Source organism: Mesobacillus sp. (genome assembly GCF_047739415.1).
Taxonomy (GTDB): domain Bacteria; phylum Bacillota; class Bacilli; order Bacillales; family Cytobacillaceae; genus Mesobacillus.
In genome coordinates, this window is record NZ_JBIQOE010000131.1 from 1 (window position 1) to 49,061 (window position 49,061).

A 49,061-nucleotide genomic window follows, 5' to 3' on the forward strand; every position below is an offset into this window, starting at 1 on the left:
ATGTAATGAGAGATAGTTGTTTCTTTTATAAAGAATGTTTAAATAGAGATTACATAGCTTAGGGGAGATTAGCTTGAAAGAGACGAAAAAAGATTCGAGGGAGTCGTATTTATTTGCTGCTTGGGCTACATCGATTATCGCCATGTTCGGCAGTTTGTATTTCTCGGAAATCTGGCAGTATGAGCCTTGTCTGCTATGCTGGTATCAGCGAATCCTGATGTATCCTTTTGCCTTGATACTGGGAATCGCTGTTGTCAAAAAAGATTATAAGATTTCCTTTTATACGATGATTATGGCAGCTGTCGGCGGGTTAATATCACTGTATCATTATTCATTGCAAAAGGTGCCATTCATGGCTGACAACGCTGATACTTGCGGGAGAGTGCCTTGTACAGGCCAATATATCAATTGGTTTGGTTTTATCTCAATCCCATTCCTGGCTTTAACTGCATTTATCATTATTTTTTCATTAAGCCTGATGATCTGGAAGAAATCTAAGGAGGAAGAGTAAATTGAAAAAAGTCATTGTTTTTCTATTAATTATCATTGGATTATTCGCAGCATTATTTTTTCTAAATAAAGCGCAAAATGAGGAAAAAGCTGAGGGAAATCCATACGGGAAAGATACACTTCACCCTGAAACAGTCAAACAGCTGGATGATCCGAACTATCAAAATATCATCCTGCCTGAAGAGCTGGATAAAAAAATTGAAAACGGTGAGGATGTTACCGTGTATTTCCACAGTCCAACCTGCCCTCACTGCGTTCGCACCACTCCTATTGTTGCACCTCTAGCAAAGGATATGGGTGTTGATCTTGTGCAATATAACCTTTTAGAGTTTGAACAAGGCTGGAATGATTATGGCATCGAATCGACTCCAACAATTGTACAGTACAAGGATGGAAAAGAGGTCAACAGGATCGTTGGCTACCAGGAAGAACCGACTTTCGAAAATTGGTTCAATGAAAATACATTAAAATAACGTCAAAACGCCTGCGATTCGCAGGCGTTTTCATTTCATTTAGATTTGCTTTTAATGTTTCTCGCTCTTAAAGTAACAGTCTATTGGCGGCTTTCGTATAGGTACTGATATAATCTAGATGGACATGCTTGGAGTCAGAAAACTGACTGTAATTAAATGGGAAACAGATTCCATAGTCTGTCAATGTTTGGACATTTTTACGGAACATCGACTGATATTTTTCAGGAATATGGCCAGACTCCAAAATAGAGATCAATGTCTGCATGCTTGTGATTACCTGGAAAGCATCTCCAAGTGTACTGAATCTCTCGAACTGCTCGGGCCTTGTATGTAATACTTCAAGCCTTTCAAATTCATGAATGTCTTCATCTGAAAAGTACAATGGAAAAATATCAGTATAAAAATACCTTGCCAGTTCTACTACTTTCTCTTCTTGTCCGGGAGTAGACGCAAAAACAATTTTCAATGATCGACCCACCTTTTTTAACCCTTTGTAATCTATTCGTAATATATATACCTAGAATAACATATCCATTCCATTTTTCTGGGTGGTAATTATGACCATGCATGCGGTAAAAGATGACAGATTCCTATTAAATGCAAACGAGTTTTATATAAGACTTTTTCATAAATCAAAATTAAATCTAAATTAACAAGTCAGGAGACAATTATGATTCACACTAACAAAAAAGGCGAATGGACTGAACTTGTCATTCCCGCTGAATGGGAAAGGCACACTCTTGAAACACTTTTCAAGGAATTCTGGAAAGCTCCGAAAAAATTGGTCCATCTTTTAAGGATGGAAAAGAACGTTCTGATTAACGGACATGTTCCTGATTGGACACATTCCCTCAAAAAGAACGACCGCTTAAGCATGAAGCTTTTTACTGAAGAAGAGATTACCGTCATCCCTGAATACTTGAATGCTGATATCATCTATGAGGATGACCATCTGATCGTATTTAATAAGCCTGCCGGAATGGATACTCATCCAAATGAGAATGGCCAGGGTGGCACTCTGGCTAACGCAGCTGCTTTCCATATGCAGTCAAATGGAGAGATTACCCGCCCCCGTCATATTCACAGGCTCGACCGGGAGACGACGGGTGCAATGCTATTTGCCAAAAACCCGCTTATCACAGCTATTCTTGATAAAATGCTAGAGGAACGTACCATTAAAAGAACATATTTGGCATTGGCTGACGGGATCATCAGACAGAAAAAAGGAACCATCAATAAACCAATCGGCCGTGACCGTCATCATCCAACAAGAAGAAGAGTTTCGGAAACAGGCCAGCAGGCCATCACCCACTTTAAAGTACTGGATCAAATGAAACAGAAAGATCTCACCCTTGTCCAATGTATTCTGGATACCGGCAGGACCCATCAAATCCGGGTGCATTTCAGCGCTATTGGGCACCCTCTGGCTGGAGACAGCCTCTACGGAGGAAGCGATACATTTTACAGGCAAGCGTTGCATGCTGTGAAAATGGAATTCACCCATCCGTTTACACAGGAAAAAATAATCTGCCACGCACCTTTTATCGACCAATCACCGATATTTATTAATATTGATCCGTATGAGATTTAAAATTTCCTCAGCTATGCTTATGAATCCGCTTATAAATTCACAAAAAAAAATCCTTCCGAAGCCGGAAGGATTTTTTCTATTAGTCAGCTTTACGCATGCTCTTCATTACAAGGCTGACGATGAATACTAATGCAATCGCACCAATCAATGCCGGAACAATCGCAAAGTCAGCAACTACTGGTCCCCAGTCCCCTAAGATTGCTTGTCCAATCCAAGCACCTACGAAACCAGCGATGATGTTACCGATGATGCCGCCAGGAATATCTCTACCCAAGATCAATCCTGCTAACCAACCAATAATACCACCAATAATTAATGCCCAAAGAAAACTCATCATAATATTTTTCCTCCTTAAAATATAGATGTATTTTACAAGTAGTAATAGTGCTAAGGGGTTTTACACCCTTTTAAAGAGTTCAAACTGCAGTGATGTAAAATTAGCTATGCTGATTTTCATTGCTTCCCGGGAGCTAAACAGCTTGCTCTAACTTTATATTACCTCATATCCTATGGTGTTAAACCAAGGGGTTCTGCAGTTTAACAAGCAGTATTCTAAGATGTTGATTCTTGTTGTGTTCTGCTTGTACACCTACATTACCACCCACAGATTATTTTAAAACCTTCCCGGTGATAATTTAGCCTTTAACAGTTATCACGCAGTATTCTCTTTCTTTTAATGTATCCATTTCGCAAAATAAAAAACGGACTGATTAGAATTCAGTCCGTTTTTGTGAAAAAATTTCATTTTTAAGCTTCATGATCGGATGCTTTTTTATCTGCTTCAAAAATCAATATGGTCAGGGTCTGCCCCAAAACGCTGGTCCTTGTTAAGTTCATTTATCTCGTCCATATCCTTTTGACTGAGCTGGAAATCAAAAATGTCTGCGTTTTCTTTTAACCTTGTCGGTGTGACTGATTTAGGAATCGGGATAATTTGATTTTGCAGGTGCCATCTTAAAATGACCTGTGCAGGGGTCTTGCCGTGCTGCGCAGCAATCTTCCCGAGTATAGGTTCATCAAGGAATCTCCCTCTGGATAATGGTGACCATGCTTCTACTTTGATGTCATTTTGCTGACAAAAGCCCCGCAGTTCGACCTGGGACAACAATGGATGAAGCTCTACCTGGTTAATAACCGGCTTTTCAGCAGCATGGCTCAGAAGGTCTTTTAAATGATGTATTTTAAAATTGCTGACGCCTATCGCCTTCACCCTGCCTTTGCGATACAATTCTTCAAGAGCGCGCCACGTGTCTAAATATTTCCCTTTTACAGGCCAGTGGACGAGATATAGATCCAGATAATCCAGCCCTAATCTCTCCATGCTGTCATCGAAGGCCTTCAAAGTATTTTCATAGCCCTGCTCTGAATTCCAGACCTTCGTTGTGATAAACAACTCTTCCCTTGGAATGCCGCTGTTTCGGATGCCCTGACCAACACCCTCTTCATTCTTGTAAAAAGAGGCTGTATCTATTAGCCGGTAGCCAAGATCAAGCGCAGTATGAATCGTTTTTTCGAGTTGTTCACCTTCCTCGACTTTATAGACACCGAGGCCAAAAGCCGGCATTTTCACTCCGTTATGTAATTCAATTGTATCAAAAATGCTCACCGTGAATTCTCCTCCTTTTAAATTCATTCTATTCCTCTATAAACTTGAATACAAATCAAAACGGCTGCCAATCTGACAGCCGCTAAATCTATATAAACGGCTCATCGGCCGAAATTTTCTGTTTTGATTAATCTTTAAGTTCCCGGCAAAAATTTGTCCTAAACAGCCGGACAATACATTTTTAAAAAATGGGCTTATCTTTTTTTTCAAACGCAAAAAAAAGCCCGGGACAAAACCCCGGACTTCATGTTGTTTGAAATTATTTAATATTGTCAATTGCACCGATCAGCCTTTTTTCAATGTCCGCTGCAATTGCTTGCAAATCTTCATTTTCCACAAATTTAATCAGTTCAGTTGGCTTTGGAAGTCCGACCTTGGTTGTACCATTATCTTTATATACTACAATTTTGCAAGGGAGAAAATAGCTTACGATGGGGTTCTTTTCAAGTACTCTTTTTGCTTCATGCGGATTGCACACCTCAAGGATGATATAATCACCATCAAGTTCCACGCCTTTACCAGCTAATGTTTCCTTCATATTCAGAGACCAAAGGACACCGAATTTCTCATCTTTCAAGCTTGCCTCAAGTGCTGATACTGCTTCATTCATTGACTTGTCCACTTCAATCGTATGATGGAACATGTTCATCTCTCCTTTCGATTTTAAAAAATACCTCTCTTTCATAGCAGATAAACCACTATAGGTATTATAAATATTGTGCCATAGGAAAAAACCGCCGTACACTATTTTGCATTCCGGCGGTAAGCACACTCATATAAGGAGGTACTTTCTCCTAGTTGCTTAAGATCTTTCCTGCAGCTCAGAAATCTCCACAGTTGTCCTTTCTTCCAATGGCCCACGCAGATGGACAGTGGCAGTGCGTCCGTCCTCATTCAGATGGTCAATCCACACGGATGCACCATTATAAATCACATCTATTTCTGCAGACGATGACAGTATTTGCCTTACTCGATTCAAATCCATATTACTACCTCCGCAATCTAATTTTCTCCACTATTTTAGCTAGAAGCATTTCTTTTTATTCGCTCTGGAGAATTATATATGCCTAAATGCCACAAATTTGGTAAATTACGATAGAATAAAAGTAACGTATAAATTCAGGAGGTCATTATGCCTGATTGGTCATATCACCCATTATTTAAACCATGGCTGTCCATTTTGCCCGGAAATGCAGGACGGGAATTCATCCACCGTGGGATGTCCACCATCGCAATGTTTCCAGGGGGAAGATCTTTCATCGAGTTTCTTGGGCATATGTCTCCCTCGGAAAAATTGCACCGCAATCTGTTTGGACTTCAATTCAGTAGCCCGGTTGGATTAAGCGGGAAGATTGACCCGCAATTATCCGGGGTTGAAGCCTTCCCGAATCTTGGCTTTGGTGCAATTGAAGTTGGTCCCATCACCAAATTTCCGAGAGAGCCTGAAACAGCAGCATGTCTTTCAAAAACAAAAGATGCCTTGATCCTGCCTGAATATGCCGAGACAATTGGACATTCCGCCACGAAAAACAAACTAATAAAGCCACGGACAGTGCCTGTAATGATTCGGCTAGAGGAACCGCAAATCATTGCTGAGTATTTAAAAGATGTAGGCGATGCTTTCATAATTGAAATTGATTCAATAGAAATCATCGATGATCTCAAACATATAAAAACGGTTCTAGAAGACAAGCCTGTCCTTTTAGCTATCAGGAATTCTACTGTTGCTGACAATCTTTTGAAGCTTAATTCAGCCAGTCAGATTGTGGACGGAATTATGATTGAAGAAGATCGGGAGTTAACAGCCGGAAAACAGGTCTTGCCACTCCAGCAAACAGATGGAATAATACATGCTCTGAACATTATAAAAAATGAAATTGATTTACCAGCCGTTACCTCTGGAGGCGTTGCTGAACCCGCCGATGCGCTCGCCCTCTTTGAGGCAGGTGCGGAGCTAGTCTTTTTATCAGGGGGCTATATCGCCACAGGTCCGGGGTTGCCAAAAAGAATCAATGAAGCCCTCCTAGACAAACTGGGAGACGAGAGGAAAGAACTTCCTGGCTGGATCTGGTATTGGCTATTCGGACTATTCATCCTGCTAGGTGGAGCCGTGATCTTATTCTTCAGTTTCACGAAGGTCATCCTCTTCTATGATGAAGCATTCATGCAAATGACCAGGCTTGAATTGATGGCCTATAATCCCAATCTTTATAAATTTATGTCACATGACAGGATGACACTTGCCGGTACGATGATTTCTGGGGGCTTCATCTATATGCAGCTTGCGCGTCACGGCATCCGCTATCGAATCCACTGGGCAAGGAAAGCATTCAATATCGGGGCGATTACTGGATTCCTGGGAATCATGCTTTTTCTCGGATTCGGTTATTTCGACTGGCTGCACGGTTTGTTCTGGCTCGTTTTGCTTCCTTTTTACATCATGGGTTACATAAAAACACGCTCAGCAAATCAATCGCCTTCATCCAAAAACCGCACAAACCATTCATCCTGGAAGAAAGCAGTGTATGGCCAGCTAATGTTTGTCATCCTCGGTTTCTCCTTTGTGCTCGGAGGGATTGTCATATCGACAATTGGTGCGACATATGTGTTTGTTGATACTGACCTGAAATATATCTGCATGACACCAGACCAACTGAATGCGCTAAACGAAAAACTAATACCCGTCATTGCGCACGATCGCGCAGGCTTTGGGAGCGCACTCTTCAGTGTTGGTTTACTTGTATTAACGCTGTCGCTATGGGGATTCCATGAAGGATCTGCCTGGGTTTGGAGGACCTTCCTGATCGGAGGAATACCCGCTTTTACAGCAGGAATTTTCACCCACTTCTATATAGGTTACATTGATTTTATCCACCTGCTGCCGGCTTATTTCGCATTAGCGCTTTACATTGGAGGCTTGTTCCTGACGAGAGATTATTTTAATAAAGGTGATTTTAGAGGCTGCAGCCAAAACCTGTAAATGGTTCCTTGTCTGCAGTCTTTTTTCATCTCTGCCAGCTTATTTTTTGGGAGATTTATGATTCCTGCTTGTTACGTTCCCCATAACTATATGAAAACTGTATGTATGGTTAACTTTAAGGTCGTTCGGTACCCTTATCGAGGAGAATTCCGATGCTTAAGGGTATCTTTCGCCTAGAACGGTACCCTTATAGAGTAAAATTTCCGTGCATAAGGGTATCTTTCGCCTAGAACGGTGCCCTTATCGAGGAGAATTCCCATGCATAAGGGTATCTTTTGCCTAGAACGGTACCCTTATAGAGTAGAATTCCGATGCATAAAGGTATCTTTCACTTAAAACGGTACCCTTATCGAGGAGAATTTCGATGCATAAGGGTATCTTTACGCCAGAACGGGACCCTTTGTTAATAGATTCTCTCGCATAAAGGAACAATATAACTCATATATTATTTACCTTTTAACAATAACTCTCTGATCTAAATTATATGAATTTCTTTATTTTCCCCCTTGAAAAATATCCTAAAAACGAATATTATATTATTTGTGTTTAAAAATCGTTCGTATTTTTGGAGGAACTCATGTTTAAATTAAAAGAGAACAACACGAATGTAAAAACAGAAATGCTGGCCGGTATAACGACCTTTTTCACAATGGTCTATATCGTTGTCGTCAATCCTATCATCCTGGCTGATGCCGGCGTTCCCTTTGAGCAAGTTTTCACAGCGACAATCATTGCTGCGGTTATCGGAACGTTGTGGATGGCCTTGTTTGCTAATTATCCAATCGCTATCGCTCCTGGTATGGGGCTGAACGCTTACTTTGCCTATTCTGTTGTAGGCAACAACCAGAACATTTCATATGAGACTGCATTCGCTGCGGTTTTCATCGCGGGTTTAATATTTGTCATCCTGTCCCTGACTCCATTCCGTGAAAAGTTGATTGAAGCAATTCCAGCCAACTTAAAACACGGAATCACCGCAGGTATTGGACTTTTTATTGCTTTTATCGGTTTGCGTCTTACTGGAATCATCACCGATCACCCATCAAACCTGGTCGGCCTTGGGAATCTGCATTCCCCATCTGCACTGCTGGCATTGATTGGCCTTGCGGTCACGCTTGTCTTAATGGTGCTTAAAGTGAATGGAGCGCTGTTCCTGGGAATGGTCGTTACTGCATTGATCGCCTTCTTCACAGGCCAATTGGACTTCAAGGAAGGTTTCATGTCTATGCCATCACTTCCTGAAGGCATGATTGTCCTGAATCCATGGACAGCATTGATGGATGTCGTACAAAACAGCTTATACGCTGTCGTCTTTTCTTTTATCCTGGTGACAATCTTTGATACTACCGGAACAATGATCGGTGTAGCCCACCAGGCAGGCTTGATGAAAGGAAATTCAATGCCGCGTGCACGAGAAGCATTGCTGTCTGACTCGATCGCAACTGCCGCTGGTGCTATGTTCGGGACAAGCCCGACGACAGCTTACATTGAATCATCTTCAGGTGTGGCTGCAGGAGGACGTACTGGTCTTACTTCGCTAACGGTAGCCGGTCTTTTTATCGCCGCTGCTTTCTTCGGACCGCTTGTCAGCGCAGTTTCCGGATTGTCGGCGATTACCGCTCCGGCACTGATCATTGTCGGAAGCTTGATGATGGGCAGTATTTCACAAATTAGCTGGGATGAGCTTGACGAAGCATTCCCTGCTTTCCTGATCATCTTGAGCATGCCACTTACATCAAGCATCGCAACCGGCATCGCGCTTGGGTTCATTTCCTATCCATTACTGAAAGTAGTAAAAGGACAATGGCGTGATGTTCACCCGCTGCTTTACGTTTTTGCGGTGCTGTTCTTTTACCAGCTTGCATTCTTGCCACACTAAACTCGAACCCGCCTAAACAGCGGGTTCTTTTTTTTATGATCTGTTCTATCGCTTGCCATTCTACATAGAAATAATGGGAGAGGGACAAGGCTGGTGATAATGGATGACAGAAAAAATTCTCGCTGTATTAGTGGGCAGTATGTTACTCGGAATAGGGGTTAATGGATTTCTGGTCCCCCACCATCTTCTCGACGGAGGAATGATTGGGATAGGCTTGATTGTGCATTATTTTTATGGGTGGCCTACAGGTTTAACAATGATCGTTCTAAGTATCCCCCTATACTTACTGGCATGGATACTGGAGAGAAAATACTTTTTTCATAGCTTGCATGGTTTGTTGGCATCAAGCTTGTTTATCGACTTGTTCTCCCCACTTGAACGAGGACTTCACTTAGGGATTTTGCCAAGCGCGATTTTGGGCGGTATTCTTGTTGGCTGCGGAATTGGCTTGATGCTCCGCTACGAAACCAGCACAGGCGGAATGGATCTACTCGCACAATTGATTCATAAATTCCTTTCGATCAACGTTGGAATATTGATTTTTATTATTGATGGTATAGTGATTTTATCAGGATTAAAAGTGATCGGTATGGAAAAATTCATGTACTCACTGCTTACGATTACTTGCGTCGGATTGATGACGGCATTATGTGTGATTAAGAGGGAGACGATCCTTTAAACCCATGTTTTTATCATAGCTTCCTGCATATCTAAAAAAATCCCGCCAAAATGACTTTGGCGGGATTTTACTCTTTCTAAGCTTCTGCTTCGATTTTTTGATTCATGTCTGTATAAACAGTCGCATCTATTTCTTTGGTGATTCTGCTTGTCAGGATACCTGAAGTCATCGAGCCGCTTACATTTACTGCTGTGCGTCCCATATCAATCAATGGTTCGATTGAAATCAGCAAGCCTGCAAGAGCAACTGGCAGGTTCAATGCAGAGAGCACAAGCAATGCTGCGAATGTAGCTCCGCCCCCAACACCGGCAACACCGAAGGAGCTGATGGCTACGATAGCGATCACGGTTGCGATGAAGGATGGTGTCAATGGGTCAACACCTACTGACGGTGCAATCATGACTGCCAGCATCGCAGGATAAATCCCGGCACAGCCATTTTGTCCGATGGATAACCCGAAGGAGCCGGCAAAGTTCGCAATGCCTTCTGGAACGCCAAGCGAACGCTGTGTTTTAATATTTAAAGGCAATGCCCCAGCACTCGTTCTTGATGTAAAAGCAAACGCGAGAACAGGAAATGCTTTTTTAATATAAGTGACTGGATTCAATCCAGCAATCGTCAATAATAACAAGTGGATAATGAACATAATGGCAAGAGCAACATATGAAGCAGCTACGAATTTACCCAGTTTCAAGATTGCGTCGAAATCACTTAAGGCAACAGTCTTTGTCATAATGGCAAGAACTCCATATGGAGTCAGGCGAAGGATCAGCGTGACCACTCTCATGATGACTGCATAAAAAGCATCGACGATTTTAGCAAAAAGCTCTGCCTGGTCAGGAGACTTCCTTCTGACTCCAAGAAATGCGATTCCTAAGAATGCAGCGAAAATCACGACAGATATTGTAGACGTCGGGCGTGCCCCAGTGAAGTCAAGAAATGGATTGGCTGGCAAGAGATCAAGAATTTGCTGTGGCATTGTACGGCCTTCAATTCCACCATACGTTTCCTCAAGCTTCTCAGCACGTGCTTGCTCTGCCTCACCCTGTGTGATCTGAACAGCTTCAAGGTCGAAGCCAACTGCAGTAGCGATCCCAACCGCGGCGGCAACAGCTGTTGTGCCAACCAGCAAGCCGAGAATCAGTGTACTGATTTTACCGATATTATTTGTCAGCTTCAGCTTCGTGAAAGCAGCCAAAATCGATATAAATACTAGCGGCATAACGATCATTTGCAGGAACTTTACATAGCCGCTTCCTACTACCGAGAACCAGTCAGTACTTCTCGTAATGACCTCAGATCCGGCTCCATAAATGAATTGCAATGCAAAACCGAATACAATCCCGATTCCCAGTGCAATGAATACTCGTTTAGAAAATGATACATGTTTCTTTTGCATGTAAAATAGAACAGCGATTATGCCTAGCATAACAGCAATATTTAAAACAACAAGTCCAGTAGTCACTGACTTTCCCTCCTAATTTATCATTCTCGAATAATATAATACATGTATTCTGATAAGTCAACTCGGGATTAAATAATAACCCTCCCCCATTAAAAATTTATATATTATAATTTATGAATATAAATATGGTTCCATGTCACTTAAAAATTTTATTAAACGACAAAAAAAGCCATCCATTTCGATGGCTTTTTGTCATTTAGTATTTCAATTATAAACTTCCAGCAAGCCTTTCGATTTCACTTCTATTATTTTCAAAGCCGATCAATACTTTTTTATCCTTCATGAACAAGAACTTGGTGCTCGTAAAAATAAACGCAGGAACAATTACAGTGCCTGTTAATTCTTTTAGCTTTTTCTCCTTTTCAGGCTCTCCCTGAACATTGATTTCTTCATATGGTACATTTTTTTGCGAAAGAAACTCCTTCGCTTCCTGGCAATCCGTTCACATCGGCCGCGTGAAAAGTGTTAATGAGTTTCTGGCCATTATATTGCCTCCTCTGCAGTTTTTGTAAAAATAGTATATCGCCAAGTACTGACAGCCATCCAATAATCCGCCTGGACATTCAGTAAACCATACTTGAGAAATAACGACTTTTTAGGCCTTTTTCCAGTAGCGAAGTAAACTCAAAAAGAGCCAAGAGAACCTATTTGTTCAAAAACATTCCCCGTTAGCAACTATGGCAAAAAAATAGTCATGATAAAAACAACTTGAATCAATTTTGTGTTAAAGTAAAAGTAATATATTTGAATAATTTGTCTTTATTGCGAAACTATTCTTTAATGGAGCAGGGTGCTCCTTGTCGACTGGGGATTAAGACTATGAACCAATTAACTGTTCTTGTATTGAATCTAATCTTCATCCTGTTTTCTTCATTCGTGTTCCAATACATTATCGTAAACAAATTTGCAAATTTATATAGCAAATACGCCAAACTCTTCATTATTATACTGGGCGGAATTCAAATTCTGTTCTGTATGTCTTTTACGGTGATTGGCAGTCCTGATTTCATCTTCGACCTCCGATTGATCCCCGTTGTTGTCGGGGGCCTGTATGGCGGTCCGGTTGTCAGCATTATGCTTTTCATCACTGTTGTAGCCGCAAGAATTCCTTTTGGCGGCAACGGGGTATGGATTAACTTTTTCAACATGCTCACCATCACTGTTTTAATCGTTTATCTGTCCAGTAAGTTCCGGGCATTCCCTCTATCCAGGAAACTATATACTGTTGTGGCGGTCGCTTTATCTTATACCGTTCTCATTTTCCTGATGAAGGCGGCGGTGTTTGACGACTTGTCTAATTTTCAATTCATGCTCTTATACGGTCTGACCCTTTCCGGCGGAATTTTTATTGTCACTTATTATATTGAAATCATGAGGCAAAACTATCATTTACATAATGCTGTAATCAAGTCTGATAAGATTGAAGTCGTGTCCCAATTGGCTGCGAGTGTCAGTCATGAGGTGCGTAACCCTCTTACGGTCACACGCGGATTTCTGCAAATGCTCAAGGACCCATCCATCGAAGAAAAAAAGAGGCTCTATTATTTGAATACTGCAATTGATGAACTCGACCGTGCAGAAACAATCATCAAGGATTATCTAAATTTCGCCAAACCACAATCAAAAATGGATTCATCCATATGTGTAAAGGAAGAAATCGAGAAAGCACTTGAGCTCATCCTTCCTTATGCAAATCATTTTTCGGTAAATATAAAAAGGGATTTGATGGCGGGAATGAATGTCGCCGGTGAAGCCGCCAAATTCCATCAATGTATACTCAATATCATCAAAAACGGTATTGAAGCTATGCCAAACGGCGGTGACCTGGTGATCATCTGCCGCGAGATGGCCAATAACCATGTATCCATCACGATCAAAGATACAGGATGCGGCATGTCTCCACAGCAATTAGCGAAAATCGGGGAACCTTACTTTTCAACCAAGGCAGAAAAAGGCACCGGGCTGGGCATGATGGTCGTTAATAAGATCATCCACGAAATGAGCGGTACGGTAGACGTTAAAAGCAAACTTAACGAAGGCACTCAATTCAAGATCACATTACCGCTTTATAACATAGAAAAACGGGAGACGTAGATTCTCCCGTTTTTCTATTCCTCTATTAAATTCAAGACTGGTACGTCTCTTTCTACATCGGGTTCTGACTTTGAATAAATCCTCGCCATTTTGGTCTTCTCATCAACATGCTGGATGATAATTGGTGTCCCATCATAAGTTACATTAATCATATCTGCTGACTCAACAATTTCTTTTGCGCGGCCTATATTCATTCCTGATTTCCTCCTTCTTGGTAACAAACATAATTTATGCTTAATCATGTGCTGCTATCCAAAAAAAAGCGGCCTGAAAATTAAATCTTGAAATTCAGCCTGATCACATTTGCTTTTCTTAAAGTGTCGTAGATAATCACGACAATTGGACCGATAAAAATCCCGGAAAGCCCGAGTAGTTTAAGTCCAATATACATGCTGATCAAAGAGGCCAGGGGCGAGATGCCAAGGTTTGATGAATATATCTTTGGCTCGATCACTCTTCGGACAACAGTGATGACCAGGAACAAAATAATTAGTCCAATTCCCAGAAAATGATTATCCTGCAGAATTGTAATCACTGCCCAGGGCACTAAGACTGAACCAGTTCCGAGAATCGGCAGGATATCGACAATGACAATCAACAATGAGAGCAGTCCTGTGTATTTAACCCCAAGTATGCTCAAACCTGCCATGGCCATAATAAAGGTGACCATACTGAGGATAACCTGGGCTTTTAAAAAACCTATTCCTGCCTTGTTCAACTGGCTTCCAACCAGGAAAACCTTCTGCCTCGTTTGTTCCTTCAAATGGGATTCCAGCTTCATTTTTAGATTAGGAAGTTCAAGACTGAACAAAAATAACGCAATAAGATAAACAAGAAACTCAATCATGAAACCTGGTATGGCTGTCAGCAAATTGATTATGCCTGCAATGAGTTGCTGCAGGAACGAATCAAGCGTATTTATATTCTTTTCAATCGTTGCTTCAATCTGGTCAATGACTTCTCCCGGGAAGTTTTTTGAATAGAATTCCCACTTGCCCATTAAAGGAAGAATCGCTGTTCTGTAAATGTCCCTTACGAATGTAGGAGTTCGCTCAGATAATGATACCGCTTGATGGGCGATGATTGAAACCAGGTTATATCCAATAACACCTAACAGAAGCACATAGCTGATAAATACTCCGATCACAGCCTGAAGACGCCTGAATGAAAATCTTTTCATAATCCATTGAACCATTCCTTCGAGCATGACTGCTGTTAACACAGCAAAAATGAGCGGAAGGCTATATGGAACAAGGAAAAAAATGACTGCAGCAATCACTGCAATCCAAACCCATTTTTTCCACATATAATTGATACTCCCCTTATGGAAATTAAAACTGTCAGACCTTTAGAAATACTATAAACCATCTTTGGTTTATCCGCTATTTTTTTCACTAGGTATTTTTGAAAAAAATCCTAGGTATTTTGGGTAAAAATAATGGATGACTCTTTCAGCTGCAGGGTATAAAGGTTAAAAAGGGTTATTAGGAGGTTTTATGTCAGACCAATGTGATACTTTCCAGGCACTTGACAGTAAATTCTATCAGCAGCCTACCCTAGAATTGGCGGTATCGCTCCTGGGGTGCATATTAGTGAATGAAACTGAAGAAGGAACAGCCGCGGGAATAATTGTGGAGACTGAAGCCTATGTCGGACCATTGGACAAAGCGGCTCACAGCTATAATAATCGCAGGACGAAAAGGACAGAGATCATGTTCCATGAAGCAGGTTTGGCCTATACTTATGTTATGCACACCCATACACTCTTCAATGTTGTCAGTGGTGAGAAAGACAATCCAGAGGCAGTTTTGATCAGGGCCATCGAACCAGTTGAAGGAATACATTTAATGGTTGAGCGAAGAGGCATGCCGGCATCAGCCAATCTAACCAATGGACCTGGAAAACTTACTAAAGCAATGGGCATAAATACATTCGATTACGGGCATCCCTTAACAGAGAAGCCACTTTTCATCTCGCAAGGTTTTTTACCTGAGAGCATTTCTTCAGGCAAGAGGATCGGCATCGACAATTCCGGAGAAGCAAGAGATTATCCATGGCGTTTTTGGATCACCGGCAATCGCTATGTATCACGCCATCAGAAAGCCGAGAAGATAATAGTTTTAAAAGATGAAAGGACAAACGGAGGAACAAAATGAAGAAAGCAATATTTTTAGACAGGGATGGAGTACTCAATGAAGTATTATCTCATCGGGTAAAATTCGTTAACCGTCCTGAAGACTTGTATCTCCTTGAGGGCGCAGCAGAAGCAGTTGCAGAATTAAGCAAGGCTGGCTATGAAATTTTTGTGGTCACCAATCAGGGAGGAGTCGGACTTGGATTCCTGAAGGAAAAGCGCCTGCACGAAATCCATGACCACATGGTAAAGTTGATCAGGGAACATGGCGGCCATATCAAGGAAGTTGCCTACTGCCCACACAAACCAAAGGCAGGCTGTGAATGCCGCAAACCAAATGCCGGAATGCTTCTTGACCTTGCCAACAGGCATGATATCGACCTTTCTGGCAGCGTTATGGTCGGCGATCACGAGCGAGATATTGAAGCCGGCAAAAAAGCAGGCTGCAAAACTGTCTTTATAGGGAACGAAGAAACAGGAGCCGATGAACAAGCTCCTACACTCAAGGCTGCTGTTCCGTTAATTTTGAAGCTTTTGGAATAAGGAATATGAAAAACAAGTAATTATCCTTCAATCAAATGCTGTAGCCAGAGTACTAAATTGATAGCAAAATAAAAACGCTGCCTTGATTAGCCGACAGCGTTTCTTAGAGTGATTCAAATAGTAATCCTGATGTGTACCCCTTTTCGGGCGCAACCCCCGGCGTTCTCCGACCGAAATTGTGGCTGGCTCCTCTTTTCGGGCGGAGCTTCAGGCGTTCTGCGACCGAAATCCTGGCTGGCTCCCCTTTTCGGACGTAACCTCCGGCGTTCTCCGACCGAAATTGTGGCTGGCTCCCCTTTTCGGGCGGAGCTTCAGGCGTTCTGCGACCGAAATCCTGGCTGGCTCCCCTTTTCGGGTGCAATATCTCCTAATGCACCGAAGCCTCAGATAGTAATCGCCCCATTTCTAGTGCCCGGCGATTGATTTCCAATAGAGAGTGCTTTTCCGGTGAAAGCACTTTTTTCAATGCTTCCAAAATTGATTCATCGGACAATATCCCCGTTTCTTCAAGGAAGGCTCCTAGCAGGACCATGTTCGCGATTTTTGGATTGCCGAGCTCGTTCGCCTTGTCGGTTGCATCGATATTTAAAACTCTTATATCGGTCCTAGCTGACATTTTTGAAATCAAAGATGAGTTCACTACTAATAACCCGCCTGCCCTGACCATCGGTTCAAATTTTTCATATGAAGGGTTATTCAGCACAATCGCTGTCGTCGGCCTTGAAACAAGAGGTGAACCTACCTGTTCTTCACTGACGACGACTGCACAGTTGGCGGTACCACCGCGCTGCTCTGGTCCGTAGGATGGCAGCCATGATACAAACTTCCCTTCAGTCATCCCTGCATAGGCAATCAACTGGCCCATCGACATGACTCCCTGACCGCCAAAGCCCGCTATTAAAATTTCCTCCATCAGCGATCATCCCCCTTCTTTGAATCCTTATACACACCAAGAGGATAGGCAGGCACCATATTGTCCTTAATCCAATCAAGAGATTCATTTGGATCAAGTCCCCAGTTGGTCGGACAGCTGGACAGAATTTCGACCATCGAGAAACCAAGTCCCTGCTTCTGTGTTTCAAATGCTTTACGAATCGCTTTCTTCGCTTTAAGGATGTTCGGCACATCATGCGTCGAAACTCGTTCGATATAGGCTGTTCCATCCAGAGTTGACAACATCTCACTCACACGAATTGGCAGTCCCTGGATGCTCGCATCCCTGCCGAATGGAGTCGTCGCCGTTTTCTGACCAACCAATGTTGTCGGTGCCATTTGTCCTCCAGTCATTCCATAAATCGCATTATTCACAAAAATAACGGTGATGTTTTCACCTCTTGCAGCGGCGTGGACAGCCTCAGCAATCCCAATCGATGCAAGATCGCCATCGCCCTGGTAGGTAAAAACAAACCGGTCAGGCAGGACGCGCTTAATACCTGTCGCGACAGCCGGGGCCCTGCCATGTGCAGCCTGGGTCATATCACAATTGAAATATTCATAGGACAGCACAGAGCATCCGACGGAAGCGACCCCAACTGTATCCTCCAGAATCCCCATTTCTTCAAGAACTTCGCCAACCATCCTGTGAATGATTCCATGCGTACAGCCGGGACAATAGTGCGTCTGGTTATCAGTCAACCCAGATGTTTTCTCAAACACGGTCTTCATGGTCATACCTCGACACCCCCTGCCAGTTTGATGATTTGATCGTATATTTCTTCCTGGGTAGGAACGACGCCGCCAGTGCGCCCAAAGAATGAAACAGGGGCCCTGCCTTCGACAGCAAGCCTGACGTCCTCCACCATTTGGCCTGCGCTCATCTCGACTGAATGATAGCCCTTCACCCTGTCACGCGTGTCAATAAAAGGCTGCTCAGGGAATGGCCAAAGCGTGATCGGCCGGATCATCCCAATTTTCAGACCGTCTTTCCGCGCTTTATTAATCGCGTTCATGGCAATTCTTGCGGCTGTACCATAAGCAGTTACGATGTAGTCAGCATCTTCAATTTCAAATGTTTCGTATCTCACTTCATTTTGTTTAATCATGGCGAATTTCTTCTGTAAATGTTCATTCCTTTTTTCAAGTGCATCGGCATTCAATTCGAGTGAGGAGATAATTCTTGGTTTCCCATCGCCGCGTGTTCCGGTGGTAGCCCATTCCTTTTGTTCCGGCTCCCTTTCGCTCAATTCCTTGAACTCAACCGGTTCCATCATCTGTCCTAGCATTCCGTCTCCAAGTAAAATGACCGGAGTACGATATTTATCAGCGATGTCAAATGCGGCTTCTGTCAGGTCAATGATCTCCTGAAGCGTCGATGGAGCAAGGACAGGTGTATGGTAATCACCATGGCCTCCTCCTTTTGTCACCTGGAAATAGTCCGATTGCGCAGGCTGTATATTTCCGAGTCCGGGTCCTCCCCTTACGACATTCACAATCAGCGCAGGAAGTTCTGCGCCAACCAGGTATGAGATTCCTTCCTGCTTCAGGCTGAATCCGGGACTCGATGATGATGTCATCACACGCGCACCGGTTCCAGCCGCGCCATATACCATATTGATTGCTGCTACTTCACTTTCCGCCTGTAAAAATAACCCGCCAACCTCGGGCAGCCGTCTGGCCATATAGGCAACGAGCTCACTCTGCGGCGTGATCGGATAGCCGAAAAAATATTTGCAGCCCGCATGGACAGCAGCTTCCGCGATAACCTCGTTACCCTTCATAAGTACTTTCCCCATTGTCATATCTCCTTTGCTATACAGATTTCCTTACCTTTTCTGGCCTATAAACAGTGATCACCGAATCCGGACACATTTGCGCACACTTGCCGCAACTGATGCAATTTTCCTGGTCTGTCACAACTGCCGGACGGTAGCCTTTTTCATTCAAGTAATCAGCAAGATAAATTACATTGGTCGGACAAGCGTTCACGCACAGCTTGCATGATTTACACGTCTCCTCGTTAAAAACAACTCTCTGCTCCACCGCTTTTGCCTCCTTTACATTTCCCATGGTAATTTTAAATATCTCGAAATCACTTTCACTGGGGACTCCGCCTCAATTCCGGCAATTTCAGCTGATAAATGCTGCGGCACCATCGTGTTCATCAAAGGAATACCCAGTGTATATGACAGTTCCTTGCTTAAAGTTAATCCCTTTTCTACATCCTGAATTGTCGTCTCGGATCCTACATTTGAGTTATTAATAATTCCTGTGACCTTCAGCCTGGAGGCTTTTTCGATTTTCTGCAATGTCTCAACCGCGCCCTGCAGAGTACTGACATATGGACGGTTTGCATTCAATATAAACAGCACCTCGGGCTTCATTTCTTTCCAATCATTGTAAAATCGCCCCAGTGCCGTAGCTCCATCTTTATCTCCTCCAGCATCGACGATCAGCTTATACGCCGGGTCATAGATCACCCTGCTCATATCGCCCGGAACAATCGGTAAATCAGCGGCTGCAAGCCTTTCAGCAGGTGCAATCAGTTCAATTCCATTTTGGTTCAAAACCGTCCTGGCGTCCCTCGCACGGTAATATGGATTTACGATGTCCAGGTCGGCAACAGCTGTCCTGGCATTTGTTTTCCTTGCTTCGAGTGCTAGATTAACTGATATCTCTGTTTTACCGCTGCCAAAATGGCCGGTAACGATGGTGATGTCCGCCCCTTTCTTCACCGGTTCCCACCCCCCTTATTGAAAGCGTTTTCATTTTATGTCAACTTCATTATATAAATTTCTACCAGGCTTCTCTTTGATAAAAGTCACGTTTTAGTAAAACTGATCAAAAAGTTTTATGAAGCAACTTAAATAAGGAGTTCGACGAAAGAACTCCTTTTTCAAGTCTTATATTGCAAAGCTCAGCACCACTTTTTGCGGCATGTCCTGTTCTTCATAAACATCTTTTCTCAATCTTTCGCAAGAAGGCATCTCATACGAAAAATCCTCTACTGCTTCAGGGATCAGTCCATTCGCTTTTAGTGCATCAAAAACTTTTTGCATAGCATCATCTGTGTCCAGGCAATCTTCTGAACCTTCATATTTAAAACAATCAACGCACGTTTCCACGATATTTGCATCAATCTGTTCCTGTATAAATACTAATTTTGCGCCAGCCATCTTCTCAACTTCACGATTTTCCAATTCAATAATCGTTGTTACGTTCATTATTGGCACCTCCATTTGGATTACACTATCATTATAGTAAGTAAAAATCCAAACAGGGGTGTTTTGCCATTTAGTTCATTTATTATTCACATATTCCAGTCAAAAAGTTGTCAAAAACTCCTAAACAAAGGGATTTTTGATACCCATATAGGGATTGAACTAATACAGTATATCCTTAATCCAACGCGTCGATTTCAACTAAATCCCAGGGTGTGATAATTCCGATCGGCCGCTCTGTGACTTTGCCATTTTCAGTGATTACTACTGCTTCCAGCTTTTTGTTTTCAAGATGATACTTTTCAAAGATATCCTCTGCCGAGAATATATCCGAGTTCTTCGGTGCAAACTCTACGAATCTCTTTGAATGAAGATACTCCAGATCGCTGATTTTTACATCCTCTATCGTCTTGCCGCCCTCCAGCAGATTACTCGCAAGCCACTGGGCAATGCAATTCGAAGTCAACAACCACTTGAATCCATGGTCATCATAGACAGGAAACTGGGAATAGGCCCTTTTCTGGATAATTTTCAAGACATCAACCAAACTCGTATCTTCTTTAAAATAAAACACTGGTCTTGTTGCGATTTGCAGCGCACTCTTCGGATCTGACACCTGACTGGCGATCATTTCAATCTTCTCCACCACTTTTTCATGCGGTTCAGCTATGTAAAAATCAAGCGCGATTTTGTCATGCACAAGCGAATTCCGCAGGCGCCCATACATCTTCAAGTCATGATAATATTTGCGGATGATCGAATGTCTCGGATAATTGATCCGCAGCAGCTCTGAAAATTTATCAGTCGTCTCATTCCTCGCATTCCTCTGCATCCACCGATGAATCTGGTTGAACGCAACTTCAAATCTCTCAGATTTTTTTTCATTTTGAATAACAGCCAATTTAATGTCTCCTCGCTTTATATCATTATGTATTTCATCATTTACTTGATTTCTCCTGACTTTTGTTCGCGTTTATAACGCTTTTTGCCCGTAATGTGCTGTACATGAATTGCATTTTCTTAATAGTAACAAAAAAACTGCAAATTTTGCTTATTGATCTGTAAAACTGACACTCTTACATACTTGATTCCGCGAATTCACAACTTTATTTCGCGATACCTCATTGTGATTCCGCGAATTCCAACCGTAATTCCGCGACTTGGAAATTCGCAAACAGATATACCAACTAACTCCCAGCACCCCAATAATCAGAAAAAAACAAATAGATAAACTTTAAGAATTGCAATTGACCTCGATGTAAATTGCTGATACTATCACTAGTATTATTTAAATCTATAATCTTTTCCTTGTATATGTTCGAGAATAGGGCTCGGACGTTTCTACCATGCTACCGTAAAAAGCGTGACTACAAGGGACTTTGATATTTGCTATTTATTTTGGCATCTATTTGTCCTTTGTGGTACTCCGGCAGCATAAAACTGCCGGAGTTTTTTTATTTTTCTACCAAACCCAACCAGGAGGACAGCACACATGAAAAACTTTTTCCAGTTCGCAGAACGAAATACAAATTATAAACAGGAAACACTTGCCGGAATCACGACGTTCTTGTCGATGGCATACATTCTTGTCGTCAATCCATTAATCCTTAGCCAGGCAGGCATGGATAAAGGGGCTGTTTTTACAGCTACAGCTCTATCAGCCATCATCGGATCCCTCCTTATTGGTCTGCTTGCTAACTTCCCGATTGGAATCGCTCCAAGCATGGGCTTGAATTCATTTTTCACTTTTACCGTAAGCATCGGCATGGGAGTAAAATGGGAGGTCGCCCTTACTGGTGTATTCATCGCGGGTGTTCTGTTCGTCATCCTGAGCCTTTTGAAGATCCGCGAAAAAATTATTAATGTCATCCCTCAGGATCTTAAGCATGCAATCGCTGCGGGAATCGGTTTCTTCGTCGCCTTCATCGGCTTGAAAAATGCAGGTATCATCGTTGGCAGCGAAGCGACTTTTGTCTCTATCGGCAACCTTACATCAGGCCCTGTCCTGCTTGCTCTCTTCGGTTTCATCATCAGTGTCATCATGATGGTCCGTGGAATCAGTGGCGGCATCTTTTACGGAATGGTGATTGCGACAATCGTTGGAGTTTTCACTGGCTTGATTGAAAAACCTGCGGCAATCGTCGGTTCGGTTCCTGACATCTCACCAACGTTTGGTGTCGTCTTCAATCACCTGGGAGATATATTCTCTCCAGATGTCCTAGCCGTTATTTTCACATTCTTGTTTGTTGCTTTCTTTGATACTGCTGGAGCACTTATTGCGGTAGCCAGCCAGGCTGGTCTGATGAAGGACAATAAAATTCCCAATGCGGGGCGTGCCCTTCTTGCGGACGCAGGCTCGGCTGTTGCTGGAGCTGTACTTGGTACCTCCACAACAGCGTCATTCGTTGAATCATCAGCAGGCATTGCGGTCGGCGGTCGTACCGGTTTCACTTCCGTAATCATTGCGGCTTGCTTCAGCGTCGCGATGCTTTTCTCTCCGATCCTATCAGTTATCACGCCAGAAGTTACCGCACCTGCACTCATAATTGTTGGTGCTTTGATGGCAACTGAAATTAGTAAAATCAACTGGAGCAATCTTGCTGTGATTATCCCTTCATTCGTCACAATCATCATGATGCCGCTCACCTTCAGTGTCGCAACAGGAATCGCCCTTGGTTTCATTCTTTATCCATTGATGATGCTTGGCATGGGCAAGGTTAGAGAAGTCCATCCCATTATGTATGTTCTTGGTTTCTTGTTTGTAGGTTATTTTATCTATGTTTAAAATAAGGCCTGTCTCTTTGTATGAGACAGGCCTTTGTTTTTTACAACTGCTCTAGTTCCATGACGATTTGTTCACAGATTTCATGTGTTTTCAAAGAATCCTTTGCGATTAAAAGCGGTGAAGTTCTGCTGCTGACTGCCTGCAGGAAATCAAACACAATTTGCTCAAAACCGCGCTTGTGGAGTGTCGGCTCCCAGTCGCTTCCCCCAAGTTTCATTTCATTCCGATTTTCTTGAATATACAGATCTGATACGTTCAAGGCAGTCCTTTTTTCACTTGATTGGAATACTTCTACCTTTTCCTCGACAACGCCGCTGTCACGGTTCATAATTCCGATTGCGATCCCCTCTTCTGCCTGCAGCTGAATGACCACGTGATGCAAAAAAGTTCCATTTTTCTTTCCGTTAACATTGATCTGTTTTATTTCGTAGGGAAACAAAAATCTTAGCGTATCGACCACATGGATGAAATCATCGAGAATGAAATGGCGTATTTCTCCGGGCAGTGCCTTCCTGTTTTTCTGCATGATAATCATATTCGGTTCTTTCAACTCAGCCAGCTGTTTATATGCCGGGGCATATCTTCTGTTAAAACCTGTCATTAATATCAAGCCTTTATCCTCAGCCAGTTCTGTCAATTCCCTGGTTTTTTCATACTCATAGGCAATCGGCTTATCGACATAAACATGGATGCCAGCCAGCAGCAGTTTTTTTACAATTTCATGATGTGATTCAGTTGCACTATGGACAAAAGCACCCTTAACTCCACTTTCGATGAGCTCATCCAGACTTAGATGTAAATGGGCAAATCTATACTTGGAAGCCAGAGTTTTCAGCTTGGCAATATCCCGGGTGTAAAGGTGGAATTCAATATCTCCCTTTTCTGCGAATACAGGCAGATAGGCCTTTTGCGCAATATCCCCTAAACCAATGATTCCGATCTTCAACATTTCGATTTCCCCCTACTTTTTTTGATATTTCAAGTTTACACAGGAACCTGGACAATAAAAAGAAATCAGCCCTGACCAGGCTGATTTCAAACTTTGTTTTACTATTGCGGACTATTCATTAATCCAGGCAAGTCCAATTGTTCCCTGTCCTGTATGAGTTCCAGCCACTGGACTGAACGTAGTTGTGGTAAAAGATATGTTTGGAAAACGCTGCTGAAGTTCCGCGCGCCAATCCTCAGCTAATTCCTTCACATTTCCGTGAATGACACTAGCTTCTTTAATATTTGTTGAAGCCTCCTCAAAAATCTGAAACAGGCGTTCCTTGACCTTTTTTTCCGTCCTGATTTTATCAAAAAGGACTACCTTGCCATCATCGAACCTGACAATCAGCTTTAATTTAATCAAGCTGCCAATAATCACCTGTGTCGTGGATAAACGTCCACCCTTATGCAGCTGCTCAAGGCTGCCTGGTGCCATATAAAGATTAGCCTTATCAGGAAGGGTCCTCAAGTAAGAAACGATTTCTTCATACGACTTCCCTTCCTTCTGCATTTCAACGCCTTTTTCAACCATGCGTCCCAATGGGAAAGAACCAATCTTCGAATCGATGACATCGACTTTGAAATCTACCATGCTGGAAGCTGCCATGGAGGATTGGAAAGTTCCTGTCAGAGCGCTCGAAGCGTGGATCGCGATCGCATGCTTATATTGCTCCTTAAGCTTCTGGTATAGTTCCACAAACTCCCCAATAGCAGGCTGCGATGTTTTCGGAAGGACCTTTGATGCTGCCAGCTTTGGATAAAAATCCTCGGCAGTGATATCAACGCCTTCCAAATACGATTCTTCACCAAAAATAATACTTAAAGGTACAACGTATATATGATTATTCTTTATGTATTCTTCTGTAAGTCCAGATGTACTGTCAGTTACCCATGCAATGTCATTTAATGTAGTCATGATTTCTCCTGTTCTTGTCAAAAATATCGTTGAATATGCTTACATTTTCCATGATATATGAAGAATCCTTATAAGACTATTAGTAATTTTTAAGAATACGATTTATTTGTTAAAAACAATGAAAAAGTTAATAACACAGACACATGTTTCTCATTCTGATTAAAGGGAACAATTGTAACAGACCTGACTGGAGGAAAGTTACTCATGGACCCATATATCTACGGTTTATATTCCCTCATCTACTTGTTTTTATTCCTATGGGGACTAAAATTATCCATTAAGTATGGATTTTTGTCCTGGCTCAATGTCCTTTTGTTGGTTACATTCGGTTTAGTGTACGACAACCTTGTACTAGCTATGGGAAGCATTATTGGGGAAGGAAGCTTTTTAAAAGCCTTGAATGAGATGCGTTACTGGTTCCATGCATTCTTTACCCCATTGTTGATTTTATTTTCCTGGGCAGCTATCAGGAAGCCAGAAATTCACTGGCTGAAGGGACGAGCAGGATTTGTCTTGGCGGGAGTCTTCACTCTGGCTATGATTATTGCTGAGCTTATACAAAATACCATCGGAATTAAGCTTGAGTCCGCCCGGAAATACGGGGTACTAAGCTATGAATCTGCCGGATCGCATGGCCCGCCTGTTATGATCATTGGTGTTACTGTTGCATTACTGTTTGCAGGGATTATCCTCTGGAAAAAATTGAACTGGACATGGATGGCCATCGGAGTCATTTTGATGGGTATAGGAAGCGCTGTGCCCATTCCATTGGAGAGTGATGCAGCTACCAACGGCTTCGAACTCATTTTACTAATTTCCTTATGGGCAACAAAAGCTTTCTTTGAAAGAAATTCAGATCAGGCCACGATATGAGGCCTGGTCTGATTTAAAATAAAGTCTTCACTTCTTGTGCCGATAGCTGTTTACCCGCTGAAACAACTTTTTCATCAATGACCAAAGCTGGCGTACTCTTCACTTTATACTTTTCGATTTCCTCATTATCTTCCACCATTTCGACTACCGCTGCGACACCCGCTTCCTTTACAGCATCATTTATACTTTCTTCAAGGCTTTTGCATTTATCGCAACCAGGCCCCAATACTTTGATGATCATCTGTTCTTCTCCTTTCACTTGTAATCACAGATTGATTCAATAAGGCTTATATCTTGAATTTACCCTCATTTTGAAAATAAAAGACATATTTCTGATAGCTTTTTTATTTTTTACTCATAACTGATTGGGGTTGCCGACAGAGATGGAATTTATCCTTACTGCTTTCACATTTTGACAGGTTGGGAGAAATTGGGCTCAAACCTGTCATGATTCCATCGTTTTTCTGACAGCTTTTCTGGTGCATAGACCAAACCTGTCATGATTCCATCGGTTTTCTGACAGCTTTTCTGGTGCATGGGCTAAACCTGTCTTGATTCCATCGGTTTTCTGACAGCTTTTCTGGTGCATGGGCTAAACCTGTCATGATTCCATCGTTTTTCTGACAGCTTTTCTGGTACATGGACCAAAGCTGTCATGATTCCATCGTTTTTCTGACAGCTTTTCAGGAGAATGTGCCAAAGCTGTCAAGATCCCATCGGTTTTCTGACAGCTTTTCTGGAGAATGTGCCAAAGCTGTCAAGATCCCATCGTTTTTCTGACAGCTTTTCTGGTGCATGGGCTAAACCTGTCATGATTCCATCGTTTTTCTGACAACTTTTCTGGTGCATGGGCCAAAGCTGTCAAGATTCTACCATTTTTCTGACAGCTTTTCTGGTGCATGGGCTAAACCTGTCATGATTCCGTCGTTTTTCTGACAACTTTTCCAGAGCTTGCCCCAAACCTGTCATGATTCCACCGTTATTCTGACAGCTTTTCCAGATCTTGCGCCAAAGCTGTCAAGAATCAAATAAATCCGTCTTTTCCAAATCAATTTCACCAGAAAGTCCAATTACTTTTTAGCAATCAAAAAATATGAGAAAATAAAATAGCAATTGAATAGATAAGGAGGCGCATGATATGCCACAAAATCTCCAGGATACTACTACATTACATAATGGTGTCAAGATGCCATGGTTTGGCCTTGGTGTGTTCAAGGTCCAGGAAGGTTCTGAAGTTGTAGAGTCTGTTAAAGCAGCGCTTAGAAATGGCTACAAGAGCATCGATACTGCAGCGGTTTACAGAAACGAGGAAGGCGTCGGTCAGGGAATCAAAGAAGCTGGTGTTCCGCGTGAAAAATTGTTTATCACGACGAAGGTCTGGAATTCCGATCAGGGGTATGAATCGACGCTTCAGGCTTTTGAGACTAGCATGGAAAAGCTTGGCCTTGAATACCTGGACCTTTACCTGATTCACTGGCCAGTTGCAGGCAAATATAAAGAAACATGGAAGGCACTCGAAAAGCTTTATAAAGATGGAAAAGTCCGCGCCATTGGCGTTAGCAACTTCCATGTTCATCATCTTAAAGATTTGATGGCTGATGCTGAAATCAAGCCAATGGTCAACCAGGTTGAGTACCATCCGCATCTGGCCCAGACTGAGCTGCTTGAGTTCTGCAAAGCCGAGGGCATCCAAATGGAAGCCTGGTCTCCATTGAAGCAAGGAGAGCTCTTATCAGAACCAACAATCGTCGAAATCGCCGAAAAGCATAAGAAATCAACAGCACAAGTGATTCTGCGCTGGGATTTACAAAACGAAGTGATAACGATTCCTAAATCGGTCAAGGAACACCGCATTATCGAAAATGCAGATATCTTCGATTTCGAGCTATCTGCCGATGATATGGACCGCCTGAACAGTTTAAATAAGAACGAACGCGTAGGTCCCGACCCTGATAATTTCGATTTTTAAAATCAAAACAATTAGGCGCAGAATGAATTTCTGCGCCTTTTTTATTCCCTAAAAACTAACACCAAATAATTATACCTAAATATAGTATCTGGTGCTAAAAATCACATCTTTTTATAACTCTGCATGTTAAACTGCAAAGGAATAAATTCAGAAAGGGGTTTTAGCATGGACTTCCCAAAACTTAAAATTGGCCATATGGTTCCCAGGGTTCCAATAATGCAAGGCGGAATGGGGGTAGGCATTTCGCTCAGCGGATTGGCATCAGCTGTTGCAAACGCAGGTGGAATTGGCATCATTTCCGGAACAGGGATTACAGTTGAAGAGATGCGTCTGCATATCAGGAAAGCCAGGGAGCTAACACAGGGTAATGGATACATTGGTGTAAATGTATTGTTTGCGATGAATGATTTCGCTGAAAAAATGAAAGCTGCATTAGATGAAAAAGTTGATTTCATCATTTCTGGAGCTGGAATATCAAGAGATATGTATTCATGGGGCAAGCAAGCGGGCATCCCGGTCATTTCCATTGTCTCCTCTGCCAAGCTAGCTAAAATCTCAGAACGACTGGGTGCTGCTGCTTTGGTAGTTGAAGGATTTGAGGCAGGCGGTCACCTTGGAACAGACAAACCTCTTTTTGACATACTTCCTGATATTGTTGATTCTGTATCCATCCCGGTGATTGCTGCTGGGGGAATCATGACTGGAGCTGATATTGCGAAGGCTTTTTCCCTTGGAGCTTCAGGGGTCCAAATGGGCACAAGGTTTGTTGCCAGTGATGAATGCGACGCTCCGCAAAGCTTCAAGGAGAAATACGTGTCAGCCACTGAAAAAGACACATTACTGGTGAAAACCACAGTAGGACTGCACGGTCGGGCCATTGCCAATCATTTTACCAAGCTCATCACCTCCTCAGATAAACTTAGGATCAAAAAGTGTCGTGATTGTCTGAAAAATTGCTCCTATCAATTTTGCACACTGGACTCTCTGCTCACCTCTGTTGCCGGTGATGTAGAGAATGGCCTCGTATTCGCTGGCTCTAGGGTAAGTGAAATCAAAGAAATCCTTCCCGTCCGGACAATCATAGAAAATTTAAGAACGGAATATGAAGCAGCCGCTCAAAGCTTTGCTTAAATAAAGATTATATTAGAATTGGGGCTGGCCAGCGAATTGGCTATAGGGACTTTTTTCGAACTCTCAATTTAAATAAAACACAGACAACCGCATTCTGGGTGTCTGTGTTTTATTTTACAGATTTATGAAAAATTCATGGTTTGACCGCTGATCCTTTATATGAACCCGTTCATTAAAATAGATTTCTTTTTCATTCATCAATATGATGGTAGAGCTTCTCGTCCCGTATCCCTCGCTTTTAATGAACATCGGTGACAGCAATCGCTCCCACTCCAGTGAGACTCCTGTCGATGGCAATAATTGATCAGGAGCCGGGTCAGCATTTTCCAAATGAGCAAATAACCTATCAACCAAATCTGGATGCTCTCCAGAAATGATGGTGGCAAGTCCCGCCTTCCCCCGCTCTACTTTTGGCCAATCCGTATTAAGCAAGTGGTTGCTGACACCATGAATGCCAGGCTCAATTTCTTGCAAGGGGCCTCCGCGGTTGGAATAATAATAAAGCTCCTCCAAATTTCCTGTTAAAAGATTATAACCCGGATATTCATGACTGCGATCGGCCAACTCATGTAAATAGTCCTTCGGTGTATCTGTCCCTTTTAGAAAATCAGCAACCAGCTCCCCTCGTGTTCTTTTTCCAGCAGTGATTTCACTTGGGTCACGATAATTGGTCAGGGCAGCAAACTTGCCTGAGGTAGTCACCCCCATCCATGTGCCCATTTTTTCAAGATCCCTCCCGCCGAGCAGTTCTGGTGCATCTTCCCAAAAATCCGCCGGCGCCGTATCACGGGCATATGCTTCATCTCTATTAGCAGCGATAATCAGCTTATACTTCGGATGCGCTTTGTAGGCAAATAAAATCAAACACATGATTCATCACAGCTTTCCGTTCATTTTCCTCTATTATAACTCAAAGCAAAAAAGAGAAGGACCGGGTCCCTCTCTTTTCTCATTTTATAAAAGCATACCTGCCATTGCTGCACTTAATAATGATGCAAGCATACCTGCGATGACAGCTCGAACACCCATGCGAGCGATGTCTCCGCGGCGATTTGGAGCAAGACTTCCAAGACCGCCAAGCAAGATTCCCATTGAAGATACGTTTGCGAATCCACAAAGTGCAAAGCTGATGATTGCTACTGTTTTAGCAGATAATTGTTCAATTTGTGGTGCAAATGAAGAGTAAGCTACAAATTCATTCAAGATTAACTTTTGACCAATGAATCCGCCGGCTTTCACAGCCTCATCCCAAGGTACGCCGATAGCAAAAGCAAGTGGTGCGAATACAAAGCCAAGGATTGTTTCAAGAGTGATGTTTCCAGCTCCGAAGAATCCGCCAACGAATCCAAGCAGCCCATTGATCAAGGCAATCAATGCAATGAAGGCTAGCAACATGGCACCGATATTCAATGCCAACTGAAGACCCGTGCTCGCTCCCTTAGCGGCAGCATCAATCACATTAACTGAATCTGTATCTTTTTCCATTCTTAGTTCATCAGATGACTCAGACTTTTCTGTTTCCGGAATCATGATTTTAGCCATGATCAAACCTGCCGGCGCAGCCATGAAGCTTGCTGCAAGAAGGTATTCTAACGGAACACCCAATAAGGAATAACCAATCAATACGGAACCTGCAACAGAAGCCAAGCCCCCAACCATGATGGCAAAAAGCTCTGACTGCGTCATTTTCGCGATGTAAGGCTTAACAACAAGTGGTGCTTCTGTCTGGCCTACGAAAATGTTAGCAGCAGCAGAAAGTGATTCAGCCTTGCTCGTTCCCAGTAATTTAGAAAGTGCTCCACCCAGGATCTTGATGATTACTTGCATGATTCCCAGGTAGTAAAGTACAGAAATTAAAGAAGAGAAGAAAATAACAACTGTCAATACTTGGAAAGCGAAAACAAAGCCAATATTTTCGGCCTGGAACAATCCGCCGAAAAGGAATTGCACACCAGCATCTGTATAGTTGACGATTTCATTGACACCAAGTGAAAGCTTTTTCAGTAAAAGCTTACCTGTTTCCCATTTTAATACTAAGAACGCGAAAATGAATTGGATTGCCAACCCGCCAAGGATCGTCCTTAAATTAATGGATTTTTTGTTATTCGAGAAAATAAATGCAATTCCCAAAACGACAGCAATCCCTATTAAACCCCATAAGATATTCATTGTTGACCCACCTCTTGTTGTAATATTTGCTGAAATGTTGTTAACGTTTACAAATGTCATGAAAAAATTTTCAATAAAACGTTTACATTTGTTTATCTCAAACTTTCTATAGCAAATATATCAGAACTAAAGAACTTTTGTAAATAAGTTTTTGAACAAATGTAAAATGAAATTTATCCCTTTTCATCATTTCGACAAAAATACCCGCAAGGCCTAAACCTATCGGGTATTTGTTTGTATATATGGCTTTTACTCTATTCACTGAATTCTTACTTATCTAACAAGAATTTTGCAGTGAATTGGTCCGTTACAAGTACATTTGTATACTTCCCCTTTAAAGCTCCATAAATACCATCTATTTTGTGGGCTCCGCCTGCAACCAATACTGAATATTTTTTCGATTTTAACTCTTCAAGTTCTATCCCCAAAGTTCTCGCATCCAGATTTTCGTTGCAAACCTTCCCATCTTTATCAAAAAAACGCGAACAAATATCGCCTACGGCTTTTGAATATATGACTTGCAGATCTTCTTCTGTAAAGTACCCCAGCTGGAACAATAAAGATTCAGACTTTATCGGGCCGATTGTATAGACTGCAATGTTCGATTGCTTCCCCATCTCCAGGATCTTTTTGATATGCCTGTCGGCTTCCATTGCCTGTTTTACCACGACATGGTCAACGATCGCCGGCAACGGGAGATGATGAGGTGCACTGTTGAAGGCCTTGCCGAATAAATACAGGATTTCATTCGCGTACGTATTCGTCTCAGAATGGCTGACTCCGCCCTTCAACTGGACGACCTTGACATTCTTGCACGGCTTCTGCTTAAGTTCGAGTGCGACATGATAAAGCGTCGTTCCCCAAGTGACACCGATAACATCATCATGGTCAACCACTTCATTCAAAAAAGCTGCTGCCTTCTCACCAAGATATGTTTTGATTACACTGTCCTCATATTGCGGAATATGGGTGACGATTGCCTTTTTCAACCCAAACTTTTGTTCAAGTTGCGCTGACAAATTCTCTACATCCTCTGTCGGGTCCATGATTCTGATATCGACGATCCCCTCCTGCTTTGCGATCTGCAGGAACCTTGATACTGTCGGCCTCGATACTCCCAACTCTCTGGCAATATCATTCTGGTTATAATCAAGTAAATAATAAAGCTTTGCTGCCTCGATTATTTTTAATAATTTTTCTTTTTCCATTCGTGATCACCCTTGGAAATGACTTAAAATCAATACATTCATTTTATCAAAAAATCCAAATGAAAACATTTACATTTTAAAAAAGAACAAAATGTTCATAAATACCCAGTGTTTTACATATGTCCATTTTCACCAGAACACTTATAAAGACCATAAAAGTCTAGAAAGGAGAAAAAAGAAAGGGATTGGTACTAACCCAATCCCTTTCCATTAAGATTATTTAATAATCGCTATAACTGATTGAGCATACTTCCGAACCAGGGCAATCTTTTCTTCCTCGTTTAATAAATGAAAGGGGATATCATTCTTGAAGATAATTTGGCTGACGAAAATCCCACCAAGATGCCTTGCAACAAGGCCTGTATCAACTATTTGGCCCATATTCTCGAAATGCAGCGCCAAACCCTTTTCAAGACTTGAAAAGATCATGTTAGGCAAATCAACTTCTTCATCCAAATTCCCCATCAAGCTTTCAGATATAAGCATTTTTACCATAGGTGCGTTCCTTGATAATGTACCTAATCTATTATCAATAATCTTTATCAAAAAAGCTTCAGTATCCTCTGTATTTGCCATCCTGGCAATTTGCGAATTAAATTGTCTTTCCAGAACATTCTTGATGACTGTAACAAACAGGTTTTGCTTATTGGTGAATTTCCGAAACAATGTTACCTCAGCTACTTCTGCTTCCTTTGCAATCTCCTGTGTTGTAGCCTGCAGTCCTTTTTTTATAAAAACCTTCATTGCTGCATTCAAGATCTGTTCCGTTTTGTCCCTCATTCTGCCACCCCTAGTTTACTGGTAATTCTTTCTCTCTTACATGTCTTATTTTCACAAAACGGTCAAGAATAATCAAGATGGCAGGCATGACTACCATTGTACTGAACAGTGCCAGGGATATATTTATTAAAGTCATCAAGCCGAAGTTGCTCAAGATGACAAAATCGGAAATTAGCAACGCGCTGAAACCTCCGATCGTTGTAAAGGCTGATGCGAGGATTGCCTTTCCTATTTTTCGATTCGAGATCATGATGGCATCCTTGCTGTTTCTGCCTTTATCCCGTTCTTCATAAAAACGCTCCATGATCAGGATGGTGAACTCTGTGCCAATTCCGATAATCAACGCTCCCAGTGTGGCAGTCAAAGGAGTATATTTTATCTCAAGTAAATACATGGCTCCACCTGACCACCCCACAATCAGGGCAATAGGGAGCAATGGTATGAATGCTTTGACTGGATCGCGGTATACAAAAAGCAAGCCAAAGAATACAAGCCCCATCCCGAGTAAGGTCATTTTATACCTGCCAGTAGTCAATGCGGTAACCATCTCAACATCCAGCACTGCTTTTCCGGTAACCGTTGTTTCGACACCGTTTAATTCTTCCGCCTTTAAATAGTGAATCAAGTCATCAATGAAACCCTTGAGTTCCTCTGCCTCTAGGTGCTCTATATTCAAAGTGATGACACCTCTTGTTTCTTCTTCATTAATCAACAGCTTTTTCTGGTCCGTTGGCATCTCAGTCAAATATTCCTCTAACTCTTGAGTTTCAGGCAATTCCCCATCATTCATCTGTCGAAGTGCAGTTGTAACTGAACGTGAATCTATTACGGTTTCTGGAAATTCACTTTCAACTGTTCTGCTAATCCCATCTACCCACTCCAATATTTCTGCAGATGACACATCATCAGCTTCATAAACAACCGAAATTGAATCTGTACTGCCGAGAATTTCTCTTAATTTATGAATATCCTTTAACTCCTGTGTATCCTGAGGCATAAACTTTTCAACATCTGTTTCGACCCCAGCTTGTAAATCAGCCCAAATACCAAGCCCTGCTGATAGGAATGCAGCAAAAATGATGAGCCACTTCAGCGAAATTAGTTTATTTGTAAACCAATTAAATAACCTGTCTCCCTTCTTATTTTTAAATTTTAATTGTTTCTTTTTAATCCTTTCTCTTTTGAAAAAGTGATCTCTAGTGAATAAAATCGGAATTAATATAAATACTCCTACTATAAAGCTGATGATCATTCCTACTGTCAGCATCTTGCCAAAGTCCTGGATCATCGGTACAGGAGATGTGTATAGAGCAATAAACCCAAGCCCTGTAGCAATCAAAGCTGTCAAAACCGCTGGCACCATTTTCGTTAATGTCTGATTTAGGGCCTTGTTTGGTTTGTTATTCATGGCCATCCTCCTCTTCTGCCATTTCTTCTGAATACCTGTTTTGGAACTGAATTGCATAATCAATGCCAAGACCTATGAGAATCGGGAACACTGCCATAGAAACCATTGTTATTGGAATCTGAACCCAGCCCATTAAGCCAACCGTACCAATGACTGCTATTAAAATGATGCCTAACGGAAGTAAGCGCCAACTTACATTAAAGATGAAAAATAAAATGATGACCATGAATAATATAGATAGCATCATCATTTTCTTCATGCTCTCCTTCATTGATGAACGGATTGCATCATCCAAAACTGGCTTACCGGAAACCATAGTATCTGTTGACTCTATTTGATTTTCATTCAAATATGACTTAACCGTTTTTGAAATTTCACTTTTAACATCATCCGAAACATTCCCGCCAAATTTCACGATCATGATCATGGTTTGTTCATCTATGATGACTTCATTAAGTATGTCTCTCCTCTTGCCATTATCATCATAAACGATGTATTCCAGAGTTTCCTGCTTTACAGGCAATCCTGGTTTCAATGTATCAGAGTAATCATTCATCATGATTAAATTTTCACTGATACCAACCAGGTTTTTGCCCATCTCTATCAGACCTTTACTGAGCTCCTTCAGATCTTCAGTTTGCTTTGCCCTTTCTGTCTGCAAGTTTACTAATTGTCCTTGCTGCTTTGATAATCCACCTTCAATACCTTTCAGCCCCTTGATTGCTTGTTCTGAAACATTCGGCAAAGCTGCGGATTTCTCTGCTCCCTGCAGCATATTTTCAGAAAGCTGGATCAGCTGGTTACTCATTGTATTTATCTGTTCTGCCTGCTGTTTCTCTTGCGGATCATTTGTATCGTATTTTGAAGCCAATGCTCCTAGTTTCAATCCAGCTTCCTTTGTATAAGTTCCAAACCGGGAATAACCACTAACGAGGTTGGTTGTTCCGTCCTTAAGCTTCTCCTGGCCTTTAATCATTTTATTTACTCCCTGATTAAGTTCCTCCATTTGCCCTTCAATATTTGGCAGCTGGCTGCCTCCGGAAGCATTGGCTTCCATCTTCTCCCCGACTTCTATTAATTTCCCTCCCATGTCATTCAAGCCACCGGAAATTTCCACTATCCCCTCTTTATATTGATCAGCTTGCTTAGACGAAATTTCTTCAACCAGAAAAACAGGACTCATAACACTATAAACCTCTTCATGAGTATTAAGAAACGTTCCAAGCCTTTTCATATGCTCCAGCCTTTCAACAGTAAGCACGTCTTCATCATCCGTTGCTTCATAAACGATGATGATGGATTCTCCCCCGAACTCTTCTTCAAGCTGCTGGTTACTTTTATAAACCATTGATTCAGTGCTTACCAGTGTCTCATTCCCCGTAGCCATTTGAACGTTACTTGCCCCTGCAGCTAAAAGCACAACAGCCATTATCGTTAATAAAACTATTTTTACCGGGTGTTTTGACATCAATAAACCAAGTATTTTTAGCATCTTCCTTCCCCTCCTGAATCATTGAATGTAAGTAATTACTTACATAAAGTATAATCAGCCTCCGTCATTATGTAAAGAACAAATTAGAAAAGCGGAGGAGACTGTTCTACTCCGACAAGCGCTGGAGTGCCGACCAGTGAAGTCGTTCTTTGACTTCATTGGCAGGACCGAAGCGTATCGAGCAGTTAGGAGCCGCAGCTGGACTTGCGACTCGAGCTACTCAAAGCTAACTCTTCTCGCAAGATACTCGGGGAAGTCTAATCAGGATGAAAACTGGATAGGTGCTGGAGCTGGACAATTCTCGAAGTGAAAATTCACATTTTCTTGTCCTGTTAAAAAAGGAGCCATCCCATAAATTGGAATGACTCCTTACATCATTATTAAGGCTTGCGTTTAGGAATTTTTCCAATTCCCAGTTCTTTCGCTTCTTTATTCAAAGCTTTAATTAGACTCAGTGCCATTAATGCCATAATGATGGAGAACGGCAATGCAGCTACGATCATTGTATTTTGCAGTGCTTGCAGCCCGCCAGAGTACAGCAATACTAAAGAAATTGCCGCCAGCATGATTCCCCAGGTGAATTTAATTCTATTTCCTGGTGTCAGTGATCCATTCGTTGTCATCATTCCCAAAACGAATGTGCCTGAATCTGCTGAAGTAATGAAGAATGTGCCGACTAGAATCATTGCCAGGATGGACAATAATGAACTCATTGGATAGTTGGCGAACACGCCAAAGAGTGATTCTTCGGTGGCTAATTCTGAAATCTTCGCAATCCCTTCATGCTCAAGCATGATCGCTGAGCCCCCGAAAGCAGAAAACCATAGGAAGCCGATCAGAGAAGGTACGAGTAGTACACCAAATACAAACTCTCGGATCGTCCGCCCTTTAGAAACTCGAGCTATAAAAATCCCTACAAATGGTGCCCATGCAATCCACCATGCCCAATAGAAAATGGTCCAGCCGTTAATCCATGAACGGACATCTTCATTTAGAGGCGCAATGCGGAAGCTCATTGTCGGCAGATTTTGAAGGTATGTACCAATTGTGTTGGTAAAGAGGTTCAGGATAAACTGAGTGGGTCCCAAAAGCACCATGGCCGCTAGCAATAACCCAGCAAGTATCATGTTTACGTTGCTTAAAATCTTGATACCTTTTCCAAGTCCTGTCCAGGCAGATATCATGAACAATACTGTTACGATCAGGACAATAAATAATTGAGTTACGAAACCAGTAGGTATTCCAAATAGGTAAGAAAGCCCACCGTTAATTTGTACAGCTCCAAATCCTAAAGTCGTTGCCACCCCAATTACAGTCGCGACAACCGAAATTACATCAACCACTTTTCCAGCTGTTCCATTCGTCCTGTCGCCTAAAATTGGGCCGAGAGTAGCACTAATCAATCCTGGCTTCCCATGACGGAAATTGAAATAAGCAAGAACTAGGGCAACAATTCCATAAATGGCCCACGCATGGATACCCCAGTGGAAAAACGTGAACCTCATTGAATCACGGATAGCCTGGTCAGACCCTGCCTCCACTCCAGTTGGTGTCGAAACCATATAATGGCTGATAGGTTCAGCAGTGCCCCAGAAAACCAGCCCTATCCCCATACCAGCGCTGAAAAGCATCGCATACCATGTCAGAGTAGAAAACTCAGGACGGTCATCCTGCCTCCCGAGTCTGATCTTTCCCAGTGGACTGATCAGGAAATACAAACAAACAATTACAATAGCAGATACAAGAATTAAATAATACCAGCCAAAAGAATCAGTAATGAATGCCTGGATATTGGCTGTAACTGACTCAAGTTTATCTGGAACAAACACACCGAAAAGAACCATCAATAACAAAATTCCAGTCGATATGAAAAAAACAGATGAATCCTTTTTCATCAAAAAACTCCCTTCGTTAACTTTGCACTTTAATACCCTAACATAAATTAGTGTTTTTTTAAAAAGATTGTACTCATAACAGAGATAGTATTACCGGTTACAGCCATAAAAATGATTGTTCAAATCATTTTTTTCTAAAGCTCCACTTTCAGTTTCAACTACTGCATTCCCCCATATTCTTACCCAAAAACCTAAAGTAATGGAGTTTCTTTGATTGATACCCACATAGACCTAAGATGTTTTTTATGTATGTTCTCCGATAATAGCTTTTTCGCACTGTTTGTTGGCTTTCAAAAGAACTAACATCAAAATCCTAATAGGCATCTCATATCGAGGAGAATTCTGAACTGGAAAATGTATAGGTACCAATAAAATTTCCCTTTTGGTTGTACAAGCCAAAAAGTTTATGCCAAAAAATTTCCAATATCATTCTATTAGTCTATTGAAACCTTGTCGAATTTTGATTAAACTTGTTAGAGATACTCACTTGAAGGAGAAATGTTAGGAGAAGATATTTTGGATAAGAAGATATTTATTAGATCATTGTCAATTGGAGGCATCTTCTTGGCCACCTATCTGGGGGCGGAGAATTTACGATCAGTTGAAAATCCAACAGCAAAAACACAAGCTGCAATTGCACCCAAAATTACCCGAACAGACGCTCATTCTGTAACTAAAAATATTATTGATAAAGAAGTTCTCGAGAATTTCATCAATACTGAAGAGAAAAAAATGATTGAAGGTGTCCCGCACATCAGTCAACTTCCAGAATTACAACGCGGTTGTGAAGTAACTAGCTTAACTATGCTGTTGCAATATGAAGGAATTCCAGCCGATAAGATGACACTGGCTAAGCAGATACATAAAATTCCCTTCCGCGACGCAAATTATGTTCGCGGCAATCCATATGATGGCTTCGTAGGCGATATCTATACATTCAGCAAATCAGGATATGGCGTTTATCACGGCCCTGTAGCAAATCTTGCAGAGAATTATCTGCCAGGGAAAATCAAGGACATAACCGGAAAATCAATTGATGCTGTATATGATATGATCGACAATGGCTCGCCAGTGTGGGTCATCACAAACTCCACCTTCGCACCGCTTCCCGAATCGGAGTTTACTATTTGGCAGACAAATACGGGAAACGTAAAGATCACTTACAGAGAACATAGTGTGGTGATTGTCGGCTATGACGAGGAATTTATATACGTAAACGACCCTCTTGCCAGCGATGCCTATAAAGCCGTCCCCCGGAAACCATTCGAAAATGCCTGGGTACAGATGGGCAGCCAAGCGATTGGAATTGAAAAATAATAGATTGCTAATATAAGAGTTTTTTACACAGAAAAATCGGCAGGAGCTCTATCCTGCCGATTTTTGATTAAGCATACATCTTATTTTCTTCTTGTTTGAAAAAGCTCTTCATCGCGTGGAATACGTCAGCCTTCTGCTTGAGGATATAGTAACGGAAGTTTTCGTCTTTAATGTTTTTATACGCGGACATTAGGGTCGAGTGGCGGTTGTACTGATTGACTTCTCCGTAACCGAACATATTGGAGACCTTCATCAGTTCTTCTACTAACTTCACACAGCGGGCATTGTCGGAGGTCAGGTTATCACCATCGGAAAAATGGAATGGGTAGATGTTGAACTTGCTTGGGTTGTATTTTAGATCAATAAGTTCTAATGCTTTTCGATATGCGGATGAACAAATGGTACCTCCGCTTTCCCCTTTTGAGAAAAAGTCTTCCTCGGAAACTACCTTTGCTTCTGTATGGTGGGCGATAAATTCGATTTCAACTGTTTCATACTTGGAACGAAGGAAACGCGTCATCCAGAAGAAAAAGCTCCTCGCCATATATTTTTCCCACAGTCCCATACTTCCGCTTGTATCCATCATAGCAAGCACAACAGCTTTTGAATCCGGCTTCACAACTTCATTCCACGTCTTGAATTTAAGGTCTTCCTTGTAAATAGGGTGGAATGATGGTTTCCCGGTCATTGCGTTCCGTTTATAAGCCGACATCATTGTCCGCTTTTTATCAATATTACCCATCAATCCAGTCTTCCTGATATCGTTGAATTCAATATTTTCAACGAGGTGCTCCTGTTCTTCCTTCTTCTTGAGATTCGGAAGCTCTAACTCTTTGAATAACGCTTCCTCAATCTCCATCATTGATACTTCTGCTTCATAATAGTCTTCTCCGGCTTGGTCTCCTGCACCTTGCCCTTTCCCTGGGCCCTGTTGCTGCCCGGAGCCATCACGGGCTACGACATCGCCAACTTTACTGTCTCCATCCCCCTGGCCGACATGTTTGTTCTTATCATAGTTATAACGGATTTTGTACTCATCCAGTGACCTTATCGGAATCTTTACGACATCCCTGCCGTTGGACATGATAATATTCTCTTCGGTGATCAAATCAGGCAGATTGCTCTTAATTGCTTCCTGCACCTTTTCCTGATGGCGCTGTTGGTCATCATGTCCTTTGCGGTGGAGGGACCAATCTTCCTGGGAAATCACAAACTGGTGACTGCTTTCATCGGTCATTTTCAACCCCTCCTTTGAAATTTTCATTTTGACAGTAACACAATACAGCCTACTTTCATACAATATCCCGATGGACTTTACCTAATGGGAACTGTAATTACTCTATCTTATGCAGGAAGACAAAATAATTTACAAATAATTTTGACAATTAGCCTTTTCACCTATGGATGGACAAGCCCATTTTATCTTGAAACTCCTTTAGGCATTATTGTCCCTTGTTACAGAAGCTAAGGTGTAAGTTCTTTTACAGGGCAGGTCCGTTCGCCTCCTAAATTGCTTTGGATTTGGAGCATTATATATTATGGAGAAGCTAGAAATCACGATGCGTTGTTATGACCTCAAAAAAAATAACCTCTGCTTTAGCAGCAAAGGTTATTTTTTTTCATTCGCTTTATCAAATTGAATCGGATCTGGTACTTTATCGTAGTCCTCTTTCAAGACTTCACCTGTGCGTCGGTGCTCCATTTGCTTGCCCAGATCTTCTATTTCTTCTTCATTACGCGCCATTGAACTATTTTTAGGGACATAGTCTTTCGGCAAATCTTTTTTAGTCATATTAATCACCTCTTGCCTGTACTATTCCCGCTTTCAGGTACTTATAAACTAAAAGGACCTGCAATCTGCAGGTCCTCACAATCTATCTGTTTAACAGGCTTCCGACATACCGCAGCAATTCATTGGCTGAGGTAGAGTTATAACCATGCTCATCAATCAGTCTTGCGACTACATTATTGATTTTCTTTAGCTGGGTCTCATCTGGAGTCTTTGATGAAGTCGTGATCTTGACGACATCCTTCAAGTCAGCAAATAGCTTTTTCTGTATTGCTTCACGCAGGCGGTCATGCGAATTATAATCAAACCTCTTGCCTTTACGCGCATAGGCAGAAATCCTGATTAAGATCTCTTCACGGAACGCTTTCTTCGCATTTTCGGAAATGCCAATCTGTTCCTCAATCGAGCGCATAAGCTTCTCATCCGGATTGATTTCCTCACCAGTCAGCTGATCACGCATCTTCGCCTTATTGCAATACGCCTCAACATTATCAAGGTAATTCTCCATAAGAGTTTTCGCTGATTCTTCGTATGAATAGACGAATGCCTTTTGTACCTCTTTTTTCGCGATATCATCGTATTCCTTGCGCGCAATAGAAATATAGTTCAGGTAACGCTCTCTTGTCTCCGCCGTAATGGATGGGTGCTGGTCAAGGCCTTCCTTAAGTGATCTCAGCACGTCTAAAGCATTTATCGTTTTAACTTCCTTCCTGATGATTGTCGAAGAAATCCTGTTAATGACATAACGAGGGTCAATCCCGCTCATTCCCTCATCTTGATGCTCTTTTTTCATTTCTTCCACATCAGCTCTGTTGTAGCCTTCGACACTCTCTCCATCATAGAGCCTCATCTTCTTGATCAGGTCAATATCACCCTTTTTTGGATCCTTCAGGCGGGTAAGAATCGTGAACATCGCAGCAACCCTCAGAGTATGCGGAGCGATATGGACATCGTTTACATCACTTTCCCTAATCATTTTGTCATAGATTTTCTCTTCATCAGAAACTTTTAAGTTATACGGAATCGGCATCACGATAATACGGGAATGCAGGGCTTCGTTCTTTTTATTGGAAATAAACGAACGGTATTCCGTTTCATTCGTATGCGCAACAATCAATTCATCCGCACTGATCAATGCGAATCTTCCCGCTTTGAAATTACCTTCCTGCGTCAGGCTGAGCAAGTGCCAGAGGAATTTCTCATCACACTTCAGCATTTCCTGGAACTCCATCATCCCCCGGTTTGCTTTGTTCAGCTCGCCATCAAATCGGTATGCACGCGGATCGGATTCAGATCCATATTCCGCGATGGTAGAGAAGTCAATGCTGCCTGTCAAATCCGCTATATCCTGGGATTTTGGATCGGATGGACTGAATGTTCCGATACCCGTCCGCTTATCCTCGGAGAAGAAGATCCGTTCCACGATGACATCTTCTATCCTGCCGCCATATTCCTGTTCGAGTCTCATCATATTCAGCGGCGACAGATTGCCTTCAATCCGGATGCCATATTCATCATAAAAATCTTTTCGCAAATGATGTGGAATCATATGCAGCGGGTCTTCATGCATCGGGCAGCCCTTAATTGCAAAAACTGCTCCCCTGTCTGTATGAGAATAAGCTTCCAGCCCTCTTTTCAGCATCGTGACGAGAGTCGACTTACCTCCGCTTACTGGACCCATCAACAGAAGGATCCTCTTCCTGACATCCAGTCTTTTCGCAGCCGGGTGAAAATACTCCTCGACCAGCCTTTCCAATGCTTCCTCAAGCCCAAACAACTGTGCATTAAAGAAGGAATAGCGCTTCTTCCCTTTTTCGTTTTCAATTCCAGCATCTTTGATCATATTATACACCCGCGAATGTGCCGATTGAGCAACCCATGGCTGTTCCTTTACAATTTCAAGATACTCCCTGAACGTCCCTTCCCACTTCAGCTTCTCTTCATCCTGGCGATACATCTCAATCTTTTTTAAAATATCCATATGGACCTCCCCATCTAGCGTTATCAAGAGACGATTAATAAATTCTATGCAGCAAACAATTTGAACATGCGTAAACGTTCCGTCTGGATGATTGTCCTTTTTTACTTTCATAGGGAAAAAATAAGCCCATCCTTCACAGTAGCGAAATAATAGGATATAATGAATTCTATATGGACAAAACGAATAAAAGGGAGGCTTACATACATGAAACTAATTCTAATTATAGGCGTAACTATTGCTTTTCTAGCTGCTATTTTCACGGGTGGTTACGATGATAAGCCGGGGATCACGAAAAAATAAAAAGCTGCCGATTGGCAGCTTTTTTACTTTTCCATCATTATTTTTTATTCAATTTTTGATTCTCCACAAACTCCTTCATGTACAGCCTTGATTTGCGCCCAAGCATTTTTGCCATCTGACCCGTCCAGGTATCCTCACGCTTCCCGCCGGTTCTTTCCCGGTAGTATTCAGAAGTAGTTGTATTATAATCGCGGAGCTGATTTTCAAACAATCCTCGATCTTGTTGGTACTCATTTTCCATATATACATGCTCGAGCGGTAGACGCGGCTTCACGTCCGTTTCCTGGTCAGGATACCCCACAGCCATGCCAAACAGTGGAATAACATATTCAGGTGTCTTTAATACTTCCTTTACCGCCTCGAGGTCGTTCCGAATTCCGCCAATATAGCAAATCCCAAGCCCCATCGATTCAGCCGCAATTGCCGCATTCTGTGCAGCTAAAGCAGCATCAATCAGTGCGACCATGAATTTTTCCGTGCTTTCAATCGAATCTTGTACCTCTGCACTTTCCAAGTCACCGACTACCTTATGGCGATGAAGGTCCGCACAAAATACAAAGAAGTGGCCATTTGCCGCTACATAAGCCTGATTACCGGCCAATTCAGCCAGCTTGTCCTTTTTTTCCTGATCTGTTACCCCGATTATTGAATATGCCTGGATAAAGCTCGAAGTAGATGCTGCCTGGGCACTTTTCACGATTGCTTCCACTTGCTCCCGATCCAGCGATTGATCCGTAAAACGCCTGATCGAACGATGTTGTAATAGTGTCTCAATTACCTGATTCATGTTATTAACAACCCCTTCTGGATTATGTTTAGCCTGGAAAAGCCACGCTTCCTACAAAGTATCAAAATACCAGCAGGCAGATATTCATGCCAAAAAGGAGACCTGAAAAGGCCTCCTAGTATTTACGCAAATCGCGATAGTCCTGCTGTCTAAGTGCTTCATAAATCAAAATGGCAGCCGTGTTAGACAGGTTTAATGAACGGATATTCTCATTCATAGGCAGCCTCAGACATGTCTCCATATTTTTTTCAATCACTTCTTCAGGAAGTCCTGTCGTCTCTCTGCCGAAGATAAAAAAGAAATCCTTTTCGATCGCACTATAATCAAAATCAGAATGCGCCTTTTTGCCAAATTTGGTTACGTAAAAGAATTCTCCACCCTCGTTCTGTTGATAAAAGTCCTCGAGAGAATCATAATAATGAATTTTCACATGCTCCCAGTAATCCAAACCCGCCCTCTTCAACATCTTGTCATCCGTTGAAAATCCCAACGGCCTGATTAAGTGAAGCTCGGTATCGGTACCTGCGCATGTGCGCGCTATATTGCCAGTATTTGCTGGAATGAGCGGCTGGTATAATACAACATGCAATGCCATGACTTTCACCTCTAATAAAAACTACAGCTATTATACCATTACCCTTCTGCACAGCAAAAGAATTGGAGCCGTACTAATCCCGGAAAGTAATTAATAATCATCATAATCATCAGTAATCGTTAAGAACTTGTATTTAATATTCGGGGTATAGGCGGTCGAATCTTCATATGCCCAATATCTCATCCTGCTGTTATACGTATGGGCATTGACCAGCGGCATTCCATCCGCGTCATGTCCCGTAACAATTGTGGTATGGTCGAAACGTCCATCCCCCTGGAAATCATAGCAAATGACATCCCCAAGTTTCAGCTTTTCAGCACCGTTGACTTCTCTTCCCCTCAACCCCAGCTTGGATCCTGGGATATACCAGCGCATTGCATTGGCGACCGACCAGCTGAAGCTCCAATTATCATTCTGCATCCACCAGCCATTGCTTCGGTTTGGGTACCCGCGCATCGGCCCTCCGCCCTGATGAAGGCATTGCGAGATATAGTTGGTACAGTCGACCTCGAACTTCTTATATGCAGGATTGAAGTCATTCCACCATCTTTCCGCATACTGGACGGCCTTCAGCCTGTCATATTTGAAACCCTTCCTCTCCTGAGCTCCCTCCTGCTGTGCAAAAGCAGGCAACGCTTCTTCACTGCCATGGGAATCTCTGAATTCGTTCAGCTTTTCATCCATTACCAGGACGCCCTTGTAAAATTCAGCCTGCCTCTTCTCCACTTCTTCCTCCATGTAAAATAGTCTCCGTTGCTTAATCAAATATTGAAAATGAACCTCATATAAAACCGAGGCATTTTCCTTATCTTCAATCTTCTCTATTACTCTGCCATTTGCCTTTGCTTTTACAATTTCAGCAGATCTACTGGCAAAACTCTGCTTTTTAATCTCTATACTGGGACACTCGTGCAGTTGATTTCGCGGCATTGATACACATTGAAGGACACGCTGTTCCAGCAGTTCCTGCAATTGTTCACGCATGTTCATCTCTCCCTTCACCAATCATATTTATGAAGCGTTCCAGGATTTCACGCATAAAAAAAGAATGGATTTAACAAAATCCATTCTTCTTACACAGTTACATTTGGCTCTGAGTTATCTTTAAAAAACTCCAGTCCCTTACTGATCTCATTTAGTACTTCCTCATCCTTCTCAACAGCAGATGCCCTTTTCAATGCGTCTAGCGCATCAGAGCCTCCAATCTTGCCAAGCGCCCATGCTGCCGTTCCCCTAAGAACAGGTCTTGGGTCATCCTGCATTACCTTAATCAATTCAGGAATTGCTGTATCATCCTTATAATGCGCAAGGGCAATGATCGCATTGCGCTGGATAGGCTTCTTGCCTCGCCAGGAACCGGACACATGTCCGAACTTTTCTTTGAAATCACGGTTGCTCATCGTCAGTAAAGGTTTCAGAAGGGGCTTCGCAATTTCAGGGTCTGGCTCCATTTCTTCATGGAAATGAAAGTCCTTCCCCTTATTCTCGGGACAAACTGTCTGGCAAGTATCACAGCCATATATACGGTTGCCCAGTTTTTCCCGGAACTCGTCCGCCAAAAAGCCCTTAGTCTGTGTCACGAAGGCAATACATTTTTGTGCATCAAGCTGTCCGCCCTGTATAAGGGCACCGGTCGGACAAACATCCACACACTTGTTGCAGCTTCCACAGCGATCCTCCATAGGGGTATCAGGCTCAAAAGGGATATTCGTAATCATTTCACCCAAATAGACGTATGATCCAAACTCAGGTGTGATAATCGAACAGTTTTTTCCGCTCCAGCCGATCCCTGCCCGTTCGGCAACTGCTCTGTCCACTAGTTCACCTGTGTCAACCATTGACTTGAACCTGGCTTCAGGCACCTTCAAAGCAATATATTCCTCCAGTTTTTTCAGCCTGTCCCTGAGGACCACGTGGTAATCAGTTCCCCATGATGCACGGCAGAAGATTCCCCGCCGTTCCCCCTTCTTACTGACAACTCTCGTCTTCATCTTTGAAGGATAAGCGAGTGCAATCGAGATGATCGATTTAGGACGGTCAAAAATCAGGCCAGGCTCCGTTCTCTTCTCAATATCTTTCTCCTCAAACCCCGATTGATATTGGAGTTCCTGCTGCCTGTATAACCTGACCTTCATTTCTTCAAAAGCTGAAGGAGCTGCAAAACCAATTTTATCGATCCCAATTGTTTTGCAGTAGGCGATGATATCCTGCTTCAAACTTGCTGTATCCATTTGCGGATTCCTCCTTTCCATTTTGATATCTATATTGAATCCATAAATTTAAAAGCAAATTACTTTTATGATAAACTATTTTAAAGCAGATTTGGAGGTGGAATCAATGGAAATTCAAGTTTCCAGGGCGATATGTGATCTCATTCCCGGATTCACAGTCGGGATTATTGAATATAAAAACGTACAGGTAGGCAAGTCTCCGCAAATGTTAAAAGGCAGACTTCAGCTTTTCCAGGAATCAATCTACTTCGACCTTCTGGAAAAAAACGTAACCGAGCTTGAAGGCATCAAAGAATGGCGAGGAATTTTCAAAACAACGGGGAAGGACCCTAATCGCTATAGACACTCGGCCGAAGCCCTCTACCGCAGGGTCGCAAAGCAGAATTACCTTCAATCCATACATAGTGCGATAGATTTGAATAATTTCTTCTCGCTAGAATATCAAATTCCAATAGGAGTTTATGACAGTGACAAGCTGATAGGGAATGTATCGATTAAAATCGGAGAAGAAAGCGAAGAATACAAAGGGCTAAATGGAAGAACCAATAACCTTGCCAACTTAATCACCTCTGCAGATGAACAAGGACCATTCGGCAGCCCATTTGTCGATTCAGGAAGGTCAGCCGTAACAGAAGAAACGAAAAATGCTCTGCAGATTGTATATTTAAGACCCTCAACTACACCCGAGAGCATGCAAAAAATGACACAATCATTAATGAACATGTTTACCCAAATCCATGGTGGATCTGGGACATATAAAATCAAAGGATGCTGATGCATCCTTTTTTTACATTCATAAGAGCAATATGATCTTGAACTAAGAACTCCTCGTTTTATCGTCACATTCTGAGCCTTAACGTGACCTTGAACTGGGAACATCTCATTTATCGTCACATTATCCTAGGATGTAAGAGATCGACTGATAACCAACTAAATAAGGAAAACTTCTGATTTAAATTTGAGTCACCATGGACACATGCGAAGTAAGAGACTTATCTCAATTTAATACTAGACTCAGTTTCATCGAACTGCTCACCTTATCAAGACATTAGAAAAAACGCAGCATATCGTTTACTGGAAACGACATACTGCGTTAGTTACGTATGTATGGAGCGGGTGAAGGGAATCGAACCCTCATCATCAGCTTGGAAGGCTGAGGTTTTACCACTAAACTACACCCGCATACATATCTCTATGAAATAAAGAAAACAGGAGATCCTGTTTATAATAAGAGTGGTACCGGTGGTCGGGGTCGAACCGACACTCCAGAAGGAACACGATTTTGAGTCGTGCGCGTCTGCCAATTCCGCCACACCGGCATATTAAGATGTTCTTACTTTCTGCTGCCACTAATGATCTAGTGGAGGCGGCAACCGGATTTGAACCGGTGAATAAAGGTTTTGCAGACCTTTGCCTTACCACTTGGCTATGCCGCCATATGTTTTTGGAGCGGAAGACGGGATTCGAACCCGCGACCCCAACCTTGGCAAGGTTGTATTCTACCACTGAACTACTTCCGCAAAAAATGGCTGGGCTAGCTGGATTCGAACCAACGCATGTCGCAGTCAAAGTGCGATGCCTTACCGCTTGGCTATAGCCCAATATATTGTATGCTCTTATTATTACATTTGTGAATTATAATGGGGCGACTGATGGGAATCGAACCCACGAATGCCTGAACCACAATCAGGTGCGTTAACCACTTCGCCACAATCGCCATTATAAAATTGGCAGGGGTAGTAGGAATCGAACCCACACCAAAGGTTTTGGAGACCTTCGTTCTACCTTTAAACTATACCCCTATATTAAGTGGTGGAGGGGGACGGATTCGAACCGCCGAACCCTGAGGGAGCGGATTTACAGTCCGCCGCGTTTAGCCACTTCGCTACCCCTCCACTATAACATCTTTTTTGATGTTAAAAAAGCCATTTTATTAAATTACCTAGAAAACCAAGTATTGTATATATGGTGGCTAAGGACGGAATCGAACCGCCGACACAAGGATTTTCAGTCCTTTGCTCTACCGACTGAGCTACTGAGCCACGATAGTATTGTTGCCTAAAGTTTGTTAGGCTTGTGTCCTTTGCTCGAATGACTTTCGGTCTTTCTCACAGATTGCCGCAGAAGCTTATTCAGGAAGTGAGCAATCTGCTCTACCGACTGAGCTACTGAGCCACTATGATACTAATAATTAAAATGGCGGTCCCGACCGGGATCGAACCGGCGATCTCCTGCGTGACAGGCAGGCATGTTAACCGCTACACCACGGGACCATTATGTAGAAAAGATGAATTATTGCGGGGGCAGGATTTGAACCTGCGACCTTCGGGTTAT

At 42.3% G+C, this 49,061-nt stretch carries 48 protein-coding genes, 10 tRNA genes, 1 pseudogene and 1 riboswitch; of the genes and pseudogenes, 16 read left to right on the plus strand and 43 right to left on the minus strand.

Annotated elements, in window-relative coordinates:
- Positions 1-73: 73 nt before the first annotated feature.
- On the plus strand, positions 74-511 hold the full coding sequence (locus ACH0QE_RS10260; RefSeq protein WP_415800595.1) for a disulfide oxidoreductase: 438 nt from the start codon (positions 74-76) through the stop codon (positions 509-511).
- A 1-nt stretch (position 512) separates the two neighbouring features.
- Entirely contained in the window at positions 513-983 is a 471-nt protein-coding gene (locus tag ACH0QE_RS10265; RefSeq protein ID WP_415800596.1) for a thioredoxin family protein, read from the plus strand.
- Positions 984-1,050: 67 nt separating this feature from the next.
- On the opposite strand, the gene ACH0QE_RS10270 is transcribed toward ACH0QE_RS10265, so the two are convergent.
- A complete protein-coding gene (locus ACH0QE_RS10270) occupies positions 1,051-1,449 on the minus strand; it encodes a YhcU family protein (RefSeq protein WP_102261683.1) in 399 nt (132 codons plus the stop codon).
- Positions 1,450-1,653: 204 nt separating this feature from the next.
- Here ACH0QE_RS10270 and ACH0QE_RS10275 point away from each other — a divergent pair, with 204 nt between their 5' ends.
- Entirely contained in the window at positions 1,654-2,574 is a 921-nt protein-coding gene (locus ACH0QE_RS10275; protein WP_415800597.1) for an RluA family pseudouridine synthase, read from the plus strand.
- Positions 2,575-2,653: 79 nt separating this feature from the next.
- Here ACH0QE_RS10275 and ACH0QE_RS10280 read toward each other — a convergent pair whose 3' ends face one another.
- The 4 genes from ACH0QE_RS10280 to ACH0QE_RS10295 all read right to left on the minus strand — a co-directional run bounded on the left by ACH0QE_RS10280 (position 2,654) and on the right by ACH0QE_RS10295 (position 5,165).
- Positions 2,654-2,908, minus strand: coding sequence for a GlsB/YeaQ/YmgE family stress response membrane protein (locus ACH0QE_RS10280; RefSeq protein ID WP_180321290.1), 255 nt, complete (start codon positions 2,906-2,908; stop codon positions 2,654-2,656).
- Positions 2,909-3,355: 447 nt separating this feature from the next.
- A complete protein-coding gene (locus ACH0QE_RS10285) occupies positions 3,356-4,138 on the minus strand; it encodes an aldo/keto reductase (protein ID WP_415800636.1) in 783 nt (260 codons plus the stop codon).
- A gap of 301 nt (positions 4,139-4,439) precedes the next feature.
- Positions 4,440-4,823 (minus strand): DUF302 domain-containing protein, encoded by a 384-nt coding sequence (locus tag ACH0QE_RS10290; protein ID WP_415800598.1) that lies wholly within the window; start codon positions 4,821-4,823, stop codon positions 4,440-4,442.
- Between the two features lie 159 nt (positions 4,824-4,982).
- Positions 4,983-5,165 (minus strand): H-type small acid-soluble spore protein, encoded by a 183-nt coding sequence (locus ACH0QE_RS10295; RefSeq protein WP_041968109.1) that lies wholly within the window; start codon positions 5,163-5,165, stop codon positions 4,983-4,985.
- Between the two features lie 147 nt (positions 5,166-5,312).
- Here ACH0QE_RS10295 and ACH0QE_RS10300 point away from each other — a divergent pair, with 147 nt between their 5' ends.
- From ACH0QE_RS10300 to ACH0QE_RS10310, 3 genes are all read left to right on the plus strand, one after another.
- Entirely contained in the window at positions 5,313-7,160 is a 1,848-nt protein-coding gene (locus ACH0QE_RS10300; RefSeq protein WP_415800599.1) for a dihydroorotate dehydrogenase, read from the plus strand.
- 577 nt (positions 7,161-7,737) lie between these two features.
- Positions 7,738-9,039: an NCS2 family permease gene (locus ACH0QE_RS10305; protein ID WP_415800600.1), complete on the plus strand. Its 1,302-nt coding sequence runs from the start codon at positions 7,738-7,740 to the stop codon at positions 9,037-9,039.
- Between the two features lie 103 nt (positions 9,040-9,142).
- On the plus strand, positions 9,143-9,718 hold the full coding sequence (locus ACH0QE_RS10310) for a YitT family protein (protein WP_415800601.1): 576 nt from the start codon (positions 9,143-9,145) through the stop codon (positions 9,716-9,718).
- Positions 9,719-9,794: 76 nt separating this feature from the next.
- Here the strand turns inward: ACH0QE_RS10310 and ACH0QE_RS10315 are convergent, their stop codons facing one another.
- The gene (locus tag ACH0QE_RS10315; RefSeq protein ID WP_415800637.1) at positions 9,795-11,147 is read right to left on the minus strand and encodes an L-cystine transporter; all 1,353 of its coding nucleotides are present in this window, start codon (positions 11,145-11,147) and stop codon (positions 9,795-9,797) included.
- Positions 11,148-11,391: 244 nt separating this feature from the next.
- A pseudogene (locus ACH0QE_RS10320) lies at positions 11,392-11,610 on the minus strand (glutaredoxin domain-containing protein); the annotation flags it as partial.
- A 392-nt stretch (positions 11,611-12,002) separates the two neighbouring features.
- Between ACH0QE_RS10320 and ACH0QE_RS10325 the strand changes: the two are divergent.
- On the plus strand, positions 12,003-13,277 hold the full coding sequence (locus ACH0QE_RS10325) for an ATP-binding protein (RefSeq protein ID WP_415800602.1): 1,275 nt from the start codon (positions 12,003-12,005) through the stop codon (positions 13,275-13,277).
- Positions 13,278-13,291: 14 nt separating this feature from the next.
- Here the strand turns inward: ACH0QE_RS10325 and ACH0QE_RS10330 are convergent, their stop codons facing one another.
- Together ACH0QE_RS10330 and ytvI are read right to left on the minus strand one after the other, a co-directional pair.
- Positions 13,292-13,471: an H-type small acid-soluble spore protein gene (locus tag ACH0QE_RS10330; protein ID WP_102261668.1), complete on the minus strand. Its 180-nt coding sequence runs from the start codon at positions 13,469-13,471 to the stop codon at positions 13,292-13,294.
- Between the two features lie 80 nt (positions 13,472-13,551).
- Positions 13,552-14,583 (minus strand): sporulation integral membrane protein YtvI, encoded by a 1,032-nt coding sequence (ytvI, locus tag ACH0QE_RS10335; protein WP_415800604.1) that lies wholly within the window; start codon positions 14,581-14,583, stop codon positions 13,552-13,554.
- 190 nt (positions 14,584-14,773) lie between these two features.
- Between ytvI and ACH0QE_RS10340 the strand changes: the two genes are divergently transcribed.
- Positions 14,774-15,433, plus strand: a complete 660-nt coding sequence (locus ACH0QE_RS10340) for a DNA-3-methyladenine glycosylase (protein WP_415800605.1) — start codon at positions 14,774-14,776, stop codon at positions 15,431-15,433.
- Positions 15,430-15,954 carry a D-glycero-alpha-D-manno-heptose-1,7-bisphosphate 7-phosphatase gene (locus ACH0QE_RS10345; RefSeq protein WP_415800606.1) on the plus strand — a complete coding sequence of 175 codons (525 nt, stop codon included), beginning with the start codon at positions 15,430-15,432 and terminating at the stop codon, positions 15,952-15,954. Before ACH0QE_RS10340 ends, ACH0QE_RS10345 begins: the two co-directional genes overlap by 4 nt.
- 367 nt (positions 15,955-16,321) lie before the next feature.
- On the opposite strand, the gene ACH0QE_RS10350 is transcribed toward ACH0QE_RS10345, so the two are convergent.
- The 7 genes from ACH0QE_RS10350 to ACH0QE_RS10380 form a co-directional block, all read right to left on the minus strand.
- Complete coding sequence (locus tag ACH0QE_RS10350) at positions 16,322-16,867, minus strand: 2-oxoacid:acceptor oxidoreductase family protein (RefSeq protein ID WP_415800607.1); 546 nt, start codon at positions 16,865-16,867, stop codon at positions 16,322-16,324.
- Positions 16,867-17,625, minus strand: a complete 759-nt coding sequence (locus tag ACH0QE_RS10355; protein WP_415800608.1) for a thiamine pyrophosphate-dependent enzyme — start codon at positions 17,623-17,625, stop codon at positions 16,867-16,869. Before ACH0QE_RS10355 ends, ACH0QE_RS10350 begins: the two co-directional genes overlap by 1 nt.
- Positions 17,622-18,686 (minus strand): 3-methyl-2-oxobutanoate dehydrogenase subunit VorB, encoded by a 1,065-nt coding sequence (locus ACH0QE_RS10360; RefSeq protein WP_415800609.1) that lies wholly within the window; start codon positions 18,684-18,686, stop codon positions 17,622-17,624. The genes ACH0QE_RS10355 and ACH0QE_RS10360 overlap by 4 nt, the downstream gene beginning before the upstream one ends.
- 16 nt (positions 18,687-18,702) lie before the next feature.
- Positions 18,703-18,933 carry a 4Fe-4S binding protein gene (locus ACH0QE_RS10365; protein WP_031307999.1) on the minus strand — a complete coding sequence of 77 codons (231 nt, stop codon included), beginning with the start codon at positions 18,931-18,933 and terminating at the stop codon, positions 18,703-18,705.
- 14 nt (positions 18,934-18,947) lie between these two features.
- Entirely contained in the window at positions 18,948-19,625 is a 678-nt protein-coding gene (locus ACH0QE_RS10370) for a hypothetical protein (RefSeq protein ID WP_415800610.1), read from the minus strand.
- 168 nt (positions 19,626-19,793) lie between these two features.
- Entirely contained in the window at positions 19,794-20,114 is a 321-nt protein-coding gene (locus ACH0QE_RS10375) for a hypothetical protein (RefSeq protein WP_415800611.1), read from the minus strand.
- A gap of 175 nt (positions 20,115-20,289) precedes the next feature.
- Positions 20,290-21,012 carry a CBS domain-containing protein gene (locus ACH0QE_RS10380; protein WP_415800612.1) on the minus strand — a complete coding sequence of 241 codons (723 nt, stop codon included), beginning with the start codon at positions 21,010-21,012 and terminating at the stop codon, positions 20,290-20,292.
- A 387-nt stretch (positions 21,013-21,399) separates the two neighbouring features.
- Positions 21,400-21,501: riboswitch (purine riboswitch) on the plus strand.
- A 102-nt stretch (positions 21,502-21,603) separates the two neighbouring features.
- On the opposite strand from ACH0QE_RS10380, the gene ACH0QE_RS10385 reads away from it, so the two are divergent.
- Complete coding sequence (locus ACH0QE_RS10385; protein ID WP_415800613.1) at positions 21,604-22,896, plus strand: NCS2 family permease; 1,293 nt, start codon at positions 21,604-21,606, stop codon at positions 22,894-22,896.
- A 40-nt stretch (positions 22,897-22,936) separates the two neighbouring features.
- Here ACH0QE_RS10385 and ACH0QE_RS10390 read toward each other — a convergent pair whose 3' ends face one another.
- Both ACH0QE_RS10390 and ACH0QE_RS10395 read right to left on the minus strand, forming a co-directional pair.
- Positions 22,937-23,845, minus strand: coding sequence for a Gfo/Idh/MocA family protein (locus ACH0QE_RS10390; RefSeq protein WP_415800614.1), 909 nt, complete (start codon positions 23,843-23,845; stop codon positions 22,937-22,939).
- A 111-nt stretch (positions 23,846-23,956) separates the two neighbouring features.
- Positions 23,957-24,802, minus strand: coding sequence for a DegV family protein (locus tag ACH0QE_RS10395; protein WP_415800615.1), 846 nt, complete (start codon positions 24,800-24,802; stop codon positions 23,957-23,959).
- 204 nt (positions 24,803-25,006) lie between these two features.
- Here ACH0QE_RS10395 and ACH0QE_RS10400 point away from each other — a divergent pair, with 204 nt between their 5' ends.
- The gene (locus ACH0QE_RS10400; protein WP_415800616.1) at positions 25,007-25,675 is read left to right on the plus strand and encodes a hypothetical protein; all 669 of its coding nucleotides are present in this window, start codon (positions 25,007-25,009) and stop codon (positions 25,673-25,675) included.
- 13 nt (positions 25,676-25,688) lie between these two features.
- On the opposite strand, the gene ACH0QE_RS10405 is transcribed toward ACH0QE_RS10400, so the two are convergent.
- The gene (locus tag ACH0QE_RS10405) at positions 25,689-25,916 is read right to left on the minus strand and encodes a thioredoxin family protein (protein WP_415800617.1); all 228 of its coding nucleotides are present in this window, start codon (positions 25,914-25,916) and stop codon (positions 25,689-25,691) included.
- Positions 25,917-26,813: 897 nt separating this feature from the next.
- Here ACH0QE_RS10405 and ACH0QE_RS10410 point away from each other — a divergent pair.
- Together ACH0QE_RS10410 and ACH0QE_RS10415 are read left to right on the plus strand one after the other, a co-directional pair.
- Positions 26,814-27,644, plus strand: coding sequence for an aldo/keto reductase (locus ACH0QE_RS10410; RefSeq protein WP_415800618.1), 831 nt, complete (start codon positions 26,814-26,816; stop codon positions 27,642-27,644).
- Between the two features lie 165 nt (positions 27,645-27,809).
- On the plus strand, positions 27,810-28,775 hold the full coding sequence (locus ACH0QE_RS10415) for an NAD(P)H-dependent flavin oxidoreductase (RefSeq protein ID WP_415800619.1): 966 nt from the start codon (positions 27,810-27,812) through the stop codon (positions 28,773-28,775).
- A 114-nt stretch (positions 28,776-28,889) separates the two neighbouring features.
- Here ACH0QE_RS10415 and ACH0QE_RS10420 read toward each other — a convergent pair whose 3' ends face one another.
- The 6 genes from ACH0QE_RS10420 to ACH0QE_RS10445 all read right to left on the minus strand — a co-directional run bounded on the left by ACH0QE_RS10420 (position 28,890) and on the right by ACH0QE_RS10445 (position 35,832).
- Complete coding sequence (locus tag ACH0QE_RS10420; protein WP_415800620.1) at positions 28,890-29,645, minus strand: NRDE family protein; 756 nt, start codon at positions 29,643-29,645, stop codon at positions 28,890-28,892.
- 84 nt (positions 29,646-29,729) lie between these two features.
- Complete coding sequence (locus tag ACH0QE_RS10425) at positions 29,730-30,944, minus strand: NupC/NupG family nucleoside CNT transporter (protein ID WP_415800621.1); 1,215 nt, start codon at positions 30,942-30,944, stop codon at positions 29,730-29,732.
- Between the two features lie 269 nt (positions 30,945-31,213).
- Positions 31,214-32,152: a sugar-binding transcriptional regulator gene (locus ACH0QE_RS10430; protein WP_415800622.1), complete on the minus strand. Its 939-nt coding sequence runs from the start codon at positions 32,150-32,152 to the stop codon at positions 31,214-31,216.
- 216 nt (positions 32,153-32,368) lie between these two features.
- Entirely contained in the window at positions 32,369-32,932 is a 564-nt protein-coding gene (locus tag ACH0QE_RS10435) for a TetR/AcrR family transcriptional regulator (RefSeq protein ID WP_415800623.1), read from the minus strand.
- A 10-nt stretch (positions 32,933-32,942) separates the two neighbouring features.
- Positions 32,943-34,340 (minus strand): efflux RND transporter permease subunit, encoded by a 1,398-nt coding sequence (locus tag ACH0QE_RS10440; RefSeq protein WP_415800624.1) that lies wholly within the window; start codon positions 34,338-34,340, stop codon positions 32,943-32,945.
- Positions 34,333-35,832: an MMPL family transporter gene (locus ACH0QE_RS10445; protein ID WP_415800625.1), complete on the minus strand. Its 1,500-nt coding sequence runs from the start codon at positions 35,830-35,832 to the stop codon at positions 34,333-34,335. The genes ACH0QE_RS10440 and ACH0QE_RS10445 overlap by 8 nt, the downstream gene beginning before the upstream one ends.
- Before the next feature lie 136 nt (positions 35,833-35,968).
- Between ACH0QE_RS10445 and ACH0QE_RS10450 the strand changes: the two genes are divergently transcribed.
- The gene (locus ACH0QE_RS10450) at positions 35,969-36,142 is read left to right on the plus strand and encodes a hypothetical protein (RefSeq protein ID WP_415800626.1); all 174 of its coding nucleotides are present in this window, start codon (positions 35,969-35,971) and stop codon (positions 36,140-36,142) included.
- 70 nt (positions 36,143-36,212) lie between these two features.
- Here the strand turns inward: ACH0QE_RS10450 and ACH0QE_RS10455 are convergent, their stop codons facing one another.
- Complete coding sequence (locus ACH0QE_RS10455) at positions 36,213-37,727, minus strand: glycine betaine uptake BCCT transporter (RefSeq protein WP_415800627.1); 1,515 nt, start codon at positions 37,725-37,727, stop codon at positions 36,213-36,215.
- A 645-nt stretch (positions 37,728-38,372) separates the two neighbouring features.
- Here ACH0QE_RS10455 and ACH0QE_RS10460 point away from each other — a divergent pair.
- Positions 38,373-39,044 (plus strand): C39 family peptidase, encoded by a 672-nt coding sequence (locus ACH0QE_RS10460; protein ID WP_415800638.1) that lies wholly within the window; start codon positions 38,373-38,375, stop codon positions 39,042-39,044.
- A 67-nt stretch (positions 39,045-39,111) separates the two neighbouring features.
- On the opposite strand, the gene yhbH is transcribed toward ACH0QE_RS10460, so the two are convergent.
- The 7 genes from yhbH to queG all read right to left on the minus strand — a co-directional run bounded on the left by yhbH (position 39,112) and on the right by queG (position 46,727).
- On the minus strand, positions 39,112-40,281 hold the full coding sequence (gene yhbH / locus ACH0QE_RS10465; RefSeq protein ID WP_415800628.1) for a sporulation protein YhbH: 1,170 nt from the start codon (positions 40,279-40,281) through the stop codon (positions 39,112-39,114).
- A gap of 372 nt (positions 40,282-40,653) precedes the next feature.
- A complete protein-coding gene (locus tag ACH0QE_RS10470) occupies positions 40,654-40,836 on the minus strand; it encodes a hypothetical protein (RefSeq protein ID WP_041968142.1) in 183 nt (60 codons plus the stop codon).
- A gap of 82 nt (positions 40,837-40,918) precedes the next feature.
- The gene (locus ACH0QE_RS10475; protein ID WP_415800629.1) at positions 40,919-42,814 is read right to left on the minus strand and encodes a PrkA family serine protein kinase; all 1,896 of its coding nucleotides are present in this window, start codon (positions 42,812-42,814) and stop codon (positions 40,919-40,921) included.
- A 337-nt stretch (positions 42,815-43,151) separates the two neighbouring features.
- Complete coding sequence (gene nfsA, locus ACH0QE_RS10480; protein WP_415800630.1) at positions 43,152-43,901, minus strand: oxygen-insensitive NADPH nitroreductase; 750 nt, start codon at positions 43,899-43,901, stop codon at positions 43,152-43,154.
- A gap of 115 nt (positions 43,902-44,016) precedes the next feature.
- A complete protein-coding gene (gene trmL / locus ACH0QE_RS10485) occupies positions 44,017-44,496 on the minus strand; it encodes a tRNA (uridine(34)/cytosine(34)/5-carboxymethylaminomethyluridine(34)-2'-O)-methyltransferase TrmL (RefSeq protein WP_415800631.1) in 480 nt (159 codons plus the stop codon).
- Between the two features lie 90 nt (positions 44,497-44,586).
- Entirely contained in the window at positions 44,587-45,480 is an 894-nt protein-coding gene (locus ACH0QE_RS10490; protein ID WP_415800632.1) for an amidase domain-containing protein, read from the minus strand.
- A gap of 89 nt (positions 45,481-45,569) precedes the next feature.
- On the minus strand, positions 45,570-46,727 hold the full coding sequence (gene queG / locus ACH0QE_RS10495) for a tRNA epoxyqueuosine(34) reductase QueG (RefSeq protein ID WP_415800633.1): 1,158 nt from the start codon (positions 46,725-46,727) through the stop codon (positions 45,570-45,572).
- 106 nt (positions 46,728-46,833) lie between these two features.
- On the opposite strand from queG, the gene ACH0QE_RS10500 reads away from it, so the two are divergent.
- On the plus strand, positions 46,834-47,502 hold the full coding sequence (locus ACH0QE_RS10500; RefSeq protein WP_415800634.1) for a B3/B4 domain-containing protein: 669 nt from the start codon (positions 46,834-46,836) through the stop codon (positions 47,500-47,502).
- Between the two features lie 333 nt (positions 47,503-47,835).
- Here the strand turns inward: ACH0QE_RS10500 and ACH0QE_RS10505 are convergent.
- The 10 genes from ACH0QE_RS10505 to ACH0QE_RS10550 form a co-directional block, all read right to left on the minus strand.
- Positions 47,836-47,909 (minus strand) — tRNA-Gly (locus ACH0QE_RS10505).
- Positions 47,910-47,961: 52 nt separating this feature from the next.
- Positions 47,962-48,046: transfer RNA gene (locus tag ACH0QE_RS10510), tRNA-Leu, on the minus strand.
- Positions 48,047-48,088: 42 nt separating this feature from the next.
- A tRNA-Cys gene (locus tag ACH0QE_RS10515) sits at positions 48,089-48,163 on the minus strand.
- A 9-nt stretch (positions 48,164-48,172) separates the two neighbouring features.
- A tRNA-Gly gene (locus ACH0QE_RS10520) sits at positions 48,173-48,247 on the minus strand.
- A 6-nt stretch (positions 48,248-48,253) separates the two neighbouring features.
- Positions 48,254-48,328, minus strand: a tRNA-Gln gene (locus tag ACH0QE_RS10525).
- A gap of 40 nt (positions 48,329-48,368) precedes the next feature.
- Positions 48,369-48,444 (minus strand) — tRNA-His (locus ACH0QE_RS10530).
- Between the two features lie 11 nt (positions 48,445-48,455).
- Positions 48,456-48,529: transfer RNA gene (locus ACH0QE_RS10535), tRNA-Trp, on the minus strand.
- Positions 48,530-48,537: 8 nt separating this feature from the next.
- Positions 48,538-48,622: transfer RNA gene (locus ACH0QE_RS10540), tRNA-Tyr, on the minus strand.
- A gap of 71 nt (positions 48,623-48,693) precedes the next feature.
- Positions 48,694-48,769 (minus strand) — tRNA-Phe (locus ACH0QE_RS10545).
- A 155-nt stretch (positions 48,770-48,924) separates the two neighbouring features.
- Positions 48,925-49,000: transfer RNA gene (locus tag ACH0QE_RS10550), tRNA-Asp, on the minus strand.
- Positions 49,001-49,061: the final 61 nt, after the last annotated feature.

Excerpts from the sequence above, each read along its gene's own strand:
- ACH0QE_RS10275 (WP_415800597.1), top strand. The coding sequence starts at position 1,654 with ATGATTCACACTAACAAAAAAGGCGAATGGACTGAACTTGTCATTCCC.
- ACH0QE_RS10280 (WP_180321290.1), bottom strand. The coding sequence starts at position 2,908 with ATGAGTTTTCTTTGGGCATTAATTATTGGTGGTATTATTGGTTGGTTA.
- ACH0QE_RS10285 (WP_415800636.1), bottom strand. The coding sequence starts at position 4,138 with ATGCCGGCTTTTGGCCTCGGTGTCTATAAAGTCGAGGAAGGTGAACAA.
- ACH0QE_RS10290 (WP_415800598.1), bottom strand. The coding sequence starts at position 4,823 with ATGTTCCATCATACGATTGAAGTGGACAAGTCAATGAATGAAGCAGTA.
- ACH0QE_RS10295 (WP_041968109.1), bottom strand. The coding sequence starts at position 5,165 with ATGGATTTGAATCGAGTAAGGCAAATACTGTCATCGTCTGCAGAAATA.
- ACH0QE_RS10300 (WP_415800599.1), top strand. The coding sequence starts at position 5,313 with ATGCCTGATTGGTCATATCACCCATTATTTAAACCATGGCTGTCCATT.
- ACH0QE_RS10305 (WP_415800600.1), top strand. The coding sequence starts at position 7,738 with ATGTTTAAATTAAAAGAGAACAACACGAATGTAAAAACAGAAATGCTG.
- ACH0QE_RS10310 (WP_415800601.1), top strand. The coding sequence starts at position 9,143 with ATGACAGAAAAAATTCTCGCTGTATTAGTGGGCAGTATGTTACTCGGA.
- ACH0QE_RS10315 (WP_415800637.1), bottom strand. The coding sequence starts at position 11,147 with ATGCTAGGCATAATCGCTGTTCTATTTTACATGCAAAAGAAACATGTA.
- ACH0QE_RS10325 (WP_415800602.1), top strand. The coding sequence starts at position 12,003 with ATGAACCAATTAACTGTTCTTGTATTGAATCTAATCTTCATCCTGTTT.
- ACH0QE_RS10330 (WP_102261668.1), bottom strand. The coding sequence starts at position 13,471 with ATGAATATAGGCCGCGCAAAAGAAATTGTTGAGTCAGCAGATATGATT.
- ytvI (WP_415800604.1), bottom strand. The coding sequence starts at position 14,583 with ATGTGGAAAAAATGGGTTTGGATTGCAGTGATTGCTGCAGTCATTTTT.
- ACH0QE_RS10340 (WP_415800605.1), top strand. The coding sequence starts at position 14,774 with ATGTCAGACCAATGTGATACTTTCCAGGCACTTGACAGTAAATTCTAT.
- ACH0QE_RS10345 (WP_415800606.1), top strand. The coding sequence starts at position 15,430 with ATGAAGAAAGCAATATTTTTAGACAGGGATGGAGTACTCAATGAAGTA.
- ACH0QE_RS10350 (WP_415800607.1), bottom strand. The coding sequence starts at position 16,867 with ATGGAGGAAATTTTAATAGCGGGCTTTGGCGGTCAGGGAGTCATGTCG.
- ACH0QE_RS10355 (WP_415800608.1), bottom strand. The coding sequence starts at position 17,625 with ATGACCATGAAGACCGTGTTTGAGAAAACATCTGGGTTGACTGATAAC.
- ACH0QE_RS10360 (WP_415800609.1), bottom strand. The coding sequence starts at position 18,686 with ATGGGGAAAGTACTTATGAAGGGTAACGAGGTTATCGCGGAAGCTGCT.
- ACH0QE_RS10375 (WP_415800611.1), bottom strand. The coding sequence starts at position 20,114 with ATGAACGTAACAACGATTATTGAATTGGAAAATCGTGAAGTTGAGAAG.
- ACH0QE_RS10385 (WP_415800613.1), top strand. The coding sequence starts at position 21,604 with ATGAAAAACTTTTTCCAGTTCGCAGAACGAAATACAAATTATAAACAG.
- ACH0QE_RS10390 (WP_415800614.1), bottom strand. The coding sequence starts at position 23,845 with ATGTTGAAGATCGGAATCATTGGTTTAGGGGATATTGCGCAAAAGGCC.
- ACH0QE_RS10395 (WP_415800615.1), bottom strand. The coding sequence starts at position 24,802 with ATGACTACATTAAATGACATTGCATGGGTAACTGACAGTACATCTGGA.
- ACH0QE_RS10400 (WP_415800616.1), top strand. The coding sequence starts at position 25,007 with ATGGACCCATATATCTACGGTTTATATTCCCTCATCTACTTGTTTTTA.
- ACH0QE_RS10405 (WP_415800617.1), bottom strand. The coding sequence starts at position 25,916 with ATGATCATCAAAGTATTGGGGCCTGGTTGCGATAAATGCAAAAGCCTT.
- ACH0QE_RS10410 (WP_415800618.1), top strand. The coding sequence starts at position 26,814 with ATGCCACAAAATCTCCAGGATACTACTACATTACATAATGGTGTCAAG.
- ACH0QE_RS10415 (WP_415800619.1), top strand. The coding sequence starts at position 27,810 with ATGGACTTCCCAAAACTTAAAATTGGCCATATGGTTCCCAGGGTTCCA.
- ACH0QE_RS10420 (WP_415800620.1), bottom strand. The coding sequence starts at position 29,645 with ATGTGTTTGATTTTATTTGCCTACAAAGCGCATCCGAAGTATAAGCTG.
- ACH0QE_RS10425 (WP_415800621.1), bottom strand. The coding sequence starts at position 30,944 with ATGAATATCTTATGGGGTTTAATAGGGATTGCTGTCGTTTTGGGAATT.
- ACH0QE_RS10430 (WP_415800622.1), bottom strand. The coding sequence starts at position 32,152 with ATGGAAAAAGAAAAATTATTAAAAATAATCGAGGCAGCAAAGCTTTAT.
- ACH0QE_RS10435 (WP_415800623.1), bottom strand. The coding sequence starts at position 32,932 with ATGAGGGACAAAACGGAACAGATCTTGAATGCAGCAATGAAGGTTTTT.
- ACH0QE_RS10440 (WP_415800624.1), bottom strand. The coding sequence starts at position 34,340 with ATGAATAACAAACCAAACAAGGCCCTAAATCAGACATTAACGAAAATG.
- ACH0QE_RS10445 (WP_415800625.1), bottom strand. The coding sequence starts at position 35,832 with ATGCTAAAAATACTTGGTTTATTGATGTCAAAACACCCGGTAAAAATA.
- ACH0QE_RS10455 (WP_415800627.1), bottom strand. The coding sequence starts at position 37,727 with ATGAAAAAGGATTCATCTGTTTTTTTCATATCGACTGGAATTTTGTTA.
- yhbH (WP_415800628.1), bottom strand. The coding sequence starts at position 40,281 with ATGACCGATGAAAGCAGTCACCAGTTTGTGATTTCCCAGGAAGATTGG.
- ACH0QE_RS10470 (WP_041968142.1), bottom strand. The coding sequence starts at position 40,836 with ATGACTAAAAAAGATTTGCCGAAAGACTATGTCCCTAAAAATAGTTCA.
- ACH0QE_RS10475 (WP_415800629.1), bottom strand. The coding sequence starts at position 42,814 with ATGGATATTTTAAAAAAGATTGAGATGTATCGCCAGGATGAAGAGAAG.
- nfsA (WP_415800630.1), bottom strand. The coding sequence starts at position 43,901 with ATGAATCAGGTAATTGAGACACTATTACAACATCGTTCGATCAGGCGT.
- trmL (WP_415800631.1), bottom strand. The coding sequence starts at position 44,496 with ATGGCATTGCATGTTGTATTATACCAGCCGCTCATTCCAGCAAATACT.
- ACH0QE_RS10490 (WP_415800632.1), bottom strand. The coding sequence starts at position 45,480 with ATGCGTGAACAATTGCAGGAACTGCTGGAACAGCGTGTCCTTCAATGT.
- queG (WP_415800633.1), bottom strand. The coding sequence starts at position 46,727 with ATGGATACAGCAAGTTTGAAGCAGGATATCATCGCCTACTGCAAAACA.
- ACH0QE_RS10500 (WP_415800634.1), top strand. The coding sequence starts at position 46,834 with ATGGAAATTCAAGTTTCCAGGGCGATATGTGATCTCATTCCCGGATTC.